We start from the raw sequence: 56723 nt of genomic DNA, 5'->3' as shown, positions 1-56723 counted from the left end.
CTGTCGCCGCTTCCCTGATCGCAATCGCGGGGGCCCTCCTGGGCGTGTCGACCTTTGACAAGGCGCTCACTCCAGGCGACCTGCCGCTTCTAGCGATGATAATCGCGCTCGGCATCTTCGGTGTATTGTTCTCCGGGAAGCAGTACGAGCGGGCATCGATGCACATGCAGCGTGCGCGCGCGTTTAGGAACGCGATCGATGCGGAACTTCCCGGGTCACCATTGAAACGGATCGCGGACGAGGCGGACGTCCTTCACACGAGCGAGTTTCGGGTGCTGGCTCGGTTGCGTATTCACAAGTTCTGGATGGCGCTTCATATCTTCGTAGCCCTCGTAGGCCTGTCGCTTGCTGTACTCGCTGTCGTCTCACCCATGCGGGAGGCTGCGTCGACCCGTGCGGGTGCGGATCAGTTGCCCACCACAGGCCACGATGACGGCGCTAACAGGCGATCAGGTTCTTTAGCCGCCCGCGGCGTATGAAGAGCGGTATCCACGGTTTGCCCTCGTGCATGCCGGGCTGCCAGAGAGCCGTGACGGTGGACGCAGGCACGTTGTGGTTCGTCACGGTGATCCCCCCGTGGTTCCCGTAGCCAAAACGTCTATGGTCGCATGCCGATTGCGACTCAGCCGTATTCAGCTCGCTGCGGACGCAGTCGAACTTGCTTTGGGCCACGAGGTCGGCTCCGACTGTTTCGAGGAACACCCTCAGGTCGTTTGGCCAGGTCAATCTGGCACCGAGGATCTCGCCGCAGAAGAAGCCTTGGTAACCCGACGCACCCAGCTCGTCGGCTGCGGCCTTCAGACGCTTCGATGCCGCATCGGCGCCAACCGCGACCGCTATGCCGAAGCTGCGCGTCCTGAGTTCTTCCCATTCTTCGGGCGTCAGGCCGGGGAACAAGGTGTCCTCGCCCTGGAGGTCCACTGGCCATGTCGAAAGCTCGGCACCGGAAAATTTGTGGAGCTGCGCCGCCGACTGCGTACCCGAGACAGCGTTGTCGTCGATCAGGAGTATAGGTCTGTCCGGAAACGCGAGTGAATCTTTGATGGTCGTCGCGACGTTTAGGCCCGTCGGCAATTCGGCCGTCAGCATCGCGACCACGGGTCCACCGCTGCTGGACGAGAGTGGGACCAAGACCGCCTGTGCGAAGCCCTCGCCTACGGCAGCGGCGATCGCGATCTTCAGAAGCCTTACGCTCTCCACCTGATCGAGCACCGTGCCCTGCAGGAGCACATCGAACAGCCCGTCCCGAAGACCGGGCGGAAACTGGTCTGCAAACGCCGCCACCGTGCTAGGCCGGATTCGCCAACCGCCCTGACCGTCAAAGGATCTGTAGAGGTCCGCGACTCGCCGAACCTCCGAACGCTCGATGGACTCCCTGGGGGCCAGCATCGGTAGGCTGTCGTAATATCCGCCCGCCGATGCGGCGGAAGCCAGTTTCCGTGCGTCCTCTATAGAGAGGTTTGACCGCATGGCCGATCCTTTGAAATCGAGCAGGACCTGAGTACGGAACTGTATGTTCGTCCCCTCGTCGGCCGATTTGCCAAAGGGCAGGGTCTGGGCTCTGGAGAGCGACTCCCGGTATATCACGGTTCTCGCCGCTTGAAACACGATCTGGCGCCAAGCTGGATCGCACAGAACGTAGCCCACCGCCGTAAAAACGTCGTAGGCGTCCTGCTCCTCCGTGGCCGGAGCTGCCGAACGACGCACTATCTCGCCGTTCTGAAGGATCAGAGCGTCCGGCCGGGTGCTGTCCGCCGCTGCGATCCCCGTCACGACGATCCGTCCGAGGGGCTCGCTTGGCACGTGTTCCGAGGCATTAGTGCCGAGGGCTTTAACAAGTAGCTCCGCCTCGTCCCGGATGGCTTCCTCAAGGTAGGTCGTTCTGAGTTCCTCAATGCGTTCCCGCGTGAGCCTTTCTATAAACGGATCGCCGACCTCTTTCCTCAACGCGTTCTGGCGCTCGTGCGTCTCCAACTTGAACTGCTGCTGGAAAGGCATTCCCAGCGATGTCAGCGATCCCGAGAACGCGCATGCCTTCTTCGGCATTCGCCTGAGCTTCAGATCCTTGCCGACGTCAGCGACGGCGGGATCGTCGTGGCGGGAGAGCCGGGTGAGAAGCTCGGCATCATCCATCCCCCAGATGCCCAGCGCGTCGACGAGAGCGGAATCGCGGTGTTGTGTGCTCTTAGCGTTGAGCACAAGGGCCTTCGCCAGCATCGCTTCCGCGGCTCGCGTCAGGGGATGGAGGTAGACGCGCTGGTAGAGGGCGCTGCGTGCTTGGGCGATTTCTCCGAGGGTATCGGCCCCCGAGGCATTGACGACGTAGAGCGAGGCCATTTCGCCGCCATCGTAAGTGTTGTCGTACGACGACCGCTTCGCACTGACGAGACCGCCACCGAGGAAGATGCGGCTGAGGTCGACTCCAACCGAGACGCCACATGCGGCGGCGTCGCGGTTGATGTAGTCGATCTTGTTCGCATCCATTGCGCCTGCCGAGATGACATCCTGAATGTTCGGAGAGGCCGCTACCGTCGGCGTTCCCGCTACAAGGCTCGCGATGCGGTTCAGTGAGTCTGCGTCCTGCGAAAGCTTAGGCTCGAGCGTACGGTAGAAATGTTCGAACCGCTGCGACAAAATTACGATGACTGATAGCCCGACGGACAGCGGTACATTTTTCTTAAGCGCCACTTCGAGCTGCGTCAGGCGGTCCTGGAGCGGCATTCCTCCGAGACTGAACAGTGCCGGCTGCGACGTCAGCGCGGCCTCCGTCGCGCGTGAGAACGGCATTTGGCCCACGCCATGCAGCAGCGAGGCGTAGAGCACCTCGCGTTTGTCGAGTGGTCGGAGCGACGAGAAAAGCGTGGCCTTGGAGGCGAATGCATCGTTGTCGTCCGTCCTGTCCCGATCGATGCCGGCGAGGAGGTTGGCCACGACGTGGGCCATGCCCAGGCTATGGGAGAACCGGGTATGCTCGGCTGACGGGTAGATGAGATAGGAGAAGCCGAGCTGCCTGATGCCGCGGAGCCTCTGCACGATCGGTGAGTCGACCAGACGCATCTCGTGCGAGCTGAGGTCGAGCATCCCCCAGATGTTGTCCTTGATCGCCTTGCGCTTGCCTGAGCCCGAGCGGAACGCGATGTCGTCCTCGGTGAATCCTATGGCGTCGAATGCTTCATTGAGCGCTGTCGACAGGCCAGCGTCCGCTTGCAGTTGCTTTCGGAGCGACGCCAGACGTGGAACGACGGTTCCGTCGCTCATTCCGCCCTGTCTGCTCTCGCGATGAATTCCGCTGCGACACTGTTCAGAAACTCACGATATGCCGGGTCCAGGTGGTCGAGTTCGCTCCGGGCCCGCTCCTCGTCGATCCCGAACGTTAGGAGCTCGCGTCCAGGGCTTCCCGTGCTGGTGGTCGCGGGCTGAGCAGCTCGAAGCGCATGCTCCCAATTCTCGACGCCGCCGGTAGAAGACAATCTGAGGCGGTTGCCGGTTTCGATCCAAGGCCGAACCGTTCCGATCGCGTTGCCCTGCTCGAGAATCCGGGACACTTCCTCGTCGAGCATTTCGACCACCCGCCTCAACCCGCGACCGACGTGAGGGTCCCTGGGAGGAAGCGATCGATAACCCTCGCTCACGAGTTTCGCGATGAAGTCCCTGACGAAGCTGCCTGAGGCTATGCCTGCGGTGCGCGTGCTGCTCGCGTCTGCCATGTGGTGCTTCTCCTCGTCCGCGTCGATGCATGTAGTAGCTTACGTGCCCGTTTGTGAATACCTCTTGGTCGGTGGTGTTCCCTTTTTGCCCCAATGGGGGCATAAGAAGAACACTCGAGATCAAGGAGCGTTGATGAACGACCTGGACACGAAGCCATCGGCCATCTCCGCCGAGATATCGGAAGAGCACGAGGCGTTCACCCGCCAGAGGATCATTCGCGAAGCCGGCCTCTTTGTCGATGATCCCGAAAGTATACCCGGGCGGCACCACCCGATACCTGCGGGCATAGAGCCCGTGCGTCTTCTCAAGGATTACGACACCTCCCGAACGACGGGTCGCAAGGTTCGATGCTCGGCATGTGCGCACCAACAGCCCCACAACCGAGGGTTCGTCGCCGAGATGCCGGACGGGCGTCCTGCGCTCATCGGAATCAACTGCGGCGAGAAGCACTTCGGCGACGGCGCATGGCAGCGCATGAACGCCGATCTGCGGCGTGAGCAGGACGACGTCTATTATGCGGCCCGCGTTCACCCCGCGCTCCAGCAGATACAGACGTCATACGAACGAGCGGTAGGTCTGAAGGGAGCGATCCGATCATTCGAGGGCCAGTGGAAGCAAATGCGGCAAAATGTGCCGGAGCTCTTCAAGAAGCTGGACGTGGCATGTCGGCGAAACGAGGGAGCCCTGGTGCGTCACGTGACGCGCATGGTTCCAAGTATTGGGCGCGACGGTAGGCTGACGCACAGGGAGCAGGTCGAGAACGTTTCCTTCGGCGCGGTCCCCGACCCCGGGGCGTTCATCGCCCGCTCGGCCTTGCACGATCTCGACGCTGCGATCGGCACCTTGCGCACGGCGAAACTGAAGCTGGAAAGCAGCGCGGACACGCGGCCGAGGCGCGACGCGTTCGCGGCGCTCGCCCGAGGGAAAAGGCTCGTCGAGGACGTCGCCGCCCAGATGCGTGGGTATGTGCTTAATTCGTCGGGCGAATGGTGGGCCTCCGCGGTCAGGTTCTGCTTGGCAGAGGGCACGATGACCCGACTGAACCTCACTCATCGCACCCTTCGAGGATCGAATGACGGCTGGACCGCCTTCGACGTCACCATCCCACGCCTGTCGCCCTCCGATCTTGCCAATGTAGACGCGCTACTCGGCGAATGGCCGGGCGGCGCATGAAGCTTCGGTGAGCGTCGCCGATCGACGATCTGCGGTGGGGCTCTCATTGAGGGTTGTCACGTCTCCAAGATGCCGCAGTCGGAACGCAAACGTCCTTGGGATCGCAGCGGTTGGCCGCCGCGATGCGATGCCGATCGAGATCAAGGACCAACGGCATCTGACAGTCCCGGACTCGCCGATCGGGCGGGACGCCGCGCGCCGCGCCCCAGAAGAGCATGCGGAGGTTCGCGGTGCACGGACGATTATGGTGTTCAGCGGCTTCGCCGGGAGGCGATAGCCGAGGCCCGTGGCGAGTACCGGCACGCCTACGGCGATAGAAGATCAAGCTGTGCGAGGCTCGCCACGGCATCGGCGAAGGTGTCGTCGGTATAGTCGATGATCGTGCGCATCGGGCGGTCTGCATGTGTGAACGCTAGCTTCGCGACGTGCCTCAGGGGGACCTTTCCCATGACCCCGATCAGTCCGGCCTCCCTCACGTCGAAACCGTCGAGCATCTGGGGCGTCATGACAAAGACCGTGCCTGCATCGGCATGCCGGAGGTTCTGGGGGCCGCGTCTGTGCCTGCTGGAGATCGGGATGGGCGTTCTGCGCCGGTCGCCCGATCCGACGAAGTGCAAGACCTCATCCAGGATATTGACCAACCTTTCCACCGCTTCGACCTCGGGGATGACAATCAGCGCCGGAACGTCGAAGGCGAAGTCATTCAACTCCTTGACGAAGTCGTAGGCGACCTCGTTCATGGCGGACGTCGTGTCGTCGACATCGCCGCGTTTCGAGGCTGCGGCGTTGTTCAGAACGCCGCGCTTTGCCGTGACCTTCGCTGGCTGCAGCACGCCGCTGCGCATGGCGTCCTCGAATGAACACGTCACTGCCGGAGTGGAGAAGATGTCGCGCATCTTCTCGTCGGTGAGACGGCCGTCGGCATCGACTTTGTCGTAGAAGGGCCTTGTGAAGGCCAGCATTGATGGTGCTTCGTCTTGGTAGGCAAGGGCGGCGATGTCGGACCTGCGTCGTTGCGGAACGGATGTGAGTACGACATGACTGAACCCGAGATTCAGCACATGTGGATCGGAACGCTTGGCCATGTCCTGCAGATGCCGATGGAGGTTGCCGAACGTCTCGACCCTGAATTCGCCGTTCCTCGGGGGTGAGCCACTGTCGAATGCTCTCTCGCCCGATCTGACTTGAAAGCCCGCATCCTGCAGTCGATCGGCGAGCTGTTCGCGCTCGGCGATCGCCTCGGTCAGTATCAGGGCACTTCCTAGGTCCGACGTCTCCCATAGGTTGCGCAGCACCGCGGCCAATATGGCGGTCCGACCGACTCCGTCCGGCAACATGGCCAGTGCACGACCTGGATCGGAGAGGTGGAGGCTGTGCGTAAGTCTGGCGACGATTTCCGTCTGGAGTTTGGAAAGGACCGTTTTCGCGGTCCCTAGTTCGTGCGTGCTCGGTGTATAGCCTTCGGGCCATGCGACGTCGTTGATCCTCGCCCTCCAGAATCGTGTCCCGTCGATCAGGGCGCCGACGAAGGAGGCGCCGGAAAGGTCGGCGGCCGAGAAGTCGAAGCCTGTGAGATCGGATCCTGCGAAGTCGACACCGCTCATGTCCGAGCGTCTGAAGTCGACCGCAGGCTTCAAACCCGCGATCGCGGCGAGTTCGGAGAACGGCGCTCCGTCCGCGTTCAGAAGCTGGTGAAGCGTTTCAGTGATCTTGGACTCGGACATGACGCCGGTATCGGTCTGTCGCTTCACGGGCTCGTTATCTCCACGATCGAGAGCAACAAGTGGTCGGAGACCTCTTGGAACGACGCCTTTTCGAGGAAGCGAGCCATGACCTTTTGAGTCGCATGATTGGCGACCTTGGGGGGCGAGAAGCTGCAATCGATGTCGCTGCGGGCCGCGGTCAGTTCGATTTTCGCGTGCGCCGGAAGGCCCGGACGCGTCTTAATCTTGCAGAGGGCCGCCTGACCCAAGGCGTAGCCCTTCAGCAATCCGCCCGGGGGACCGACGAACTCCCACACGTCCCCGGCGTTGTAGGTAGGATCGGATGGCCTCGTTCCAACGTTGCCAAAAATCTCTGCTTGGACCTCGCCGTGATCGGACGTGACATGGCAGAGTGCGCGCTTCAGTCCCACGACGACGTTGAGGCCGTTCACGTCGTATTCCATGGTGCCGAAGTGAAGGGATGGGATGACGTCGAAGTGCTCGACGACGCTACCTTGCGGCAGCAATTCGTCCGCCCGCATATCAGCGCAGCGTCGCCGATGGTTGACCACCTTCACCGGGAGCCGGAGACGCTCCGAACTCGCGCTGCTTCCGACCGGATGGAGCACCCCCGCGCTTGCCGCGTCTGGCGGCTGGGAGCTCTCCGCCCACAGCGCGAATGATCGCGGCATGAAGCGTTTGGCCACGTCCCGACCTGCAGGATCGGAAAGCAGTTCTCGCTCGATCCGTTCATGATCGTACTGCACGTATTGGAATGGATCATCGAGCGCCTGGAGTGTCCTGCTCAAACCGCTGGTTGGAACATGGGAGTAGAAGGCGAGGAAGCCCTTACACCTGTGCGTCTCAAGCCGATCCCTGATGTTGGCTTCGTCCTTCGGGCTAACTGCACGGCCGGAATGGATGGTGTGCTTGCAGCTGACGAGCCACCTTACCGTGGTGGACCCAAACCCACCCTTGCGGTCTTCGAGAACGATGAGGTCCCGCCCGCCGTCTGCGCCGCGATCGGGTTGCTCCGCGATCTTGAACCCCTTCGCCTCGAGCAGCTCACGCGCGAACAACTCGAAGGTGTCGCGTCTGGAGCCCATGTCGGCACGAGGTATTTCAGTAAAGTCTAGGCATCCCATGAAGGCTTTCTTGCACGTCGGGATTGTGCCGTCACGTGATCCGCGAACTTCAGGCGATCTCAACGAAAATATCCACCCTCGGATCGCGCCGCTTGGCTGCATTCGTGAAGGGGGATCCCGCCGATATTAGGTCGCGGTGGCGAGCCGTCACGGAATGCCCGTCCAGGCATTTTCGACCTTTATCCTCAGCCTCAGCCAACCACGAACGGTTATCGCGCCTAGGCTGACGGGGGCGTACGCAGCGCTGCGGGTCGGCGCGCCGAGGGCTACGTAGATGGTTTGAGTTGCAGAACTGGGGTGCGGCGCGGCGGCGAATCCGGACGCGGCCCGCGGAAGGGTGGCAAGGACGTTCGTCGGCCTGAACGGCGGAATTTCAGTGGGCTGCGACCGCGCCGGCCCGGAAGCTCTCCGGGATGTCCGTAGAGGACTGCTCGCTCGCTTTGGTTCCGACATGCGCCATGCTGCAGCTCCGGACGGCACTGGCTCAAACCTCGTGATACCGTAAGAGCATTTGTGCAGCCCCAACTTTTTCAACGTCTCCCTGCATCATGCCTCTCAGCAGATCGAGCAGTTCTCGCGGCTCCAGCAGCGCGGATGCGTTCCCGCACTCCTTCTCGACCGCCTCTCGAATGGCGCGGACGAGCTTGGACTGGCTGCGGCCCTTGACTTCGTCTAGCGCCAGCTGCTGCGCGAGGCTGTGCACAAACGACCGCCAGCCGGCCACGTCGTTCCGGAACCGCGGCACCTCGACCAGTTCGAAACCGGTCACGTATCGCCGCCGGAACTCGGAGTCGGCGGCAAGATCGAGATCACGCGCGATCTTTCTGTCGAACGTGTCGCGGTAGTGCGCTCGATCTAGCTCGTCCGAGCCGCGGAGATGGTCGGGCGCCTGATCACCCAGGAGTTTCCAAAGCTCCGCGACCTTGTTGACGAACGTGCGACGCGCTGCCTTCCGAAGTTTCTTCGATGCCAGTTCCTGCAAGTGCTGGAGAGCCTCGGTGCGACGCTCGTGTCCCTTTCGAAGAAACTCGCTTCGGCGGGCCTGGTAGCATTCGCGCGAGCACCACTCCCCAAGCTGCGTCGGGGTGAACAGCTTCCGGCGCCAGTTTCCCTGCTCCGTTCCCGCGGCGTGATCGCGATGTTCCGCGGAGCCGTCGTCTATGTAGCGATGGCGGATGCTGCGCGTGGGCCTAACATCGAAGCCTACGCTGGAGGCCGCCCGTGACTGCTCGCCGGCCGGCAGGGGCTTCACCAAGGGGATCGGAACGAAGAGGAAGGAGGGATCGGCCTTGTATTCGGAGAGAAGGTGGCCCCGCTGAATCCAGAGGTCGAAGTCGCTGACCTGCGACACGGTGCGTCCGACAGTGATGGCAGGCAGTCGCAGCGTCATTCCCTTGGCGATGACGCCATGGCGCTCGCCAGGTACGTCGACCGGTACCTTCGCTTTGGTAGCATCGATCACGCTCTCGCACCATTGGATCGTGGCTGCGTGGGCGGATGCCGTCAGGTCGCAAACCGCAAGCAGTTCCGCGTTAACGTTGCCGTCGAAGCCCTGCCGCGTCGCGTTTGCGGACCCGAAGACCAGCGAGGCAGCCTTGCGTCCACCGTCAGTGCGCCAGCGGATGTAGAACAGCTTCAGATGTACCAGTCCCCTTGCCGACCCAAGCCGTACCAGAGGCGGGCGCTTGTGGCCCCCCTCCTGCAACGCCGAGGTGACAGTCTCGAGGTCCTCCCGTCTGCAGCCATCGTCGATGACGACGTGTATGGATTTAGGACGCAGTTGTCGGGCAACGTGCCGGAAGAAGGACGCTTCGACGTAAGGCGAGATGATCAGCACGGCCTCCGCGACCCGGCCCGTTCTTGCACTCAGAAGGTCGAAGCTGTCCGAAGTGTTCAATTCGCTTCTCTCACAAGTGCGCCTGCATGCCGCCGCCTCGTTGCAGCAGCTTATTCCGGGTGGACGGCAGGTCAATCGCGCCTTTGTTCGAACGGGCGTCCATCATGGACGCCTCCTTGACGCACAGCCGGGAATACGACCGCTCCCGCAAGGAGCCGTAGACAAGCAAGATGCGCGGGGCCGGATCTCCCACACCCAACCCGACGTCTGAACGGTCCAGTGCGAAACGTTGAGCAAGGGCGGGCAGGTGTTCGGGATCGGTGAGGGTGCGCGGGGGGCATGAGGCGGTCCTTGGTCCCAAAAGGATGATACAGGTGCGGAGAGGACAGGGGCGCGCACCTCCGACATCTCAGCGTTCAGGGCGCGCGTGCTCGATCGCCCACAGCCATGCGAGGATGCGCAGATGTAGATGCCGCCGTAGGCGGCTAGGCCTGCTTCTGGCGAACCCAGCTATCGCGTTCAGCGAAGATCGCCTGCATCTCCGCCATGTTCTCGGTCCCCCAAACGCATAAGGGCTCAAGCGCCTGTGCGAGGCTCCGGCCAAGCTGCGTCAGCGTGTAATCGACGCGTGGCGGCACCTCCTTATAGTCGTTCCTGCGCAAAACGCCGTCTGCTTCCAGCTCCTTCAGATGCTGGATCAGCACCTTGTCGCTGACGTCTCGCACGGCGCGCTTGAGCTCGCCGTAGCGCGTTGGTCCGCGCAACAGGAAATACAGAATGAGCGGCTTCCATTTGCCGGAAATGATCTTGAGGGTCGCGTCGAGGCCACAGGTGAAGGCAGGGGCAACGGGAGCAGCATCGGTAATTGGCGGTCGGGACTCATCGAACATATTTGATACTTACCAAAAGGTGCATACTTGCTGATAGGTAGGTCCGGCGCCAGCTGCATGCAACCAAAACTGGAGGCATGTATGAACCGACTAGAAGGCAAGACCGCGATCATCACCGGCGGCGGCACGGGCATCGGCCTGGCGTCGGCCAAGCGCTTCATCGAGGAAGGGGCGTTCGTCTACATCTTCGGCCGGAGACAGGAGAAACTGGACGCGGCATTGGCCACCCTCGGCGCGAATGCGAGGGCGGTGGCAGGATCGGTCACCGATGCCGACGATCTCGACCGGCTGTTCGATACGGTGAAGCATGAGCGCGGCACGCTCGATATCCTGTTTGCCAACGCCGGGACCGGCGCCCTCGTGCCGCTCACCGAGATCACGTCCGATCATTACGACGAGACCTTCGACATCAATGTGAAGGGCACGATCTTCACGGTGCAGAAGGGCTTGAAGCTGATGGGCCAGGGCGGTTCGATCATCCTCACCGGCTCGACCACCGGCGTGATGGGAACGCCGGCGTTCAGCATCTACAGCGCTTCGAAGGCTGCTGTGCGTAACTTCGCGCGCAGCTGGGCACAGGATCTGCGTGGTACCGGTATTCGCGTCAATGTCTTGTCACCTGGACCGACGCTCACGGAACTGGCAGCGGAGGTCGTCGGTCGGGATGCGATGATCGAGATGGGCTCGACCACGCCGATCGGACATGTCGGCGACCCATCCGAAGTCGCGGCAGCAGCGGCGTTTCTCGCATCGTCGGACAGCAGCTTCATGACGGGCAGCGAGCTGTTCACCGATGGAGGCTTGGCTCAAATTTGAGGCACGAAGCCAGCGGACGAAGAGTCCGCTGGCTTCGAACACGGGATTGTCGAATTCACGCGGTTGGACCCGAGATGTACTCTCCGCCGTCAAACCTGCCAGAACCCGGGCGTGCGATGTTCGCCCCGGTTCGGACTAGCGGGTCTCCGAATTTACGCTGGCTGACCGTTCCCGCCGGTGGAACCGAAGATTTGACCCGTCGAGTAGCTGAGGGCCGGATCGGCCGCGGCAACGTAGAGCGCCGCGATCTCGGCAGGTTGGCCGGCTCGCGCCATCGGCGAGTCGCCGCCGAAGCTGCGTAGCTTTTCGGGCGTCGCTCCGCCGCTGACCTGCAGCGGAGTCCAGAACGGGCCAGGCGCAACAGCGTTGACGCGTATACCGCGGCTGGCGAGTTGCTTGGCCATGCTCTTGGTGAAGTTCAGCACCGCGGCACGGGTCAGCGCATAGTCGACGATGTCGGGCGATGGATTGCCTGCCTGTTCGGAGGACGTGTTTACGATCACCGCGCCCGCACTCATCCTTTCGAGTGCCGCCTTCGTCAGCCAGAACGGCGCGTAGACGTTGGTCTTCATCGTATCGTCGAAGTCCTGGTTCGAGATATCGGCGATACCGGGACGCGTCTGCTGACGGGCCGCATTGTTGATCAGGATATCGAGCCCGCCGAGCTGTTCGCTGGCTTGCTGCACCAGTCGGCGGCAAAAGCGCTCGTCGCGCAGATCCCCTGGAATTGCGACCGCCTTGCGTCCCTCGGCCCGGATCAACGCAACGACTTCGCGGGCGTCGGGTTCTTCGGCCGGCAAATAGTTGATCGCGACGTCCGCTCCCTCGCGCGCATACGCAATCGCCGCAGCGCGACCGATGCCGCTGTCTCCACCGGTTATCAGCGCCTTCTTGCCCGCCAGCTTGCCTGAGCCCTTGTAGCTCTTCTCGCCGTGATCCGGGCGCGGTGTCATCTTCGACGCAAGACCGGGCCAAGGTTGGCGCTGCACAGGGTAGGGGGGCTTGGGATACGCTGCAGCTGCCGGTGTCGTCGCGGCGTTACTGCCACCGCTTTGCGTTGCGGCGTTTGCAGCTGTCGCGGCGATAGCACCAGCGGTAATGGCCGCCCCCGTCACGAAGGTGCGTCGTGTTGTATCGGTCATCGTCATGGCTCCCGGAATGATCACAGCCCCAAGCGCTAAGCAGTTGCTTCTGTTCCAAATTCGCTGGTGATGCTGCCCTGTTACTTCCAAGGCGCCTGCGTTTGCAAAGGGGGCTTCGTTTCAAGCCGGATCGGCGTCCGCGAGCGAAATCGTCTCTTCAGAGACGCGCTTGCAACGCCGAACGGGTGGTATGGACTAGTGCCTGGCATCGGATGCGTAGAAGGTCGCGTGACTGTCCGACCCGTCCCTGCTTCCATTTCATCGTGGCATCATCATCGTACGACCAGGGGTAGCAACCGTGGCCTCTTCTGATCGTTACCTTCGCTGAAGGAGATTAGTCATGGCGGCCCCACAGGACGAAGAACCGGGTTTTGAAACCGACGTTAACGAACTGCCGGAAAGCGACAACGGTCCGGAAGATAGCCTTGAGGATAAGCTGTCGCCCGACGCACAGAAGTCGGACGATCTCGAGGATGCGCAGAAGGAAGGCGCTGAGGAGAGGGAAGAAGGCGGCCTATATTGAATCGGGGACGGGGACAGTTGACGTGGTTTTCCGATCAACACGTATGTCGAAGGTCCCCCCCTCCATTCTTCCGGCGTTGCCCGCCGGGCGATCGTTTCACATCACCGACGTATTTCACCCGTGACGGCTTCATCGACGGGACTAATGTGTCTGCGTTATCGGGTGTCGGTGGCTAGCTCATCTTCTCGCTGACGATCGGTTATAGGGCCGCGGTGTCGGCTAGGATTCTGCTTTCCTACGAAGTGCTGTTGTGCGGAAGAAGGGTGTCGAACGACCTGATCCTCAGCCAGCTGCCTCCTTCTTGAGCATGGCGTCCTTGAGCGTGTTGCCCGCGATACCCCCGGCAGCGACTGCGACAACGACATTGCCGACGAAAAACTCGACGATGCCGACTACGCTGCCGAACGCGATCAACGCCGACGTGGTGACCGGCAGTGCGGCCGTTGCCTTACCGATCGCTACCTTTGCCTCTTGGCGGACAAGCCGAAGCCGCTCGAAGATTGGCTCGAGCGAGCGACTCTGATCGATTGCCGCGATCAGATCGCCTAGAGCATGATGCAGCGCCTTCAGCTGCTGCAACGCCACGGCACGATCGGCGTCTACGGGGCCACCATTGTCACGCGCGAGCTCTTCTTCGTCGATCAGCCTTTGCACAGCTTCCAAGGCGACAGGCGCTAGAGCGTGAATGACAGCGGCCTGCTCGCGCAGGGAAGGGCGCCCCGTCCACGTCGCCGAACTGACAGAATCCGGTCCTCGAACCTCGTCCCAAAGCGCCTTGAACTGCTCACGGACCATCTCACGGCGCAGGTTGCGGTCTTTGGTTTCTCGCGCATGACGTACGAAAGCCTCGAGGCTGGGCTGAGCCGCTACGAAGGCGGGTGCCAAAGGCCGCAGATCGGTTCGGGCAAGCAGTGCGCGGCGCAGTGCCTTGTAGCGCGTGTCGTCCGCCAGATCCTGGATCCCATCGCAAGCGCCAAGGCACAGCGTTTGCAGACGCTGCAGCGCTTCTTCGTCGTTCAAATTTTCCGGCCAATGTATTCCTGAAAAGCCCATCGCATTCGATCCGTTTCGACTCAGCTGACTGTCGAATGCACGAGTTCACGCCTGTAGGACATAGCAAGAACACGACGTCCCAAACCTCGCTGAACATGCCGTAAGCGCTGATCTCGCTACCGATCCGCCTCGAACATGGCTTCGTGCTCGCATGCGGTCTTAGTCTAGCGCCGCAGCGCGTGCCCCAACGCACTTGGGCACGTGTCCATGGGGGACATTATCCACAGGAGTCTCGAGTCTGACGCTTGACCAAACGGTTCCGGTAACGGAACATAAGGAGAACAGGTAGAGTCTAGACATCATGATCACCGCCCCCGAGTCCCTGCCGACAACCATCGCCCACCTGCGGACAATCGCGACGCCGGTGGTGGATCACCGCATCATGCCGTTCGGTCTCCCTGCGCTCGACGATCGTCTCGCGAGCAGGGGGCTTCGCGCAGGCGCGCTGCACGAGGTCGCCGCGCAAAGCTGTTCGATGGTCGACGATGCCGCAGCAACGCTGTTCCTGGCGGGTATCGCGGCGCGAGAAGCGGCGCATACAGGCGGACCGGTGCTGTGGGTGAGCTGTCGCAACGATCTCTATGCGCCGGGCTTGGAGCAGGCGGGGCTATCATCTGCCGACTTGATCCACGCACAACCCCGTGACGATGCAGCCTTGCTGGCCGTCGTCGAAGACGCGGTGCGCGACGGAACGCCGTCGGCGGTGATCGCCGAGGTAAGCCGGATGTCGATGGTGGCGACCCGGCGCCTGCAACTGGTCGCGGCCGACGCCGATATTCCCGTCCTGATCTTGCGGCGCCGACGTAATCGCGACCAGGATCCGCTTGCCGAGCCGTCGGCGGCCTGGACGCGCTGGCGCATCGCCAGTGCGTCGTCCGAGCGCCTGGGTGTCGCCGGCGTCGGCCGATCGCGGTGGCAGGTCGAGGTCGCACGGCAGCGTGGCGGCGAAGCATTTTCGATGATTTTGGAGGGCTGCGATGAGACGGGTTGTCTCGCTGTTCCTACCGCACTTGGCCATCGAGCGGCTGAGACGGCTGGACCGGCACGCTACGCGGCCGCCTGAGCGGCCAGCCCTTCAGCTTCCCGTCGACGACGATCCCGGTGCGTGTTCCGTGCCGCGGGGCGGCGGGTGGCGACCGGGTGCGCGCTGGGCCCGCGCCGACCTGCCTACCAGGCAAGACGTGGAAGGTCAGATCGCAGCACTGCCCGCGCATGCGAAACCACCCATGCGTGAACTTGGCCGACGATCGGAGGCGGCGAACCATCCGTTTCACGGACCAGCGCAAGCCGACAGTCACGACAGGGTCGCGGCGACCGTTGCCGCGTTTCACAGGGCGCCGCTCGCGCTGGTGGGCAAGGTCGGCCGGCGCGAAGAGGTGGTGGCCGCCTGCGATGGCGCGGCAGCATTGGGGATCACGGTCGGGATGGCCGCAACCCATGCGCGTGCGCTGGTGTCCGATCTCGACATCCGACCGTCCGAGACGGAGGCGGATGCCGCGATGCTGGATCAGCTCGCGCTACGCGCGGTGCGCCGCTGGTCGCCGATCGCAGCCGCCACACCACCCGACGGGCTGTGGCTCGACCTGACCGGCTGCGCGCATCTCCATGGCGGGGAAGAACGGTTCTGCCGGCGTCTGCGCGCGTTTTGCCAGCGTGCCGGGTTCACCGCGCGCGTGGCGGTTGCAGACACACCGGGCGCGGCACACGCTATTGCCCGGTTCGGGCCTGCCGACATCGCGATCGTGCCCACAGGGCGGACGGTCGACGCGCTCAGCGGCCTACCGGTCGCGGCCTTGCGCCTGGCAGGCACCGCGCTCGTTGCCGCCCGCAAGTTCGGCTTCGAACGCGTCGCCGATCTTCTACCGGTCGCGCGCGGGCCTTTGGCACGCCGGCTCGGGCTGGCCGCAATCACGCGGCTCGATCAGGCACTCGGCGCGGTCGCCGAACCCATCACGCCGCGCACCGACGAGGTCATGCCGATCGTCGAACGCCGGCTGCTCGAACCGATCGTCACCGCAGACGCGATTGCGCAGGTCATGGAGGATCTCCTCAGTGACATGGCCGAGCTGCTGCGCGCGAAAGGGCTCGGCGTACGATCGCTGCGGCTCGCTGGCCTACGCGTCGATGGCACCGAGCAGGTCGTGGCCGTCGGCACCTCACGCCCGACGCGCGAGGTCTCGCACCTTTTGCGGCTCATGAAGCTCAGGATCGAGCGGATCGATCCGGGCCTGGGGCTCGAGCAATTCTATCTGGCGGCACCGCACACAGAGCCGCTCGACGCGGTCGATCTTGGCGCGGTTCTCGCCGGTGAGGTACTCGTGCGTGATCCGGCCCGTCTCGTCGACGTCGTTGCCGGTCGCATCGGCGCTGACGCCGTGTTCCGGATTGCCCCTGTTGAAAGCCACGTGCCCGAGCGCGCCGTCATGCGTGCCGACCCGGTGGTGGCGCCCGCGGGCTGGCCGAAATGGCGACGACCGACGCGCCTGTTGGCCAGGCCCGAACCGCTATGGGGTGTCATAGCGCTCATGCCCGATCAGCCGCCCCGGCGGTTCGAGTGGCGCGGTCGGCCGCACAAGGTGGTTGCCGGCGACGGCCCCGAGCGGATCCACGGTGAGTGGTGGCGCCGTGACGCGGAAGTGTGGGCGGTGCGCGACTATTACCGGGTCGAGGATGACGCGGGCGGTCGCTATTGGGTCTTCCGGCGTGGCGATGGGTTCGTCGAGGACACCGGCGATCTCAGCTGGTGGATGCACGGCGTGTTCGCATGACCGACTATGTCGAACTTCAGGTCCTCACGCACTTCTCGCTGCTACGCGGCGCCTCGAGCCCCGAGGAGCTGTTCGCGGCTGCCGCGCTGCTCGGCTATCCGTCGATCGGGGTCAGCGACATCGGCACGGTCGCGGGTGTGGTGCGCGCCTGGGAAGCGCAGAAGGCGACGGGCGTACGCTCGATCGCCGGCACGCGTGTCAATCTGTCCTGCGGCCGGCAGTTGCTGCTCTACCCGACCAACCGCCCCGCCTGGTCGCGCCTGACGCGTCTGCTGACAGTGGGCAAGAAGCGGGCGGGGAAGGGCGGGTGTCTTCTCCACTGGCATGACCTCGAACCCTGGTCGGAGGGCATGATCGCCATCCTGCTGCCGCACGAGGCAGACGAGGATAATCTGGCAGCGCTCGCGGACCTGAAGACACTCTATGGCCGTCGCGGGTATATGGCATTGTTCCAGCGGCGCCGGCCGGACGATGCCGTGCGGATCGACGCGCTGGCGCGGCAGGCAGGCGGCGCTGGCGTTCGTGCGGTGGTGACGGGGGATGTCCTCTACCACGCGCCCGAAGCAAGGCTGCTACAGGACGTGGTGACGGCCGTGCGCGAGAAATGCACTGTCGACGAACTCGGCTACCGGCGTGAGGTCAATGCCGACCGTGCGCTCAAATCCCCCGACGAGATGGTCCGGCGGTTCAAGGCGTATCCCGATGCGCTGCGGGCGAGCGTCGATATCGCGCGTCTGTGCACCTTCGATCTGGGTGAACTGGCCTATCAGTATCCACATGAGCGGCTGATCGACGGGCTGACCGCGCAAGAAGCCTTGCAGAAGCTGGCGGAAGACGCCGTCGACGTGATGTTCAACGGCGCGGTGCCGGCTGCCTATACCGAGCAGATCGCCCACGAGATGCGGCTGATCGGCGAGCTCGGCTATGCGCCGTATTTCCTGACCGTCTACGCGATCGTCCGCGAGGCGCGCCGGCGCGGGATCCTCTGCCAGGGCCGCGGTTCGGCTGCCAATTCCTGCGTCTGCTTCGTGCTAGGCGTCACCTCGATCGACCCGATCAAGCACGAGTTGCTGTTCGAGCGGTTCGTCAGTGGTGAGCGCCGCGAGCCGCCCGATATCGACGTCGATTTCGAGCATGAACGCCGCGAAGAGATCATCCAGTGGATCTACGAAACCTATGGCCGCAACCACTCGGCGTTGACCGCGGTCGTCACACGCTACCGGGCGCGCGGCGCGGTGCGCGACGTCGGCAAGGCGCTCGGCTTGCCCGAGGATCTGACCTCGTCATTGGCAGGGCAAGTGTGGGGCTGGTCGGCCGAAGGCGTTGGCGAAAAGCAGGTCAATGAGCTGAACCTCGACATCGGCGATCGTCGCCTGCGCCTGTCGCTCGAGCTCGCCCGCAAGCTGATCGGCGTACCGCGCCATATGTCGCAGCACCCGGGCGGCTTCGTGCTCACCCATGACCGTCTCGACGATCTGGTCCCGATCGAACCCGCCGCGATGGAAGACCGGCAGATCATCGAATGGGACAAAGACGACATCGATGCGCTGAAGTTCATGAAGGTCGACGTTCTGGGTCTCGGCATGCTCGGATGCATGAACCGCGCCTTCAATATGCTCGAGGCGGACAAGGGGCTGCGCGTTGGCCTCGCCGATCTGCAGGACGACGATCCCGACGTCTATGCGATGATCTCAAAGGCAGACACGCTCGGCACCTTCCAGATCGAAAGCCGCGCGCAGATGTCGATGCTGCCGCGCATGAAGCCGCGGCGCTTCTACGACCTCGTCATCCAGGTCGCGATCGTACGGCCGGGACCGATCCAGGGCGACATGGTCCATCCGTATCTACGCCGGCGTGAAGGGCTGGAGAAACCGGAATACCCGCGGCCAGAGCTACGCGCGGTGCTGGAAAAGACGCTCGGCGTGCCGCTGTTTCAGGAACAGGCCATGAAGGTCGCGATCGTCGGGGCCGGCTTTACGCCGGCCGAAGCCGATCAGCTACGCCGCGCCATGGCGACGTTCAAGTTCACAGGGGGCGTGTCGCACTTCAGCGAAAAGCTCATCGGGGGCATGGTCGAGCGCGGCTACCCGCGTGAGTTCGCCGAACGCACCTTCCGTCAGCTCGAGGGCTTCGGGTCTTACGGCTTTCCCGAGAGCCACGCGGCCTCATTCGCCAAGATTTCCTACGCATCGTCGTGGATGAAGCATCATCACCCGGACGTGTTCTGCGCGAGCCTGATGAACGCGCAGCCAATGGGCTTCTACGCACCCGCCCAGATCGTCCGCGACGCGCGCGAGCATGGCGTCGTGGTTCGCCCCCCTTGCGTCAACGCAAGCCGTTGGGACTGCACGCTGGAGCCGTATGGCGGGCGGTACCTCGCCGTACGGCTGGGACTCCGGCAGATCCGCGGTCTGTCCAATGCGGACGGCGCCAAGATCGTCGGTGCGCGCGAGCTGACCGCGTTCGAAAGCGTGGAAGATGTATGGCGACGATCGGGCGTCCAGCGCGCGGCGATCGAGAAGCTCGCCGACGGCGACGCCTTTCATAGCTTCGGTGCCAATCGTCGGCAGGGCCTGTGGAAGGTGAGGGGGCTCGGCGAAGCGCCGCTGCCGCTGTTTGCCGCGGCCGACCGCGCGGACCAGGCCGTCAGCGCGGAAGGGATCGAGCCCGACGTCGAACTGCGCCCACTGACCGATGGTCGTGAGGTTATCGAGGACTACCGGGCGCTGCAGCTCTCGCTGCGCGCACATCCGCTGACTTTCGTGCGCGACGAGCTGGCGCGCCGTGGGGTGACCAAGTGTGCGGACCTGGCGACCATTCGCGACGGACGCCATGTCGAGGTCGCCGGCATCATCCTTGTTCGCCAGAAGCCCGGGTCTGCCAAGGGCGTCCTATTCATCACGATCGAAGACGAGACCGGGATCGCCAACGGCATTCTGTGGCCCGATCGGTTCGAGCGGCAGCGCCGCACTGTGATGTCCGCGTCGATGATCGGCATGAAGGGCAGGGTGCAGAAGGAGGGCGAGGTCATCCACGTCATCTGCGATCGGATTATCGACCACGGCGATCTGATGCACCGGGTCGGCGAGATGTCGTTCCCGCACCGGACCGGCCGCGGTGACGGTGCGAAGCATGCCGGTTCCCCCGACCGCGGTGACAAGGGTTGGAGCCCGAACCCTCGCAATTCCTACTGGCCGCCCCATGCGGACGGCATGGATCCGGAAGCTGTCGTGAAGTTCAAATCTCACGACTTCCATTGATGGCCAAGCTTGTCCGTCATCAACGCGTTGTCATCGCGCTATCGGTGCATATCTTGCGGGGCGGGGTGGCGCGCTGCTCGGACGCTCGCGTCGATGTCGTCGAGATCCGGTTGGCGCTGCGCTGCCTGCTGCCGCACTGCCCGGAACGCTGGCCGCTCGCACTCTACTGGGACGCCGCAGCCCAAGAGAACGAGATCGGCAGGGCACAGGGTGTGACAGCGGCGTTCAACGGGATCGTCCGCCAGCTGCGTCGCGCCGGCTGTTATGAAGAGGTGTCCGAACCGTGAGCATGAGATTACCGCGAGCAGCCATTGCTCGCGTTCCCGACGGCACGCGGATCGTCAGCGTCGAGCGGATGTCGCGGGCGTTCACAAAATATCATCTGGATGACGGACGCGCGCTGCACCGGTTCAAGATGGAAGAGCCGCATGCGACGCCGCATGATCACCCCTGGAGCTTCGACACCGAGATCCTTGATGGCGGCTATGTCGAAGAGGTGTTCCACTTGGATCCGAGCAGCGGTTGGCACAGCGAACTGGTTCACCGGCTCCCTGGCGAAACCTACCATGTCGACGCTGCGCACATTCACCGCATCGTGGAACTGCCGACGGGTGAATGCTGGACGCTCGTTCGTGCAGGTCCCCACACACGCGAGACCCGGTTCTGGCGTTTCGGAGACGCGGTTCAGTCCCGGGCCTGGCATGAACGCCGATGGACGCGCTTAGCATAAGGCATCACGGCAAGGGTCGATCGACCGCAATAGTCATGACGGCGTTGGCCGGGGAAGGGCATCGAGCGCTGCCGATACCTGCAGGCGCAGATCGTCATCCCGGGTGATTTCCAGCATCGCGCTCAGGCTGCTGCGGGCGCCGGCTACATCACCTGCGACCAGTTGAAGTCTGGCGCGCTCCCACCAACCATGGGCATGCGTAGGCGCCACGATCGTCATGCGGTCGTACAGGACCAAAGCACGCACGGGATCCCCGGCCTGTTCGGCTCGGGTTGCCTGATTGAGCAGCAGTCGGACGAGCGCCGATCGGTTCGACAGGGGAAGCATGCCCTCGGAAAACCGTGCCTGGCCAGTCATCTGCTCCAGCAAGGCTTGCACCTGTTCAGGGGCAACGATGCGACCATCGTTGAAGGGATCGATGATCAGCGGTTCCGGTGCGTCGCCAAGACGGACCAGGACGTGGCCGGGGGTATTGAGCGGGATCGCCGACCATCCAAGACGTCGTGCCATCGCCACATAGATAATCGAGAGACTGATCGGCAGGCCAAGCCGACGATCGACAACCGCGATCAGGTCCGCATTCTGCGGATCGTCATAGTGTACGCGGTCGCCGGAGAACCCAAACTCTTCGACCATCACGCTGCTCAAGGCCTGGGCCTGAGCAACACTGCTTACTGCATCGCCGTCAGCGGCGCGCAGGGCTATTTCGATGTCGGTGAGCTCGTCGATGTATTCATCGAGGTCGACGCCGGGATGATCGAGCGCTGCAAGTTCGAGGGCGGCCAGATCAAGCTCGATTTCGCCGTCTTCCATCAGCCCGAGATGAAGAATGGTATTTGCCATGAGGGACTAGATGGGGACTCTTCCGATCGTTCCTATGACATCGCAAAGCAGGGGGGGGGCTCGGCGAACATCCTGTCATTCATCCGCCTTGGCCAAAGGCGGCGATCCGTTCGGCGTCATATCCGCAAGCCACGCACAGCCAACCTAGCCCCGAAGGCCTCCAGCCAAGTCTTGCTGACACGCCGCGTCGCCGAACTATGCGACCCATGTCATTGCCGAGTGATCCATGCTCGGGCATCGCGCGTTATGCGACCGTGACAGGGAGCCAAAACGATGACGCAGGATGACGAACGCTGGATGCGCGAAGCCATTGCGATCGCACGATCGAAGGGTTCCGATCCTTCGACCTCGCCGCTGGGGTGCGTGATCGTACTCGATGGCAAGATTATCGCAGGCGAGCGCAACCAGACGAAGGAATTGCCGGACGCGACCGCGCATGCCGAGATGATGGCGATCCGGCGGGCGTGTGAAAACACCGGGGAATTGGAACTGCGCGGTGCGACGCTCTACTCTACGCTGCAGCCCTGCGGCATGTGCACGATGGCATCGATCTGGTCGAAGGTCGGCCGCGTCGTTTACGGGGCGGGCCGCGACGATGTCCACGAAATGTATTTCGAAGCGCAGCACGTCGACACGCTGACGTTCATCGGCGACGCCTACCGCGATGACATCGTCATCGAGGGAGGGTGCCTTCGCGACGACTGCGCCAAGCTCTATTATGGTCCGGACGCAGAGCTGCCGGTCGACAAGCAGGCAAATCTATAGCGCGCTGCGGCTGCGCTAAACCGAACGAAACTTACCCCGGAGTCGGCGCGTTGCGGCGGTGCCGAAGCAGTTTGCTTCGCGGTTATCCGCTCAGCGAGGACACTATCATGGGCCTGTTTTCCAAAGACATCGTGACGTTCGACGACCTGTTCCTGCATCAGCTGCAGGACGTTTATTACGCGGAAAACCAGATCACCAAGGCCTTGCCGAAGATGGCCGACAAGGCAACCGCGCCAGCGCTGAAGCAGGGTTTCGAAACCCATCTGCGTGAGACGGAAGGGCAGATCACGCGCCTCGAGAGCATCTTCGACCTGCTCGGCGAGAAGGCAAAGGCAGTGACCTGCCCGGCGATCGACGGCATCATCAAGGAAGCCAACGAAGTCGCTGGCGAGATCGAGGACAAGGCGGTGCTCGACGCCGCGCTGATCGCGTCGGCACAGGCGGTCGAGCATTACGAGATCACGCGGTACGGTACGCTGATCGCATGGGCGAACCAGCTCGGCCGCGCCGATATCGCAGCGATCCTGAAAGAGACGCTCGACGAGGAATATGCGACCGATGACAAGCTGACGGCGATGGCAACGTCGAGCGTGAACGCCAAGGCGGAAGCAGTAACCGCATAAGCGTTTCGATGTCGGGGGGCCTTTGCCCCCCGACCATTACCAGCTTCCACGAAAGGCACGTTCGATGGCCGATGATATCGCATTCACGCTTCCCGAAGCCTTGCGTGCACAAAAGCACATGCGCGATTCGCTGGGTCTAGGCGAGGAACGGTTTCCAGTGCCCGCCTTCATCAACATGGTAAGCGACGAGATCGAGCAGCTGCGCGACGCCGGCAGGACCGATGGCGAAATCGCGGCGCTCGTGGAAGAATCGAGCGGTCATGCGATCACCGAAGCGGATATCGCGCGCTACTATACGCCGGCTGAAGACCGGCACTCGAACGAGCACTGAAATCGCCCTACGAAGTCAGCGACAGCGCCCCTAGTCAGGGGCAGGGGGTACGGGTTTGCTGTCCTGAGCGCGACCATCGACACCCGCATCGAGCGTCCCATCGGTTCAGATACTAACCGCGATATGCTGCCGCGCGCCCCCTTGTGCGGTTACGCTGCGCCCAGTGTCTCCCGGGCTCCGTGCTACTGCGAGTATTGACCTACGCGGTGCTTCGTCATCGTTGAATGGGACTGGCTAAGGATCTCCGTCGTAGTCGCAAGCGGCGACATATCGGGGTCAATATGTTTGTATAAATACAGCGAACTAAAACCTGACCGCAATCAGTTCGTTTTCTGGCGATGGTGCCGTTCTATCATCTCACGGATCGGTGCGAGGCGCGCTTGATGCTCAGGCCGATTTGCCCACCCCGCGTCGTACTTTGCGCGGCTGCCGTCCACACGATTAATTAGAACCGGAAGTTGTTCGCCAATGCGATATGGTCGAGAGATGGGCTGGGGAAGTAAGTCGACAGTCGCCTGTTTGATGGTATGACCATCTGTGTAATCAATCAGTGCGTTGGTTATGTCGCCGTACTTGTTAACCGCGGTTGGATCGAAGGATTTCAGCGTTGCGAACATAGGACGGCCGACAAGGCCATCGATAGCACCTTTGCCGATCACGTAACTGTACAGGCCCACGACGCCAAGCAGCTCAGGTGCAGCAGCGCCAATTGCTGCAGCGATCACCGCTAGGGCGATCAGCAATCCTACACAGCCAAGGCCTCTGCCCATTCCACCCACTCCCCGGAGGGAAATCGTAGCCGGAGGGCGATAAGGAACCGTGAACGTCGAAGCGGAGGCGCAGCGAGAGTTTGTTCCCATTCCTTGAACGGCAATTGAGAGGGCCAGCGCTTTCCAAATAGAATGCCGTTTTTGGAAACAGCAAGCTACCGGCCGTGTTCACCTGCGGTGATGGAGTCCGCCGGGTGTGATCGCGAGAAGGGTTAAGTGCAGGGAAAGTCGGCCGAGGCGCGGCGGAGCACACCCGGCCGTGGTTCCCTCCCGAGGGGCAGGCCCCCTCTAGTCCGCCGGGTGTGATCGCGAGAAGGGTTAAGTGCAGGGAAAGTCGGCCGAGGCGCGGCGGAGCACACCCGGCCGTGGTTCCCTCCCGAGGGGCAGGCCCCCTCTAGGGAGCTTCTTGCCGCGGAAGGTTGTTCGGCGTTTGGGCGAAGATGACCCGCCAAATGGAGCGCTTTGCGCGAAAGGTCGTGCGGCTATCGGGTTCTCGCGCAAGCTGAACGGTAACCCGCGTCACCCCCCAGTTTGTCCGCCAACACCTCGTGCCAGCTTGTCGGATCGTCGGAGTCATCGTGCTACTGCTTAGCTAACGTGGCGATGGCATCTACCGCGGCTGCGACCCGGCGCCAGTCGTGCGGATTGGCGGTGTCGCAGAGAATGCCGAAGAGCCTTTCCGCGAATTGTTCTGCACCGTCTTCTCCGAAGTCCGCCACGATGGCAGTCGCCTTTTCCCAAACCTCCCGATCCGACATGGCGGACTGCTCAGGCAAGGTGAGCGCTTTCGCGGGTTGGGAAGACCGGGCCACGCACAGTCATCAGATCTGCCGGATACGGCCTCTGCAACGCCAACACGTCGTCATAGCTGCCAGTGAGCCAACGCTCGTGATCGTCCGGCCTGAGGATCGTGATCATCGCCTTGGGATGTATCGGCGCCACCAGTTCGTTTGCATCGCAGGTGACCATCGCGAAGAAGCGTCGATCCCCGACCTGTCGCCAAAAACCGGAGATCGCGAACACTGGCTGTTCGGGAACCGCGAACCACATCTCCCCCTTTATCGGCTTCTTGCCGTCGCCAAGGTCGGTCGGCTCGCGCGACCACTCGCAGAATTCCGTCAAGGGAATCAGGCAGCGGTTAGCCGGATCGCCGACTAGCGACCGCCATTGCGGGAGGTGGAGGGTGCGGACGTTGGTCTGCGCGACCTTGCGGCCGGCTTGTTTCGCCTGCCCGGCCAGAACGTCCCACTCCATCACGTCGAGCCAACGACGGTCGCTTTCGGTCCGTACGACATAGGCCCGACCGAACGGGCGCAGTTCCTTGGGATTGAAACGGTTGTCCATCGGCTTCTCGGCGAGCCATTCGGCGCCAAACCGTTCGGTGATGGTTTCAGGCTCACCGTCGAACCGAGCTCGATTACACATCTATCAGCTCCCGAGACCGCGGCGCTTGATCTCGCCGAGCAGCGTTTCGGCCACCGGATGCCCGATCTCGCCACCAGACTGCTCGTAGGCATTCGTCAGATCCGCGTCAGACGCGTTATTCAACAGACTGCGGACTTCCGTGCTGAGGCCGTCCACCTCCACGGCCGCTGCGTCCGCGGCGTCGTCGCTGGTGATTGTGGGCTCTTCACCGGGAGCGGGCGCGTGGGCCATGACGGCATCCTGCTTGAACAAGTCGAAGGCGTCGGCAGCTTCGTTGCGTTCCTCCAACGCGATCTCGAGGAGGGTGAAGAGGTCGAGCGGCGATGCGGTGCTTTCCATCCCCCGAGCCTAATCCCGGTTTGTCGTTTCACGCAACAAGGCGCAAACCTGCGTCGAAGACTTACAGATCGTCCCGCCCGACAACGTCACCGATTTCGATCACGGAAACGAGGATCGTCCATCCCTCCCAGGTTCGCGGTGTCCAGCCGACGCGTATGGCTTTTGGTAGAAATCATCATCGCGTATGATTCATGATGGCTCCTGTAATAGCGGCGTCGATCAGACTGGGCTTCCGCTTCGAACTCTCGAGCAATACATGCGGGGATCGGAGGAAGCCCGCGTGCCCGCAAACATCATGAATGTCGACGACCAGGCGAAGATCGACCTGTTCCAGGAAATCATGCCCATCGTCATGCAATACCTTGCGGCGAACTCGCCCGACGAGGCGCTCGTAGCGGACGACATCATCGACTTCTTCGCGCTTTCGATCGCGTCCGTAATCCAGAACGATGCAAACCTGACGACCCCGCAGTTGCAGCGCAAAGGCGTCGAGGCGGCGGGAAAGCACATCGCTCACTGGGTCCGGCTGCTCAAGCTCGATCACGAACAGCGAGGTGCTTCGTTGCTTGCCATGACCATGGGGATGGTGGCGTCCGGTGCGACCCGGCAATAGGTTCGGCATTCGCAAGAAAGCAGCCGATCAAGTTTGCCGCAGGTTAGGACGAATTAAAACCATTTCGCCCACGTTTCGATTAGGCATGAGCTTGATCGGGAATTCGGTGTTTGGAGAGCGACATGCCGCTGTGGAACGAGAACGCGGTTGCCGTCGAACGCAGGCTGGGCGAGACCGTCATTCTCGGCGAGGGCACGCTGGCGGCGTTGGTCGCCGGTTTGCGGACGCTTCGCGTCAGCGCATTGAATGGGGTTAGGGTCTCGATGCCGGATCGACGGGTTCCTCCCTTTATCTTCGAAGGGCAGGGGCTGATCGAACTTCTCAAGGATCCGCGCAGGCCGGATGTGCAACCGGCAAGGCTTCTAGCCCCGGTCGTCGAATAAACTGGTGGCTATGCAACGGTCGCGTCCCGACCTTGTCGAGTGAAGCGAGATCGAGCCGTATAAGGCTGATCTCGTCGCGTTGCGCACAGAGCGTGGCATAATCCTCGGCTCCCTCGTTCTCGACCGTGATGGCGAGCAGCCCCGTTGGAAATCACCGCACGTCTGGGCGGGTACAGATCCGAGTTTCTACGCGCAGCAACGCCCTTCTTCGCCACAGTTGTCCTCGCAAGAAGCGCGCTAGCCTACTCAATGGGTAGTTCGCGCAAACGCCTGAGAGGCGGGACATCGGCAATGTGTTCCATCCGTTGAAACATGCCCCTCGAACGTCTCAGACATGTGAGTTGTGGGCAGTTCGATCCACCCCGCTCGTTCTCAGTCCAGTTCGAAACGGATACGGCAAGTGCGGCACGTTACGCACCCGCGCCTGCACGGCGCGCTCGTGCCATTCCGATCAGTTAGATTATATTTACGTCAGCGTCGCATCCGAAGAACGTTAACCCTCTTTTGATCTTGTATAGAGAACAATATATGGGTAATGTTCTTCCTATGAGAACGCCCCCCCCCTTTGAAGCCACCCCAGCCACCGGTCTTCGCGCGAGCCCGTGCACCACCATGGCTAGGGGAAACAGGATGAAAGACGAAATCGATCACACCTCCTGCGTAGCGCCGGCGGGTGGTAGAACTCCGGTCGGAGAAGGTCTTGATCCGGCACGACCCGGACGGACTGCCAAGGACCAGAATCGTCTTGATGAACGCGCGGACGAGCACATGCCTTTGGTAGGGCGGGCTCTTCAGAATCCGGCGTTTGCACACGACGAATTTTTTGATCAGGCTCTCGCCACGCTGGACGAACTGCGTCGCGCCGTGGCGAACGATGGGGTCCCGTTGTCCGAAGTCTACGTCGAAGGAGCGATGGGTTCCCTGAAACATGCGCGCGAGACCCTGGTTCATGCCAAGAGCGGGCATTGCGGATCAATTAGCATCGACGTGCCGAACGCCGTCGCGCCCCTTCGCGCGGACGGTCTGCTGTGGCGCGCACAACTGCCTGAGGGATGGTCTGACGAGCTGCTGCCGGAGCGTCCCGACCTGGGAGCCGATCTCATGGCGACCGAGGGCCTTCGCGAGATGTCGCGAGGCCGCTACCTCGGCAGCGTGCTCGCAACCGCGTTGGCGTACCATTCGTGGCTGCATCTGGGGACGGGGACGGTCTGGTCGACGGACCGCGGAGGCGCTTTGGCCCTCATCGGGGCACTCTCCGGTGGCCGATCCATCTCTCTGATGAGCTATGCGGAAAGCCGCGGCGCTTTGGAGGAGCGGGTTGTGCGGGCGATCGCGTCGATAGGCTGGCGACGTTACCGCTCTCCACGCTATGAAGGACCCGTTCCGGGTTCACACGCTCCGCGAGCGTCTTGGGAGGTCTGAAAACGAGAACCGCCATCGACCGGTGCCATCGCAGCGGGAAACGATGGTCTCAAGCGGTCCTGCCTCGACCGGCTAGCTGACGCCTCAGACGTTCGACCTGAGCTTTCTCCTGGCGCACCGCCGCCTCGGCGCGATCGGTCTTCAGGATCGCCTCCGCCATCTTCGACCGAATTACCCTGATGATTCCGCGCGCCTCGTCGAGTTCCTGCTGCAGCTTGTCCATTTTGGCTGTGGTGCTGGGCAGAACTGCGTGAGTTGATTTGACCCCCTTGATGCGCGCAGCGAGTTCCTTGAACGGTGAGTCGTCTCCGGTGAGCAGCTTCCTGCTGAGGCCGGCCTCCTGGGCGACGGTGATCTGTGTGACGGGAACACGGAGGTTCTCTTCCAGCATTTCCCGAAGTTCGTCGTCCTGGAGCATGTTGTCCGCCGGAGACTGCGACAGCAGCCGCTGGAAGGCCGCCTCCAGCAAACGCCCCTCCTGCTCCCTCTTCTGTTTGCGTGTCGGCTTTGCGGATACCGGCATATTTTTATCCTTCCGTTGTGACGTTGTTCTGGGGGGCGGGGGGGCCTAGTGCCCTGTTCCCTTGCGGACGCGTCTGTCGCTGGGCGCTTCGACTAGGATTACGGGCAACGGCACGTGAAGCGCGCGAAGAATTGCGGCAGCCTGCTGCGCACGCTTCTGCATGACCCGGAACTGAGGGCTCCTGTCGGAAGCCAACCATGACCCCTGATAAGAGATGTAGCGTTTACGCCAATAGCCGGCATGTTCGGGCGATACGGAGTAGTTGGTGCAGCCCGTGCATTGTCCAGGCGTGCGCTGGGCGTAGTTCGGGCGCGCATTGCGCCAGCTGCTCGTTCCCGCAGCCTCGTGACAACGCGCTTGATCAGGATTGGCGCCGATTACGCATCTTCCGTGGTCGGCGTGGAAGATGCGAATGTCCTTGTCGATGAGGAAGCGGGTGATTTGCGGAAGCCCGCTCTCGAAGGAGAGGTCGGGCACGAGCTTCTCCCATTCCTCGCGGTGCTCCTTCATGATCTCGTCCAAGCGGCCGAACGTGCCGCCCGCACCGTGGCGTTGCTCATAGATCCAGCGTGCCGCCTCCTGTGCGTGAACGCTGTCCTGCGCTGCCAGCATCGTCGGGTCGTTGGGCATGTAGCTGTTTTCGGTCACAGCGATCGACATGTGCTTGAAATGGTGCGCGAGCGCCGGCACCATCCGGTCGTCGATCTTCATCATGTATAGCGCGAACGTCTTGCGCCACTGGTGCGGGCGGATGCACTTACCGTTCCCCTCGACATACGGCCGTATCCGGCGGTCCCGATCGATGAGCGGTTCCAGATCGGCGAGCTCGCAATTCGTTTGAATGAATTCCGAGAGGGAAGTGCGAAGATGGGACGACTGGATCGGAGCGACGCCGGCTGACGAACGAGGAAGTCCACTACCTAGAAGGCTGAGGATGAGATGCGATCTCGTCCGCTCGCTCTTAGCTAGCGTTCGCCAAGGAGCGTAGAGCGCCTCCAGGACCCTGAGTGCGCGCAGCACGGGCGGCTCGATGTCGGTGCCGAGTGGTCTCGATCCGATGAGCCATGTCTCCTCCCGCGGTGACCGTTCATTCTTGAACAGCCGACTGGTGACGAAGAGGTGTTCGTTCATGCGGGTCTTGGACGGCTTCAAGGTCACGCAATGCGGGATTTTGGATGAGCCCAAATCGTCGTGAAACAACGGCAGCTCTTGGCCTTTTTGCGTCGGGTCCGCTACGATGGAGCAGAGTTCGCCGATGCGTACGCCCGTTCCACAGAAGATTATGAGAATCGCGGCGTTTCTGATGAGTGTGATGAGCTCCTTCATCTCGACGCCGCCGCCCGGTCTCTCGGGGGGCAGTACGATCGCCTCATGCCAGGGTTTGCCGTTGACGTCGGCGAACTTGAAGTTCTCGATCTCGGCTCGCAGCAGCCGACGCTCCGACGTGGTAGGATCCCGATCGAGGCGTGCCAGATTGCGGACGTAGCGTCGTTGCAACTCGATGACGTCGTCCGCAGGTTTCTCCAGCAGAGCTTGAGCAACCTTCATTATGCGCAGTGAAACGGCGTCGGGGAGAGGCGGAATGAGGCTCGAGGTCAGGGAGGAGGCTTTCTCCGTCCGCTCCTTGAGAGTGTGGATGGCGAAGGGATCGTAGGACAGGGTGCGACAACCCGCCGCGTGCATGTCTTCGGCAGCGTCGAACAGATGCCGCCAGCATCTCAGACGATAGTGGGCGGCGGCCCGCGTGAAGGCGTCCGAATCGTTGGCATGCTGTTCGATGGAACTTGCCGTCGAAGCAGCGTCGTCGTCGTCTTCCACGGTTTCGGATGCGTCCTGAAAGTCCTCTTCGCTGAACTCATATGGATCGGCGGATCCGGCATCCCCGGTGTCGCCGTCGCCGAACTCCTCCTCGAACCATTCCGGGTCGGAGAGTTTCACGGCGAGATTGTCCTCGAACAGCTTGAATGCGTCTTCGTCGAGCTGGTCGAACGAAAAGTAGGAGAACGTGGTCATGAACCGCAGCAGGTGGCGGATGCCGGTGCTGAACGTGGACGCGGTGGTGTGCTTCAGCTTGTACTCCCCATCACGCTTCAGAAAATGGAGTGCTGCGAGCATTTTCGCTTCGTCAATAAGCCGCGGTGACGCCTTCACCTTCCAGCTGATCGCGAAGGAGGACGAAGTTTGTCCGCCGCTCTCACCGTCCAGACGCCATATGTTATCGTTCCACAGCGACACTGAAGAAACTGCGGGGTTGGATGACAGGATGCGGGCAAGCGTCGGCTTGTCGTCCATGTCGATCATGGGCGCTTCGGGATGGGACATGGTTAACTCCTGACCGAACCGAAGTCCGGTATCCGGTGTCTATGGGGCGTCGGTGTCTTGCGGTTGCGGGTCAGTCGACCTCGGGCAGCGGCGGTATGGAGACGTTTCCGGCGGCGAGGATCGTTTCCCTGGGGAATGCCGCAAGGCAACGGGTGAGCAGCTTTGCCTTCACGGGGCTCCAGCGTGGAATCCAAGGAGGACCAAGCGTGGCCTGCGCCTCGTCGATCCGGCGCAGAAGTTCGCGCTGGTAGGCGTAGGCATGGGGGGATGCGAGGTCGATCATCGCGTGCTCGCACATGGGGCAATGACCATAGGCGCCACACAGCACGCCCTTTTTCTCCGTGCCCATCGGACTGTCGTATGGATCGGCACAGGCGAAGCCCGGCGTGGCCGCGCCTAGATCGACATTGAGACGATCACGTTCAGTGGGATCCACCTTTCCTTGGGTGGACACGAAGCGCCATAATTGATTGATCCCGCTGCCAAGCATTTCCTCGTCGCGTCGTTGCATTGCAGTGGAGGTATAGAATTCCTTCGTGGTATCGATCGACGCATGTCCGGCTACTTGCTGGGTCGACATCAGATTTCCACCAGTGATCTCGTGCACGAGATCCAAGGTCGTCGGTCGGATCTGCTGCAACGTGAAGACGTCGAGGCCATGGCGTTCGCAGAAGCGAGCAAGGGCTTCGCGCCAAGCCTTATCCGAAACCTCGAGAGGCACGCCGGTGCGGTGTGCGCTGTAGCGGATGAAGACCCGGTCCGAATAGATTGGAAGGCGTAGCAGTTTTCGCACGCGCTCCGTGCGCTTCTCCAGAAATGACAAAATTTTGGCCGGGTTGTCGTAGTCGTCGGTTTTGAGCACGGAGTTGCGATGGTTGCCGTGCTTGCGGGGTTTGTACGGGAAGAGGCGGATGCGTGGGCGTCCCGCGAACGTGTCGTCATCGTAGTCACTGTGCGTCATATTGAGAATGACGCCCGGGTTGAAGGCGAACAGCGTGGCGAGAAGCAGCACGAATGGAAGCAGTTCGTCGAGAGAAGGGTACAACACCTCGGTTGCCGAGCGGTAAAGCGCTTCGTCCATTGAACGAGCCAGTGCGACGGTTCTCGTGATGTCGTACCAGGAGGGTGGCTTTCCCTCGAAACGGTGTAGCAGGAACGCGGCACATCTCAGCGGATCGCCTGCGATGCTCTTCGCGTCCGAAGCGCCCTCGCTCTTCAAGACCATGTCGAAAGCCTCGTCGCGCGCTTCGACGAGCCGCATCGTCGCCTCGCAGTCTGCCGCGGCGGATATGAACAGCATTTCCACCATGGTGTCATCCAGGATCTCGGTATGCTCGATGTCCCGATTGCTACCTGAATAGAGATTATCAAGAAGCTTCAGTTCGGGAGACAACCTGGCTGACCATCTTTTGTCAGCCATTAGCTGCTTCAGTACGAGTTGAAGATCCTGAATCTTGATCTTGCGGGTCAGCTTAGACCCACAATAGCCGTTGGAGGTTTCGTCATCGAGCCACTTCTTGAAGTCACGGAGCGTCTTCGTGGTGATGTCTCCGATATCTAGGCCGACAATCATCTGGTCGTCGAGGAAAGAGAGGAAACCCGATTTGATATTCTGAGCGACGTAATACCGCCGATCAGCGCTCGGTACTCCGAGACTATGCATGACATAGCCGAATGCCAGAGCGTCGCTCAAGCCCGGGTGCTTGTCGAATTGCGTGAGGTCGACGGGTCCTTTGGAAACCAGTCCGAAATGGTTCGGGAAGGTAGCCAGACGTCGTCCGCCGGAATAGCTGAGGAAACGCGATGCGATGTCGTCCTTGGTCTCCTTGACACGTTCGGCGGCGAGCGCTGCGCGACGCTCCGCTTCCGAAACCTTCTTCATACGGTTTCTCCTTTGAGGTTTGCGACCTCACGCGCGACCGCTCCTCGCCAATCGTTGCGGATGGCGTGGAAGGTCTCCGCAAGGCGTTCGAGCGCTTCGGCTCCCAGATGGTCTACGACGGAGAGATAGATGCTCGTCGTGGTGGAGATCTGAGCATGTCCAAGGGCCTTCTGAACACGGAGCCAGGGACGAACGCGACCTCGCGACTCGAGAGCGTGAAAAAGCATGACTGCAAAGCTGTGACGGGTGTCATGGAAGGTGTGTCTGGGGACCATCACGACCTGAACCTTGGCCGAGCCCTTGCCGAGGATCTTTCGGCGCGTGATGTTCAGCGTTCGGCATGAGGCCGCGAACTCATCCTGCAACGTTGCCGCCTGCGTGGGCTTTCCAACGTGCTGCGGCGAACCGGCGTGATTGAGGAAGAGCTGCCATGGCTCGGGTGTCGACCCCTTGAGCCAGATCGTTCTCGCTCTCGTAAGCGCGGTATGACGTTCGCCGGCGACGTAAAGGTTGAGCTCGTTCATCAGCCACGCCGGGATGTTTATCTCCCTTGGCACCAGACCCTTGGTCTTCGTAATCTCGATCGAGGTCATGACGAAGGGTTGCGTTTTGTCGAAGTCGAAGTCGGCGAACAAGGCGTGATGAAGGTTAAGGATCTCGTCGATCCTCATGCCGGTTTCGAAGCCGAGCTCGAACGCCAGTCGCGTACGATTCACGCCGCGCGTCTTCATGGTAGGAAGTGGCCCGAGATGGTCGGCGATCATAGCTGCATGCTTGGGTGAAATCGGATGTGGTTCGCGATCGTACTTGCCCCGTCCGACGTTGCCGCGCGCATGCGCTGGTCCCTTCGGGTCGAGCATCAAGGCGTTGGCTAGACGCTTGGCGGCGTCCGGCTCGGGTATGTGCTCGACCAGCTTGCGTCCGTGTGCCCAGCGGTAGAACTCCGCGACGCTGGATGCACGACGCTTGACGGTGCTGTCGCTCAGGAAGTCGAACGTTTTGCCGCTGATGATCGTACGCATGTCGATCAGCCAGTCGGCAACCAGATGATCATCTGCGCAGTCCCAGGGCACCCCGCTAATCCGCGCCTTCTCCCACCAGTCCTTTAGGTCAGCCGCTGCGGCATTGGCCGAGTTCAGCTTGGTCCATGAGCCTTCCTTGAATGCCGCCGGACCGGAGTATTTCGCCGCGAGGAACAGAAGGACAGGTTCCACAACCTCGTGCGCCACTTCGTCGACGATGAAGGGGAACCCGGTTGGCAAGACGGCACGTACGGCGGGCACTGGGCGAGGAACATTGGGAATGACCGGGGTTTCATCGAGATCGAATCTCGCGATCGTCAAAGGCATTTTTTCCGCTCCTTCACTGGTATCATCCCCCCTTCCGGACCACTCCGGGGGTCGGCAGACGGCCTTTTCCAAACCGGGACAAATGCGTGACCGGACATAATCGCCGTTATATCCGGTAGAGAGATTGTCCCGTCCCGGATCACGCCATGGGAAGGCGTGAGCACTTCCCGTGGCGTGATCCGCAGGCTCACCGATCCCGTGGCGGGAAAGGGACAATGGCAGCTGACGACGACGACACTGGCGACGTCGAGGCGCCCTCTTGGAGATCCGGTTTCCACTTGCGGCCCGTGACCGAGCAGAACAGCCAGACCGGCACGTCTAGCCTGACGGAGACGAAAGGCAGGCCATCGTCGTAATGCGACGTCGCCGCTGTGACGATCATGTCGTCGGTGAGAAACGCGTGGTTTACGAGCTCCGTGACCGGCTTCCCCACCGCTTCCTTCAGCCGGGCTGCGGGCACGTAGAGCGAGAAGATGGTGAAGCGATCCTCGGAGAATTCGACGAGTTGGTTGGTCGGACTGCTAGCGGCCCGCACCTCCCCGTAGCGCATGAGAATGTGGGTTTCGTCGGGGAGGCGGAACCCATCCTCCGTTGCGAAGCGCCGCAACGCAGATGCCTCGTCGGTGCAATAGGCCATCGCGTTCAGCGCTAGTTGATTCACTGTGCCGCTGGCGCCGAGCAACATCAAATCTGCTCTGCTGCGTTGCAGTCGCTCCAGATCACGACGGTAGTGCGATAGGCGTTCTTCGAGCACTTCGATCGTCTCGATAGGTATCTCTTCGATCGTCCGTCGAAGGGTTCCCGTGTCGATGCTTTCAATCAGCACCACGATGGCCGGTTCGGCATCACCGCGCCAATGATCGTAGGTCGCCAGTCGAACATCCACGAAATCCCCGTGCAGCCCCGACGTCATCCAGCTGCTGACGCATTTGCGGGCGCGAAGACGGGCAGTATGAAGCATGTTCGCCAGACGTTCGAGCTGCGGTACGCATTCATCCAAAGCGGATTCGACCTCGTCGATCACGCCTTGGGCTTCGTCGCGTTGCCAATCCTCTCCCAGGCAATCGGCCATGCCGTATTCCACGGGCAGAACGACGCCTGGGGCGAGCTCCAGTATGACTCGGAAAACGCTCGGATCGTCATCTTCGCAATCATCGACATATTTGCCGATCTTGATCAGGCATTGCTTCGAATCCGTTTCCAGATTCTCAGTCAATCGTAGAATGTTTGCGTGTACGCGAATTACGTCGTACGGAACGTCGACGTTTGCCGCTAGATCGTTCACGGTCCAATACTTCAACTTTTTTCTCCTGTCTTGATCGTCACCGATCAAGCCCATCAAAAATCTTTGCCCGTTGTAATCGGACGTGGACCGGTCTTAACGGCCATCTCATGCCACGATCGTTTGCTGTCGATATTGGAATCGGCGTTGCTGCCGCCGTTTGGTTAGTCTTCGAAAGGGCCGTACGACCTCAGACCTCTGATCTGCATCATGTCAGGTCGGCCCGCGTCACGGTACGCGTCCCATCGCCACTTGGGTGCGAGGCGATCCTTGCGATCGTCGCCGCCTTGCTGAAGCTCCTCGGGCAGCTGTTCCAACGAGCCGATGGTTATGGTCTCGGGGTTGCCCAACTGAACGTACCGTATCATGTCTGACAGTGGGACCACGCGTCGCACGATTGCTCGGAAGTCGGTTGGTTCCAGCACGCCCGCTTCGGCGAGGCGTTTCTCCATATGGTCTAACGCGGCGGAACCCGACTCTCTCGCAAGAGGTGTCGCGGTGCCTAGGATCTCCAAGCAGCGCTGGTTGTCGATCAGACCCGCATGTTCGATGTGCATCATGACTTCAAAGAAGAATTGACTGCGAAGCAGCCCGCCGATGAATTCACTCCAACGGGGGACGTGGTTCATGGTCTGGGCGGCGATCGGGAGATAAAGATCGATCGTGCGGATTAGGCGCGAGACGAGCAATCCGGCGTGTAGGAAGTGAACGGGCAGCGAGGTGCCCAGGACCGTGCGCGCTCCTAATTCAAGCATGGCCTTCGCGACCGTATCGGTCGATCGCGCTGCAGCCTGCGTGTCGCAGGCGCTAAGCACGACGATCGGTGGCATTCGGATTCTTGCGGCGAGGGATGCGATGGTCACTTGATCATGACCGACCACGAGATGAGCCTTGCCGCCTACTGGGTGACTGCCATGGCAGTCGAAGATCAGTAACGGACCGTCGTAGCCGTTGATTGCAGCAATGAGTTCGTCTTCGCTTTGTACCCTTTCCACGCGGACCTGCGTCCATGACGATGATGGGTGGTCCTTGAGCATTTCCACGATGCGATCATCTCGAGCACCTTCGGCGAAGGCGCTCACCAGCAATATCTCCGAGAAGTCGGCAACGGACAGCCGCAGTTGCTCGTGATGCTCCAGTTGTAGGAGGAGCGCATCTGCCGGCGTGGCCGTGGTCCTTGATACGTCGCATTCGAGGCAGAGTGGCAGATCACCGATGGGCAGCCATTCCACAGGTGCGTCGCTGATGACCTTTACGCCCCATCCGGTATTGAGAATTTCTTCGACCGCTCGTGGATCGACGGCCGCGCATAAGGCCGTCTGCATATCCGCAAACAGCTTCGCCACCTTTGCCGGGGCGGGATCATCTGTGCTTCGAAGGTTTTCCGAGAACTGCCTGACCCGACCGATCACCCGATTGATCGATGGCCGCAGCCTCCAGGATCCGGCCATCGTGCCGGCCGTCGCCCACCCGATCGCTTCGGAGAAAAGCAGCAATTCCCGGTGCCAGTCAGAACGCAGGGCTTGAGCGATTTTGGAGTTCGTGATGCGCTCGAAACGATCGGCGCCGATCAACGTCGAGAATTCACGCTGGTTCTCGATTAGGCTGGCAAGATCGGAGATCGCCGACTTGTCTTCCTTGGTTTGGGCCTTCTCGAGAAGCCGGGTGCGAAGGTTCGGAAGCCAGGAAGGTGCGATGAGCCAAATCACCGGACGGGGCGGTGCCAAGGCGATGCCCGAAGGAATATCGGAACTGGTACGGGCGTCCAAAACGGCGGCGAACCCCTCGTGCACAACGTCTTCGTATGCCTCCTCGGATTCTCCACTCCAGTGAGGAATGCATTCCGGCGAGCGTCTTCCGTTCGCCGACAGCGACAATTGGTTGGAAGAAGCTATAAAGTGCCCACGGAACGGAAAGGCTACCGGCTCCGGCTCCTTGATCTTCCAATGATCGAAAAGCGGGCGAAGGTGACCGAGCTCCTCCTCATGCTCCGCGACGACACGAAGGCAGTGGCTCCTTATCACATCCGCCGTCAGCTCTTCCGGGCGGATCGCGCCGTCGACTTCGACCAGCGATGCGTGAATCGGCCTGTAACGCTGATGCGACTGCCATTTCGATACGAATGCGGCGGCGTCGGGCGAGGCGGTGAAGACTATCCAGAATGGCGCCCTTCCACCTGGAGCGGCCTTTAGGAGACCCTTCGGGTACAGAAAGGAATAGCGCCATCCCGTCTGGCCGCATGCGCGATGTCCACGAATGGCTTCGAACGACATGGCGGGATCGACCAACGTCGCTGGTAGTCGGGCCATGACGCGATAGACCCAATATAGCTCTAGGCGTTCGCGCGAGTAACCTTGGATCAAGGATGCCTGCCCTGACGGCGGCGGCGCCACCGCGGCGTAAAATAGGCGCGGATCAATGCTACCGAGTATTGGATTGATGCTCATATGTCCGTTTTGGACTGAAAACGTTAATACGCAATGAGTGGGGCTTGTTTTGCGCCTGCCGCGGGATTTCGGCTCGGTTTTCTTTTTTTGACTCGCGTAATCAAGCCGGCGTCGGTCACGCGTCCTAAGGCGGTAATTTTTAATGATAATGAAAACGGGAGGAAGTCGGGCAGGGGCCGAGTTTCGCTCTCGGACCTTGGCCGATGAGCGACAACCCTTTCGCGCCTCGCTATGGCGTTCGTCTGATTGCACGGGCTGCAACGGCGCTACAAATCTTTGCAATCGCCGTGTCGTCATCGGCGCGGCAAGTAGGACATGCCTTTCAGGCATCCTCTCCCAAACTACCAGGGTCGCTTTGGCGACCCTTTTTTTTGCGCGACAGGCGTTATCGCGGCCTGTCGTTTCCGGTCAACCTGACGAATTTCATCGATTGCGGGTTCCGCACCGCACCGCACCGCACCGCACCGCACCGCACCGCAACGTAACCAGTAGTGCCGTGAAATTCGAAAACTTCGTTCAGATAGCCTTGGTTTTCGAACGCGCAGGGTGGGGCCGCTTGGGCGGTCCGACGCCTACCGTTCGCTACTGTCGATATGCATGGCGACTGGCAAGCCACTGTTTTGGTGAACGACGCGTCGCGGGCGGCGCAGCATCGTGGGGGAGGATCGACTTCCGAGAAAGCTGGCTCGCCTTATGGGCCGAGCAAGGCGGATTACTCTATAGCCAGCCCCGCCTTCAAAGCCGCTACCATCGAGTCGTGAAAGCGTTCCGTGGCTACGGTGTTAGGCTTTAGGATATCAAAGCCGTGATATCCGCCCTCCGTTATATGCGTGGTGCAACTTACGCCAGCCTGTCGAAGCCTTTCACCATAGGCTGCGTCCTCGTCGTGGAAGAGGTCAAGCGTTCCGACGCCGATCCACGCTGGTGGCAGCGCACACAGGTCGATGCGGCTGGCAGGTACCGAGTAGACGGCATGATCCTTAGTGGTGGGATCGCCGCCCAGATAGCTCGTCCAGCCGAAGTAATTGCTTTCCGGCGTCCAGCCGAACAGGCCGGTGTCCCCATGATCAGCAACCGCCGTCGTCGCATTGTCCAGCATAGGATACACTAACAACTGAAACACTGGCGAGACGGGGCCAGCGTCAACCGCACGTTGGACCAGCGCAGCGGCCAGACCTCCGCCCGCACTCTGTCCGCCAACTGCTACCCGGGCCGTATCGATCGCCAGTTCGGAAGCATGCTCGGTGAGCCATTCCAATGCCGTATGGCAATCATCCAGCGGTGCCGGGAATGGATGCTCGGGGGCGAGGCGATAATCGACGCTGACGATCACGATATCGAGTCGGGCGAGAAGCTTCGTCAGCAGCGCGATGTCTTGCTCTGGAGTGCCGATTACATAGCCGCCGCCGTGCATCCACAGCATGACGGGCCGGTTCACCGACCGGGCTGCTCGCTCAAGGACAACGATCCGTACCGGAGGCCGGTCTTGGTCGCCTGTGCTCCAATGCTCGGTCATTCGCATCCCCGCTGGCATCTTTGACGCCGGGGCAACTGCCGTCACCCGCCGCAGGATGGCAACCAACGAGGGCGAAAAGGTCAGCGGCACCATTAGTAGGGCACTACGCAACTCGCGCGGCACGATCCTCATTAGTCGAGCGCGTCGCACGGCGGTTGCTGCGAGCAGGCCGACACCGGCGACCGATGCCCATTTCAGGATCTGTTTATTGCTCAATACAACCTCCGCTTATTCGCGCCCTATCGTACGGCCGGCACCATGGTGGAGCGTACTCGATTTCTAATTCGAATATTACGATCTTCAGGCTCCGTGCGGATTCGCCCTTAGCTGGCCAAAGATTCCAAGGATCTCAACATGGTAGCGCGGTGTTCACGCCGAATTCCTTATACGCGTTTGCGCAACGGTGCCCGCGTCCGAGAAGCGGATAGGGATTCCTGTTGGGTTGGGCTAGTGACCCCAGTCAACAGGAGCTAACCCTATGCGTTACGTAATCCGTAAAGACGGCGAGATGTCCACGCTGGGTGTTCACCGAAATAGTTTCGACGAAGCGCTTGCTACCGCCGCTGAAATGATCGCGATGCGCGATGACGAAAAGTCGATCGCGGTGGAGGACACGTGGGAAAATCGGACGATCGACGAGGCTGAGATTGCGTCGTTGATCTCCGCCAGATCGCCAGACACCGCCGGCAACGTGTGAGGCAACGTATTTAGGTAGGGCCCACGGGGGATACGCACCTCAAATTAGCTTCGAGCATCGCGAAATCGTCTAGCGTCTGACGTCCCCCCGGTTTTTTAGTCCATTTTGAGCGAGAGTTTTCCGGCCTTGAGAAGCCTCCGGGCAAGGAGCTGGAAATGAAGAAATCTAGGTACACAGACGAGCAGATTGCCTTCGCGCTGAAGCAGGCGGAAACCGGCACACCGGCGGCCGAAGTCATCCGGCGGATGGGGATTTCGGAGCAGACGTTCTACCGTGGGAACAAGGTGTACGGCGGTCTCGGGGTTGGCGAGCTGAGGCGCTTGAAGCAGCTCGAGGATGAGAACCGGCAGTTAAAACAGCTGGTTGCCGAACTGAGTCTGGGACGCAATCCGGTGTGTTGGCGGCATGTCCGCTACTCGTAACCTAAAACCATCACAATCGGGTGTATGTTAACTGAGTTTCGACCTTTTTGTCGTCTGGCTGGAGACGAGCAATGGGTCGCATTCTCCGCGAGGAATTCAAGCTGTCCTACGCTCAGGGCGCTTCGGTCATTGTCTTCATCCTTGCCCAATGCGAACGATCACAATCCAGCGCGAGACAACCGATCAAATATGGTCGGTGACGAATATGGTCTATTAGTGGCCCGGACCGAGCTCCCTCATTTATCTGGCGGCATGTTTCTCTCAAACCAACGGATGGTCCTGGAGAATATGTCTCGGACATTGGCCGGCGATTGGGCAAGGCTGTGAGACTCCCCACCATAACGTACGAGTTCGGCTGTCCTGCCGCGGTTGTAGAGAGCATAGAAGAACTGTTCGGACTGCGTAACCGAGTCGCGCATGTCGAGGTCTCCATGAATCATGAGGAGAGGCGTTCTGACGTGTTCGGCATAATACAGCGGGGATATCTTGGCATACGTATCTAGATCCTGCCCGGGAAGCTTCGAAATTCCGAATTGGTCGATCTGAGACCAATTGCTGCTCTTTTCGTGTTCGATGCCAGGATAGCCGCGCGCCATGGGATCGAACTCTCCAGCCCAGCTCGAGAAATCGCTTATGCCAGCCATCGCAACACCTGCTTTGAAGCGGTCGGTCTGACCCAGCAGCGTCAGAACGGTGTATCCGCCCCGGCTCTGTCCGAAGACCGCAAGGCGGTCCGGGTCGGCGATGCCGAGCGCCACGAGCTTGTCGGCGGCAGGGATTACATTGGCGGCCACCTGCAGGAACGCCGAATAGCGCTTCTCCCCCTGCGGCAGAGGGATCGAGGGGATCATCACGACGTAGCCCTTCGCGGCGTAGGCGTACATGTTGTAGATCCCCGGCATCATAGGGTCGAGAAAGTAGTCGGTCTCGAGCGATCTCGATTGATAGCCTTGATATACCCAGAGTAGCGTCGGGTATCGGCGCCCGGGTTGATAGCCGGGTGGCAGGATCACTGCGGCCTTCAGCTGTTTCCCGTCCGCGCCGACGTAGTCGACCAGGCGCTTCTCCCCCCAGTCGATCTGCGCCATCACCGCGTTGAGTTCCATCAGGGGCTGCTGGCCCTCGCGATCAAGTCGTATCGCGAAGACCTTAGTGCCCTTCGAATCCGATCGGCTCAGCAGCACCACGCCACGGGGCAGGTTGGAGTCGATGGGGGTCCCTCCAGCCGAGTCGGTCTCCGGACCAGATACGCCATCCACCGAAAGATAACGGAGGCGGGCAGACGCTCCGTCGATGCGCGACAGAAGGAAGCGTTCTACCGGGCGCCCACGGTCGGATGGGGTTATCAGATCGGTATCGGCATCCCACCTGGCCACCAGCGTCATGACATGCCGACGGTCGTCGAAACGGTAGAGCGTTCGCCCGCTGATCGCCACCAGACCTCCGCGGGCCGTGCGATAGAAGGTGCCTGGTTCGTCCATCTTCAAAGTCAGGTTCGTGCGCTTGCCATCCAGCCCGAGTAGCCACCAGTCGCTGCGGCCCCCGGCCTTTGTGTCTGGAAGTCGAGCGATCAACCGCTTCGATCCGACCCAGAACACAGGTCGCGACAGAAGATTGTCGGCTCCCCACGTGTGCTTCTCGATCATCGGCTGCGTCACCTGCGTCGGTCGGCCGCCGTCCACCGGAACGGCGAAGAGCGAAGTCTGCTCCACGAAGTCGTCGGCTCGACCGCGAACGGCGACCCAGCGACTGTCCGTCGACCATTCGTGCAGCGACAGGGGGCGGGCGGCTGCCGGGGGCAGGCTGGCCCATCGCACGTGAGCTCCCGGCACGATCTCGACGAATCCCAAGCGACGCTCGACCGTCCACATGTCGTCGAACGAGTTCGGCAGTGTGCGGCCATCCATCGGCTGGATCGCGCCCATCGATACGAGAAGCGCAAGCCGCCTTCCGTCAGGAGACACGGACACGGTCAAGGCGCCGCGAAACGGATATGTCGGAACCGCCCCTATGGAAGCCACCGAGCCGTCCAAGACGTCGAACGTCTTCAGTATCGCTTGGTCGGCGGTCTGGTCGTGCGGCAGTCGCGCCGCGCCGCTTCCGACAGCCCTGCCGGTCGGCTCCGTCCCGGCACGGAGTGCTGCGGCGTCGGCAGCGACGCTGCGGAAAGGACGCGTGTACCGATCGAGAAGCGCGGACGTCTGGCCCCTTGGGAGGGTGGCCGCAAGTAGCCGATGCGCATCGAGCCAGAGATATGGGGCCTTTTCATAATCCTCGCTGCAACCGTGCGCAGTCGTACCATGATCGGCGCCACCGCGAAGATCGAGCCGTTCGAAGGGGCCGCCGTAGCGCATCTGGGTGGGCAGCCCATCGTTCGACTGGCGGGAGAGCCGACCGGTATCCCTTTCCCAGACATACAACCGGACGTTGTCCCCCCCGCGGGGTTCGGAACCCTCTGGCTGGGTCGAAAGCATCGCAAGCCGCCTTCCATCCGGAGACCACGTCGCACACCAGAAACCGGCAGCTCGAGAGGCTCCGTTCGTTACCTCGCGCCGTTCGCCGGTCACCGTCGATATCAGCACCACGTCGGATCGCGACGGATCGATCTCGTAGGCGTTCCTCCCGAAGACCTCGCCGGGCAGGGCTGGACGCTGTACCACGAAAGCCGCCCATTGACCGTCCGGAGAGATCGCCGCCTGGTCCAATCTCTGAAAGGAAAGCACATCGTCTATCGTCAGCGGGCGCCCCCCGGAGGGGCGTTCAGATGGCGATGCTTCCGCCAAGCCGATGACCGGAATCATGATTGAACACGCGATGACGACAATCGTCCGTGCAAGCGCGCAAACCGTTTGTCGGAACACATCGATCGAACCGGGTCGATTGCGAAAAATGATCAAGCCCATTCCCATCCTCAACTCGAAGATCGTCGAACGTAGGTCGGTCAGTGCGGCAACAGGTTCGAATCCAGCGCACGCCGGACTCTGCACAGCGCCGAGTCGTCCGCCGTCGTACGGATCGCCGCCAACGGGTCTTTCTCTCGGGCCAGTTCTGGTGCCTCGACCCGGACGTGTTCGACGCCGGCATGCCATTGATGCTGCCACCACGCGGTAGCCGACCTCGCTCTTATCTTCGGAAGCAGCTGCGAGGCATCGCGCAGGAGTTCATCCGGTGGAATGAGATCTTGCCCGGCCGCTACAGCATGGGACAGGTCCTTGGCCAATTCTACGTTCGGTACGTTCGCCATTTCGTGGGACTTCTGTTTGAGATCCCGAATCAGGTTCTGCTTGGCCGTGTTCCATTCAGGATCGGTGAACCCGTCGGTGACGAGATCGCACATGGTCCTTCGCAGGTTCGTCAGTGCAGGTCGCCATTGACCAACTGCGAAGTTGTCCCAGACCATCAACAAGCGATGCCCCTGCTCGCCGTTCTCGATAAACATCCCGACTTTGCCTGGAGGGCTGTCGGGCTGAGAACGGGCCAGGCGGTCGTTGACAGCCTGCTTCACCAGCATGTCCATGATCATCGCAGTGGACTGCCCGCGGCGGGACGTCGCGGGCGCGACGGCAGGAGCGACGACGGTCATCAACGCGATCCTGCGCCCCTGTTCGAGCATCGCGAAACTGACGGGCCTGATGCGTTCCGCTTCGAACGAGGCAACCGGGGCGGTCGAGGCCCCCGGGTCTGAGCGCTTCCAATTCCCGAAGTGCCTTTCGACCATCGCCTTGGTAACCGAGACATCCACGTTCCCGACCACTACCACCATGGTGTTCCGGGGCCTGTAGAGGCGATTGTACAACCCGCGTATCCTTTCGACGGTCGCGGTGGCAACGTCGTCCGAGTTCTGAGCGTCGATGACGTCGTTGGGCGAACCCGGCGCAACGGAGGCTATGTAGCTCGCGTAGATGTCGTTCCCCAGCTTCCGCCCGGCCATCTCCTGTTCGACCTGAACGCGCGCTTCGTTCACAGCGTCGGATCGCATCGTCAGGTCGCTGGCGACCTCGCGGAAGAGTCCAAGCAGGGTATTAAGATCGGCAGCGTTATTCGTCTTCGTCGACAGGAAATAGTTCGTCTCGCGCCAGCTGGTGGTCCCAGCGGAGGGCGCCGAGAAGGTCAGCGGCAAACCTACATGTAGAAGATGATGCAGATCGTCCGGGGCGCCGATCGTCGGGCTCAGAAAGGCGATGTGTTCGATGAGGTGCGCCAAGCCACGCTCGCCAGGACGCCGTTCTTCAATGAATCCTCCCTCGTTGCGCATGAGCAGCGAAACGCCCGGTTCCGTACCTACCCGCGGAAGAATAGCGTAGCGTACGCCGTTATCGAGACGTCCGGAATCTACCGGCCGCCAGTCGCTCAGCGGGCGACGCTTCTCGACCACCGGCCGGGTGGCAGCGTCTCCGTCTCGGACCTTCTCGCCGGCCGAGACGATCGATGGCAGGGCTGCCGCAACGAGGAGGGCCAGGTGCGGCTGAGTCCGGCAAAATTTTCGCAATTCCAAAGCCCTTCCACCATGCACCGCGTATTGGCCCGATGCCGTTCGATCTCATCCTGGTTTTCCGATGTCTCGACGGCCCTGCGACCGGATGGTCGTGGGCAATATTTCGCTTCTCGACACCAGATAGTCTTGGCGGAAATGCGTATGCTGCAGCGTGGCCGATACGGATACGTCAAATGGAATGAGATCCGACCTAACTGGGTCGTGTGGAAATCGACTCAAACCCGTAATGACAGCGCATTCACCGCGCTGAGGGGCCTCCAAGCCCCCCCGTTCACCCGCGTCAATTGAAGGCACTCATCTCCCATACGGCCGACGAGCAGTAGGAAACCTTCTCATCGACGCGCATGTACGGTGCAAGGAGTGGTCGAGCCGACGACCGGGCGCGGCGCGGACTTCCCCCTGCCATCGCAGTCTTTGCCGATCCACCGACTGCGGACGGGCCGTCTTCGGCTGATCTAGCGGGCTTCCGAGCAGGCTGCGGTCGCAACACTGATTCCAGTGATCGCGACTCTGCCCCGGCCCTCAGATTCCACTACCGAAGACTTGGGGATCGAGTGTCTGAAGATGTGTCGTCTTCATCGGCACCGATCAGTAGATCGTCCGCCTGCGCTCTCCCCATCGCGACAAGCAGGGCGAAGGCAGCCACGTAGGCGTCGCGCCGAGCGGTCAGCGATTGGACCTGACTGTTCAATAGTTCCTGCTCGGCATTCAGCAGGTCGAGGATAGTGCGGTTCCCAACCTGATTCTCCGCACGAACGCCTTCGAGACTGAGCTCGTTGGCCTTAACGGCGGTGTCCGTCGACCTGATGGATTCCGCCGTCGTCCGCCAAGCAGCGTAGGCAGACCTCACCTGGGCGATCGTATCACGCTCGACTGAGATCGCGTCCTCGATAGCCCGTTGCCGAAATGCGGTCGTCTGGCGGACGAGCGCGGCGGGGCGTCCCCCCTGATAGACAGGCTGATCTGCGACGAGGGACGCCGATGAATTTGGACCTTCCTGCGCTTGGCGTGCAGCGCCGCCGCTCGACGATTTCGGATAGGAGCCTAGGGCGTCGTACAGGCTGCCTCCGACCTGTGCAGTGATCCTGGGAAGACGAGTGGCTCGAGCGGCACCCACATCGTAGCCGGCAGCTGCGGCTTCGCGCTGGGCGGCCGAGATAGAGGGATTGCGGGCCAAAGCCACTCTTACGGCGTCGTCCGGATCCGCGGGTAGGTTGGGGAGCGGTCCGGGCTGGCGAAGATCAACCGGTTGATCCCCGACGAGCCTGGCATAGTTCTCCCGACTCTGGATCAGTCGGGAGGACGTCACCTGGAGTTGCGAGGCGGCCAACGCTCGCCGTGCCTCGGCCTGGGCAACGTCCGTCCGCGTCAGGTCACCGGCTTGGAAGCGGTCGCGTGTTGCCTGGAGGGTGGTCTCCAGGACACGGACGTTCCTTTGGTAGAGCGACACGGCGGCCTGATCACGGAGTACATCCATGTAGCTGCCGACGACCGCGTAGAAGACGTCGGCTTCCGTCGCTCGCGTCGTGGCATACGATGCCGTGGCACGGACCCGTGCAGCGTCGACCTGACTTCTTATTCCCCCACCGGCGTAAAGCGGCACGCTAAGCTGGACGTTATTTTGAACCTGCCGATAGGGCGTGCCTGCACCGAACGTCGCGTTCGATCCGTAAGGACGGATCAGGTTCTCTGTGAAATCGCTCGTAAGCCCCGCCGACGGCAGTCCGTTCGCCTTGGCAATCGATACGTTCTCCTCGCTCGCACGCTGTGTCGAGCGCTGCGCCGCGATCGTCGGGTTGGTTGAGTAGGCGCGTCGCAACGCCGACCGCAACGTCTCGGCGTGTCCGGCCGAAGCCGTGAACGCCGCTACCGTCAGCAGGCCTACGGACAGCCCCGATAACGCGGTGGAAATACGACCGGCCGTCATACAGCTCCGCCGGATCGGGATCCGTTCCGAACATGTGATCAATCGACCATACGTGATGGCCGAGCGGCTCGTCACGAATGGTGCAGAAATGCATGGGTGCGATACCGCTGGAGATGGTTCGGATATGCCCGATCCGCTCCAGGTCGTCGCTTCGGCGTAGATTTCCACTGCTAACTCTTCACGTTGGAATGGTTCGGCTTTCCGCACGCTTCCGCCAATCGCATCGTCGATGTCCGGACGGCATCGCCGGTAAGGACCGGTCCTCTCCCGAGTGACTAGTCGAGTGCTAGCTGATGAAATTGACGACGCGGGTCGCCGATTAAGCGAGGCTGACGGGACCGCGGCGACGAAATGGAAACCACCGCAACCGGCATGTGGACGCTCTCCGAAATTTTCTTTCTGCTTCCCGTAGGCCGTCAACCGATCCGTCCGGGAGAGCAGTTCATACCGCGGCGCCCGCGGAGTTGGTCGTGAGAAGAAACGGGAACCGATCAATCAACCGCTCAGCCGACATCGTAGGGCTTAGGACGGACAAGGCTCCGGTCGGCCCAAATGCTTGCGAGACCATCTGCCGGCGCGCCGCAGCACCATGCCGTCGACGAAGCAGCGCGGTACGGTGGGCACGGAACAGCGACATCCTGATGAGGGCGTAAATCACCAAGGCCGTGATCGCGCAAAACGAGAGGATCGCCGAGTACACGAACATGGGTACGAGAGTCAGGACAGCGAGTGCGCCGTCGACGAGCGTCGCGGAAGCGTCTTCGGCAAGCATCTTTCCTATCGGAAGAACGGACTCGAACCTGGACAGGATGTCTCCAACCTTACGTCTGCTGAACCAGTCGACCGGCAGGCGGAAGAACTCGCGCGCGACGTTCGACCACAGACCGCATCCGCCACGTCTGTCTACTTCGACGACTAAACCGAAATGGTGCTCAGGCTGGTATTGCCGGACCGTTTCCGGCAAGCCGTCCCTGTGTCTGGTGGCTCAATGGAGGACGTAATGGAAACGCAACTCCTTGATTCGCTTACTCGAAGCGAACGGAACGTACTGCGGGTCCTGTTGCGCGAACGCGACCAGAAGACGATCGCACGGCAGCTCAACCTCAGCCCGGAGACCGTCAAGACCCACCTTCGCAACGCGCGGGAGAAGACGGGGGTGCGGCAGAGCTTCGCCTTGGCGCGAGCCCTCGCCGAGCACGAAGCGCATACCCCCGAATGGGGTATCACCCTCCCTGGGGGAGGGTCTTCATCGCCGGAGCCGATCACGAACGGGGCATCGAAACGACCCGAGGAGCAGGGGCCGGACGATGACGCGTTTCACGAGACGCGTGCGGTCTTCGACTATGACCGTTCATCGTCGGGTTTTCCTGTTCTTCGGGAGGAGAAGCAAAGGAACTCTCTTTCCGCGACGACGCGGATGCTGATCACGACCGGGCTGGGGATCCTGCTGGTCGCGCTCATCATTCTCGCGTTTCCGCTGTCGGAATCGTTCCAGCGCCTCGCCAATGTTCTCGATCCACCGAAACACTGAAGCCGGAGGGCGCGTCCCGACGGCCGGGAGCAGATCGAATGCCTAAAACCCGTCTGGAAGTAGCACGCGGAGTCCACGCAGCATTCCGTGAGGCCGAAAACGCCGCCGAACACAGCTCCGCGACGATCGGGCGCTGCGCCGCAACCCTCGTGGAGGCGCGTGGCAAGGCTCACCTTCCTCCCGCGGTGGGATCCGGGATCTTCTCTCTGATGGCCCGCTCCTCAAGCAGCGCCTTCGACGCTCGCCATGCCATCGTCGCGGCGCATCCGCTCCTGGACGACCTCGCCCGAAACCTCGGACTGGTCGGCGTCGGTCCCGACAAGGAGCTCGTTCCGAACAGCCCGTTCGTCGGTGCGAGATCCCCCATGCGGGTTGTCTCCGAAGCAGCGTGATGCAAACAGCGCGGACGTCCAAACGGGGTCCGCGCTTCCGATGTCGATCTATTTCATCCTCTTCTGGTCCTCCTTGTCAATCGTGTCCTTCGCCTGCTTCAAGTGGGGCGAAGAACCGGAAAAGGCGGTGGCCGCGATGTTCCTGGCGGCTGCCGTCGCAACGCCGGTCGTTCGCTCCGCCATCGCGCTGAGGTACAAGGACGTCGAGATCGGGGTGTTTCTTATCGATGCCTGTCTTCTGGCGGGACTGGTGTGGATCACCGTCCGCGCGGACCGTTGGTGGCCTTTATGCGTGACAGCCCTGCAACTACTCACGTTCCTCTCGCACGTGGGCAAAGCCGTCAATCCGTCCCTTTGGCGGTACGGCTACCAACTGATGGCGACCTGGGCGGGCTGGCCGATGGTGAGCATTCTCGCCGTGGGCGTCCTGCGATGCCGTCTTCGGAGAGGGAGGCGCGACGGCATCTCGCTTGGATAGTCGCTGCAGGCGGAGAGGGTGACCCGTTCGGACGGGCGGACCAACTGCTCGCGGAGTTCGGATCCCTCGGTGCCGTGCTTGCGGCTTCGCCGGGCAGCATCAGACGCGTCGTCCGGGGACGAGGGGCGACGGCGCGGGGCATCTCCAGCTTCAATGCCGCGGCCATGCATGTTCTTCGGTCGCGGATCGCTGATCGACCCCTTCTTTCCTGCCTGCCGCAGGTAGCGGACTATCTGCGCTTCAACCTCAGCTTCGCCGTCACGGAGCGCATCAGGATTCTACATCTCGACGCGGCTAATCGGCTGATACGCGACGAGCAGATCGGGGAAGGCACCGGAACCCGAGTTGCCATGGCTGTTGGTCCGATGATTGATCGAGCGTCGGAACTCGGCTCCGCGTCGTTGATACTCGTCCACAACCATCCCAGTGGCGACCCGACGCCGAGTCGGCAGGACATCGAGCTCACGCTGAAGATCTCCGCGGAAGCGGGGCGGCATGACATAGTCGTCATCGACCATCTCATAGTGGGCGCCGAGAAGATATACAGCTTTCACCGGGCGGGGCTTCTCGCATGACCGGAACCAACGTCGAGCAGTCCAGTCCCGTTTCCGCCCGGAAGCAGAAAGGGGCTACGTCCAGAAGATCGAAGAAGGGACGGGAGACCTACCGTGTCGCCTCGCATTCCATCAGTCCCAACCTCATCGAGCGGGCTGAAGGTCTCTACAAGGAGCGAAGACGACGCGACGCCAGGATGGCAGGAACGAGCGCACTGTTCGGCGAACCGTCGTGGGACATCCTGCTGGATCTATTCATAGCGCAGGGCAGGGCCAAACCGGTTAGTGTGAGCAGCGCGTGCATCGCATCGTCGACGCCCCAGTCGACGGCGCTTCGCTACGTCGGCCTGTTGGAGAAGGTCGGCCTGATCAGACGAACCAAGGATCCGCGGGACGGAAGGCGTCACTATCTCGAGCTCACGGAGGCGGGACTGTCGAACATGCAGGCATATCTGTCGGAGGGGATCTGAGGTAATTCGTTCCGTGAATGCGGAAGCGCAACATTAGATTGAAAACGATGCGTTTCCGAAGGCCCGGCACGGGACTGACGCGATCGTGGCGCCGTGCGTGCAGTGCAACCGCCTACCTCACTGACGATCGGCAGTACTATTCCGTCAATCGGCGCACATAGAATGTCGTCGACGTCTTCTTCCGCAGGGTCCTCGCCGTCCCACGAATCGTTCTTCCGTCGGGCATCATCTGCATGGACAGCACGGCTACGCGCTCGCCCTGAGCCGTCAGATCTGTCTCTACGATCGTATCGGGTCGAGGCCGCGTGATCAATGCGCGGGCGCCGGAATTATCCCCGTCGATCCTGACCGATTTTTCACCGATTACGGCGTCGTAGCCGGTTCCGACCTCCGTTCGCCAGCTGAACCGGTTGCCGTCCAATTTGAGTATCCAGTCGTTCTTGGAATCCGCCGTCACGCTGACGCGTTCCCATCGCCCGGTAAGTAGATGAGCACCCTTCGTCGCGGGGCCGATCCGGCGCTGAACCGTCTCGCTCGTGACGGCCTTGCCGCTGGGACTCGTGTAGCTGGCCACATGCCACGTCAGAGTCTTTCCGTCGGGTGAGATCACATACTCCACGGTGTACGCCAACTTGCCGCGCACCCTGTCGACCTCCGTGACGACGTGGCCGCTTTTGATGGATATCGACTGCTCGTCGACGTATTCGCTTCCGGACACGTGATGAAACTGACCATCCGCCTTCACGATCTCATTATCGTCTCGCTTGAACCCCCCATCGATCAACTGAAACGTCGTCGGTTTGATGTTGCCCTTGAGCGACGTCGTATCCATCCTCCATCGCCCATCGAACGGGTACTCCGGGGTGGCAGCCGGCGCGGCGGCACAGACGAACAAAGCCGCGAATGACCCTCGGAAAAAATTTCGCGAAGACGTTGGCTTCGACGTGAACAAAATACCCTCCTGACAGGTCGGCTTAACCCAACCACTATCGGTTCGAAGACGTTCTCGGCATCATTCAACCGCGATCGCATCAGGTCCGAGGCAATGAAGAACCGCTTCCTCAGATTAGCAATTCGAGGTCGATCCCAACTGCGTCAAAATCCGATCTAGATGCTAAATCCTACGCCGCAACGTTCAAAAACACCCAATCCCGTCCTAAAAAACCAGTCGGGTGGTATTGTGACATTTGGCTGTTTCGTCGGGCGTTCCTGTTGTTAGATGGCTAGCCTTGCTATCCACTTGGTGGGAGCGGATCGGTCTTCGCCGTGGGCGCAATCCTGCTGTTCGGCTCAACGGAAGCCCGATTATTCCATTTCGGCTCGCTCCCGACTCGGCGGATTATTCACGCCCTATGTCGACGGCGTAGCTCGAATGCGCGTGCTGTTCGGAAGGCGTTTGTCACCGAGTGGAGCCTGGTATCCCGCGCGGTTCGCCGCGATCGGCAGGTCGAGGACATGGCCGACGGCCATGGCGCGCGCGGCAGTGATCGGTCGGGGCGTCGTCGTGACGAACGCGAAGCGGGTGCTTGAGCAACCCCCGAGGGCGCCGAAACCTGCGCGCGAGATGAACGAGTACGCCTTCTTGCGAATCTCCCAACTCACCCGGCACTGGAGCCGAAGGTCACCTAGCGGCCGGTCGAACTCGGTGGAACCAGGAGAAAGCACGAGGGGGCGAACAGACACCGCCCGCTTGCCGAGGTTGTGCACCAGCTCCCAACGATCGGAAATCTGGTCTGGCAACGCGAAGCGGCCGTCCTCGTCGATGTCGACCGTCACCGAACGATCGTCGTCGGTGCGCAGTGCAAGCTTCATCCCCTTCACCGGATAGCCGGATTCCGGACGAAGTTGGAATTTGAGAACGCCCTCGGGTGCGAACGTGGCGCGATCCGCCTTGAAGGCGGACACGGCATTCAGCAGTCTCTTGAGATCGAGGGTTCCCTCACGTGAACCCGTAACAACGATCTCGTCCGCAGCGGGGACCGGCGTGGCGTCCTGGGACAGAGCCGGCGTCTGCACCAGCAGCATGGTGGCGGCAGCCAGTAGCAGTCTCGTGAGTTTGTCCGGGCGGAAGTGGTGCATCATCGTACCTTTATCGTGAGCCTTGGAACTTGGCGGTGCGGTCTGTCAGCAAGCGATGGACGCGTGCGACGATCTCGAATGACGAGGCTCGTATCCGGCCAAGTCCGTCGGCGCAGGAGATTCCACGGAAGTGACCCGGCCATCTCCGCCAAAGCCATCATCGTCCGGCGTTCCGTCAGCGTCCCGGTCCGTACGACGATGGGAGCATCACGAAGACAATCGGCAGATACGCTGCCCATGCGTGGGTACGCCTCACATGCCGATCCTTGGCTCACGAGCTGCAACACGTGCACCTCATGTTGCGGAGCCTAGGCAGCTTGACCGTGGATACGAACGTCTCGCATTCTCTGGCAAATAGATCATCCGCTCAAAAGTCTAATCGAATTTCCCGATGTAAGGAAAAATTTGGGAAAGCACGGCGGCAAACATTTCTAGCTAACGATTCGAATCATTATATCCATTGTGTTCTGATGATATGTTTTATTTTCAGCTGTGGCGATTGCAGATAGAACGGAAATGGCGGTATCGTGACATGAATGTTCATTGAGATAGGAAATTTGACAGGGAGGTTGCTTTAGGCTTCTACATGTATCCTATTGCGTTGGGAGATTGATTTGACCTTTTCGTCCTCACCGGTCGCGGCAGTCTTTCGGTGAAGCGCGCGGCTCAAAAATCGCAGAAACCGACGATCTGCGTCGGATCGCTGATCGCATCTCTCGTGGCGTTTGCCGCCCCGGCAGCCGCGCAAGCGAGCAATGACCCCATGACGAAGTATCGGAGCATGACCGGCGTAACTGCGTCGGCATTGTGTTCGAGTAAGGGCGCGCCGGATGATCTGGTCGTTTGTGGAAGACGGGACGACGGCAGATATCGTCTGGGCGCCATCGATGGAGATGACGTCGGTCCGCATGATGTTGTCCGCGACACGCGGGCGGACATACTCAGGGAAGGGAGCAACTGTTCGGGATCCGGCGTCGGTGCAAACGGAAACGCGGGATGCGGCGGTGGTTTGAACGTCCTTGCCATCGGCGCCGCGGCAGTGAAAGCCGTCAAGGCGATCATCGATTGATAGTCGGACGCCCTTAAACTTGTTTGCGATAGCCACGACCGGCAAATCATGTTCAGCGCACTTAGCGTGCCAATCGCCTGACTGGAAGGTGGTACTTCGACGACCCCCCGGATATCGGATAGGTGGAACCGTGCGGCCCTACCGCGCGCAGTTTGCGGTCCACCAGATTGGGAGGGGGCCTTGCTGCCAGTCGTAAGGTGGAGAGGTTTGGTGCGAGAGCAATCGGACGGCTGCCTGTGAAACTCGCCGAACATCGTGATGCGGCGTCGAATACGGATACTTGGGCCTGTTGCAGAAACGTCCTGATCAAGCCTCAAAGGGCGGAGGGGCCGCGCGTGCGGGACAAGAGTACTGGTTTGCGCCGCGGCGAGAGGCGAGCAATGTCGCTACCTTTTTGTTAGACCTTCCGCTCCGGTGTCGAATAGTTGTGCAGAGTTAATATTATATGCCTAAGCCTCGCAAAAGATAAATCATATCGCCGTAACTATAGGAAATGAACTGGCAAAATTTAGTGGGTTCGCGTAGGACAATTTTATGCTGGCAACGACGTTTAGCCTCGTTCTCTATTTCGCCTTTACCGTTCCTCTCTTCGGCTGGGCGGTAGGAGGGCATCGCTTCTTCCGTGGCGGCCTTTTACTAGCTACTATATCTTCTCTCGTCGCCGCCTTAGCCACTCAGGTCATCGGAGCCTCATCCGTGCTCGTCGGCGTCATCTTAGGGTTGACGCTATTCGCGGCTGCAACGTTAACTCTAGTAGGCCTAATCACGGCATTATTAAGGTTGCTGGCGCCTTGAATTAAGCTTCTATGCGGCATCGTCGAAATCCGTGTCGACGGGGTGTCCATAGAATCCGTATCGGGCACCGTCTTTCTGGTGATGCCAGAGGCTTCAATTGCCTCTCGAGCTAGGCCGAGAACAGGATGGCAGCGCTCAACTCTGCCGAATATCAGACGCACTAACGTGATCCAACTGGGGAGGGTCCGCAAGTGGGCGTTCTGGTTCGATCGGCATTCCCGCGAAGGATGCTGTTTTGAGAAGGCCTTGCCCTAACTCTGGCGCTCCGTTCGGAATACAGGAGGCGTGTAACTTGCCGGTGATGCGAGCCGATACTACCGATCAAACCCTGTCGTGGGGCCGATATGATTGACGTTTATCGAAAAACGATACATATCGCTTTTCGATAAACGGAGGCCTTTGTGCAGGATCGAATTCTCGTCGTCGCAAACGGATTGGTACGGTTCGCGCACTGGTTGAACTGGGCGGTAGCAATCGGTTTCATAATCGCGATCGTCCTTTCCTTCGTTTTAGGCGACGCGCTTTCCGCGCAGATTTCCACAAAATATCACGGCAACCATGTCGCGGAGACGATCACTTTGCTTCGTGCCACAGGCTTACTCAGCATTGTCGTCTGCGTCGCAGTCTATCAGCTCTTCAGCCGCCTGTTGGCGATCATGGAAACGGTACGCGCGGGCGATCCGTTCATCGTTGCCAATGCGGATCGGCTTCAGCGGATTGGCTGGGCCTTATTCGCCATTCAGGTGCTTGATCTAGCGTTCGGTGCCATCGTGTTCGCGCTTGATCGTCTTGGTATCGATCACGCGACTTGGGTTCCCGGCTTTACCGGCTGGATCGGCGTGGTGATGCTCTTCGTGCTTGCCCGCGTGTTCCGCGTCGGTGCGGCGATGCGTGACGATCTGGCGATGACCGTCTGATGCCCGTCGTCGTCACACTCGACGACATGCTTGCGGCTCGGCGGATGACGTTGACCGAGTTATCGCAAGCGGTCGATATCACAATGGCGAACCTATCGATCCTGAAGACTGGCAAAGCGAAGGCGATCCGCTTCTCGACCCTGGAGGCGATTTGCGAGGTGCTCGACTGTCAGCCGGGTGACATCCTTAGTTTCACGCAAATGGGGGAAACGGATTGATCGACCTTGCGGAGAAAGCCGGTACGCGAAGGGGGATGGAGAGCGCGCTACGTGGCGTAGGGCGCGCCGTACTCGAAACCTATCAGCATGGCGGGCGGACGGTGGTGACCGCGCCGCTGATCCTCGGCATCGCCGTGCTGCCGGAATTCATGCAGCATGTCGCGGAGATCCATCTGGGTATGTTCGACTCCGCAGGGCGTTTCCGTGCGCTTGCTAACGATCCTCTTCGTTGGGGTTTCGGTTACGTGAAGCTGGTAGGGTTCATGATCGCCATGCTCGCTGTCGCGCGGTTCTGGTCGGTGAGGTCGATCCCCCGAACACTACTGGTCCCGCCAGCAACTCTGCTGCGCGTCGCAGCGGGGTTGATCATAGGGTTCGCGGTTGCGTGGCCGTTCGCGTGGCTGGGAAAGCAAGGCTTGTCACCCGTGATCAACATACCTCTTCAGATCGTTTCTGCCGTAATTCAGGGGGGGGGCCTGATCTACGTCATTGGCGCGTTGGTAGAGGACGTGTTCGTGACGCCGAAGCGCGCCATGACGTCGCTGCTGCCCGCCGCGATCATGCTCAGCGTGCTGATCGCCGTGGCATTCGCGCCATCGCAGGCGCTCCACATGGCAAACCACAAGCTGGCTTTGGGACGGGCACTGCCGATCGTGTGGATGCTCATGCTTTTCGATGCACTGTGGGTCGGACTATTTGCAGCGCTGGTCGGCTCTGCAATGTTCGTCGGAGTGAGGACCGGGCTGACCTGGCGGGGCTGGACCGTGCATCCTAGCGATCTGAACCCGTCGAATGTTCATACCCCTGAAGGCGCATAGCGGAGTGCGGTTATATGACGCCGATAGTTCTGTTCTTGATGTGCTGGGCAGCTTTGACCGTGGCCAAGGACACGCAGATCGGGCGGTCGCTGCACAGTGTGATGGTGCAACAACCTGCTGTTGCGGCAAACCGGCTTACACGAGGCAACGTCGCGATTGCGATCGCCGTTCTGTTGTTGATCGGTATGCATTCGGTGAGCGCCCTCTAGTTTGGCGCGACTGATGCTACGCGGCTTGCGCGATGGCTTCGGGGCGCTGTTGTCGAGCTTTCCATTCCC

Annotated in this window: 54 protein-coding genes and 2 pseudogenes (1 of these 56 running past the window's edge); 29 read left to right on the top strand and 27 right to left on the bottom strand. The window is 61.3% G+C overall.

Annotated features, from left to right (window positions below; translation table 11 throughout):
- On the top strand, nt 1-479 hold the 3' portion of the coding sequence (locus C8J46_RS18215; RefSeq protein ID WP_132742111.1) for a hypothetical protein. The gene continues 91 nt to the left of window position 1, outside the view; only the last 479 of its 570 coding nucleotides appear in the window; its start codon lies off the left edge, out of view; its stop codon occupies nt 477-479.
- Here the strand turns inward: C8J46_RS18215 and C8J46_RS18210 are convergent.
- The gene (locus tag C8J46_RS18210) at nt 439-3258 is read right to left on the bottom strand and encodes a hypothetical protein (RefSeq protein WP_132742109.1); all 2820 of its coding nucleotides are present in this window, start codon (nt 3256-3258) and stop codon (nt 439-441) included. The two genes, C8J46_RS18215 and C8J46_RS18210, sit on opposite strands and share 41 nt — an antisense overlap.
- Nucleotides 3255-3707 carry a hypothetical protein gene (locus tag C8J46_RS18205; RefSeq protein WP_132742107.1) on the bottom strand — a complete coding sequence of 151 codons (453 nt, stop codon included), beginning with the start codon at nt 3705-3707 and terminating at the stop codon, nt 3255-3257. Before C8J46_RS18205 ends, C8J46_RS18210 begins: the two co-directional genes overlap by 4 nt.
- A gap of 133 nt (nt 3708-3840) precedes the next feature.
- Between C8J46_RS18205 and C8J46_RS18200 the strand changes: the two genes are divergently transcribed.
- Entirely contained in the window at nt 3841-4881 is a 1041-nt protein-coding gene (locus tag C8J46_RS18200; protein WP_132742105.1) for a hypothetical protein, read from the top strand.
- A gap of 305 nt (nt 4882-5186) precedes the next feature.
- On the opposite strand, the gene C8J46_RS18195 is transcribed toward C8J46_RS18200, so the two are convergent.
- The 5 genes and pseudogenes from C8J46_RS18195 to C8J46_RS18175 form a co-directional block, all read right to left on the bottom strand.
- Nucleotides 5187-6632: a pentapeptide repeat-containing protein gene (locus C8J46_RS18195; protein WP_132742104.1), complete on the bottom strand. Its 1446-nt coding sequence runs from the start codon at nt 6630-6632 to the stop codon at nt 5187-5189.
- Entirely contained in the window at nt 6629-7690 is a 1062-nt protein-coding gene (locus C8J46_RS18190; protein ID WP_165886638.1) for a restriction endonuclease, read from the bottom strand. The genes C8J46_RS18195 and C8J46_RS18190 overlap by 4 nt, the downstream gene beginning before the upstream one ends.
- Before the next feature lie 523 nt (nt 7691-8213).
- A complete protein-coding gene (locus C8J46_RS18185) occupies nt 8214-9626 on the bottom strand; it encodes a hypothetical protein (RefSeq protein ID WP_132742100.1) in 1413 nt (470 codons plus the stop codon).
- A 106-nt stretch (nt 9627-9732) separates the two neighbouring features.
- A pseudogene (locus C8J46_RS21315) lies at nt 9733-9927 on the bottom strand (hypothetical protein); the annotation flags it as partial.
- 124 nt (nt 9928-10051) lie between these two features.
- Complete coding sequence (locus tag C8J46_RS18175; RefSeq protein ID WP_132742098.1) at nt 10052-10456, bottom strand: helix-turn-helix domain-containing protein; 405 nt, start codon at nt 10454-10456, stop codon at nt 10052-10054.
- An 81-nt stretch (nt 10457-10537) separates the two neighbouring features.
- Here C8J46_RS18175 and C8J46_RS18170 point away from each other — a divergent pair, with 81 nt between their 5' ends.
- Nucleotides 10538-11272 (top strand): SDR family oxidoreductase, encoded by a 735-nt coding sequence (locus tag C8J46_RS18170; RefSeq protein ID WP_132742096.1) that lies wholly within the window; start codon nt 10538-10540, stop codon nt 11270-11272.
- 152 nt (nt 11273-11424) lie between these two features.
- Here the strand turns inward: C8J46_RS18170 and C8J46_RS18165 are convergent, their stop codons facing one another.
- On the bottom strand, nt 11425-12414 hold the full coding sequence (locus C8J46_RS18165; RefSeq protein ID WP_207894224.1) for an SDR family oxidoreductase: 990 nt from the start codon (nt 12412-12414) through the stop codon (nt 11425-11427).
- Between the two features lie 340 nt (nt 12415-12754).
- On the opposite strand from C8J46_RS18165, the gene C8J46_RS18160 reads away from it, so the two are divergent.
- Complete coding sequence (locus C8J46_RS18160) at nt 12755-12937, top strand: hypothetical protein (RefSeq protein WP_132742094.1); 183 nt, start codon at nt 12755-12757, stop codon at nt 12935-12937.
- Between the two features lie 282 nt (nt 12938-13219).
- On the opposite strand, the gene C8J46_RS18155 is transcribed toward C8J46_RS18160, so the two are convergent.
- Nucleotides 13220-13957, bottom strand: a complete 738-nt coding sequence (locus C8J46_RS18155) for a hypothetical protein (RefSeq protein ID WP_132742092.1) — start codon at nt 13955-13957, stop codon at nt 13220-13222.
- Between the two features lie 334 nt (nt 13958-14291).
- Between C8J46_RS18155 and C8J46_RS18150 the strand changes: the two genes are divergently transcribed.
- The 5 genes from C8J46_RS18150 to C8J46_RS18130 all read left to right on the top strand — a co-directional run bounded on the left by C8J46_RS18150 (nt 14292) and on the right by C8J46_RS18130 (nt 20748).
- Nucleotides 14292-15053, top strand: a complete 762-nt coding sequence (locus C8J46_RS18150) for a protein ImuA (protein ID WP_243643499.1) — start codon at nt 14292-14294, stop codon at nt 15051-15053.
- 163 nt (nt 15054-15216) lie between these two features.
- A complete protein-coding gene (locus C8J46_RS18145; RefSeq protein WP_132742090.1) occupies nt 15217-16758 on the top strand; it encodes a DNA polymerase Y family protein in 1542 nt (513 codons plus the stop codon).
- Nucleotides 16755-20018: an error-prone DNA polymerase gene (locus C8J46_RS18140; protein ID WP_132742088.1), complete on the top strand. Its 3264-nt coding sequence runs from the start codon at nt 16755-16757 to the stop codon at nt 20016-20018. Before C8J46_RS18145 ends, C8J46_RS18140 begins: the two co-directional genes overlap by 4 nt.
- A gap of 44 nt (nt 20019-20062) precedes the next feature.
- The gene (locus tag C8J46_RS18135; RefSeq protein ID WP_243643498.1) at nt 20063-20305 is read left to right on the top strand and encodes a hypothetical protein; all 243 of its coding nucleotides are present in this window, start codon (nt 20063-20065) and stop codon (nt 20303-20305) included.
- 2 nt (nt 20306-20307) lie between these two features.
- Complete coding sequence (locus tag C8J46_RS18130) at nt 20308-20748, top strand: hypothetical protein (RefSeq protein ID WP_132742084.1); 441 nt, start codon at nt 20308-20310, stop codon at nt 20746-20748.
- A 33-nt stretch (nt 20749-20781) separates the two neighbouring features.
- Here the strand turns inward: C8J46_RS18130 and C8J46_RS18125 are convergent, their stop codons facing one another.
- Nucleotides 20782-21591 carry a transglutaminase-like domain-containing protein gene (locus C8J46_RS18125; RefSeq protein ID WP_132742082.1) on the bottom strand — a complete coding sequence of 270 codons (810 nt, stop codon included), beginning with the start codon at nt 21589-21591 and terminating at the stop codon, nt 20782-20784.
- A 273-nt stretch (nt 21592-21864) separates the two neighbouring features.
- Here C8J46_RS18125 and C8J46_RS18120 point away from each other — a divergent pair, with 273 nt between their 5' ends.
- From C8J46_RS18120 to C8J46_RS18110, 3 genes are all read left to right on the top strand, one after another.
- Nucleotides 21865-22356 (top strand): nucleoside deaminase, encoded by a 492-nt coding sequence (locus C8J46_RS18120; protein ID WP_132742080.1) that lies wholly within the window; start codon nt 21865-21867, stop codon nt 22354-22356.
- Nucleotides 22357-22463: 107 nt separating this feature from the next.
- On the top strand, nt 22464-22979 hold the full coding sequence (locus C8J46_RS18115) for a ferritin-like domain-containing protein (protein WP_132742078.1): 516 nt from the start codon (nt 22464-22466) through the stop codon (nt 22977-22979).
- 64 nt (nt 22980-23043) lie between these two features.
- The gene (locus C8J46_RS18110; RefSeq protein WP_132742076.1) at nt 23044-23310 is read left to right on the top strand and encodes a hypothetical protein; all 267 of its coding nucleotides are present in this window, start codon (nt 23044-23046) and stop codon (nt 23308-23310) included.
- Between the two features lie 320 nt (nt 23311-23630).
- Here C8J46_RS18110 and C8J46_RS18105 read toward each other — a convergent pair whose 3' ends face one another.
- The 4 genes from C8J46_RS18105 to C8J46_RS18095 form a co-directional block, all read right to left on the bottom strand.
- A complete protein-coding gene (locus C8J46_RS18105; protein ID WP_165886637.1) occupies nt 23631-24035 on the bottom strand; it encodes a hypothetical protein in 405 nt (134 codons plus the stop codon).
- A 626-nt stretch (nt 24036-24661) separates the two neighbouring features.
- Complete coding sequence (locus tag C8J46_RS20985) at nt 24662-24856, bottom strand: hypothetical protein (RefSeq protein WP_165886636.1); 195 nt, start codon at nt 24854-24856, stop codon at nt 24662-24664.
- On the bottom strand, nt 24849-25505 hold the full coding sequence (locus tag C8J46_RS18100) for an SOS response-associated peptidase family protein (RefSeq protein ID WP_132742072.1): 657 nt from the start codon (nt 25503-25505) through the stop codon (nt 24849-24851). Before C8J46_RS18100 ends, C8J46_RS20985 begins: the two co-directional genes overlap by 8 nt.
- Nucleotides 25506-25508: 3 nt before the next feature.
- Complete coding sequence (locus C8J46_RS18095) at nt 25509-25844, bottom strand: hypothetical protein (RefSeq protein ID WP_132742070.1); 336 nt, start codon at nt 25842-25844, stop codon at nt 25509-25511.
- 280 nt (nt 25845-26124) lie between these two features.
- On the opposite strand from C8J46_RS18095, the gene C8J46_RS18090 reads away from it, so the two are divergent.
- The 3 genes from C8J46_RS18090 (at nt 26125) to C8J46_RS18080 (ending at nt 28262) form a co-directional block, all read left to right on the top strand.
- On the top strand, nt 26125-26457 hold the full coding sequence (locus C8J46_RS18090; RefSeq protein ID WP_132742068.1) for a hypothetical protein: 333 nt from the start codon (nt 26125-26127) through the stop codon (nt 26455-26457).
- A 122-nt stretch (nt 26458-26579) separates the two neighbouring features.
- Nucleotides 26580-26840 (top strand): hypothetical protein, encoded by a 261-nt coding sequence (locus C8J46_RS18085; protein ID WP_132742066.1) that lies wholly within the window; start codon nt 26580-26582, stop codon nt 26838-26840.
- 630 nt (nt 26841-27470) lie between these two features.
- On the top strand, nt 27471-28262 hold the full coding sequence (locus C8J46_RS18080) for a hypothetical protein (RefSeq protein WP_132742064.1): 792 nt from the start codon (nt 27471-27473) through the stop codon (nt 28260-28262).
- Nucleotides 28263-28311: 49 nt separating this feature from the next.
- Here the strand turns inward: C8J46_RS18080 and C8J46_RS18075 are convergent, their stop codons facing one another.
- The 6 genes from C8J46_RS18075 to C8J46_RS18050 form a co-directional block, all read right to left on the bottom strand.
- Nucleotides 28312-28785: a hypothetical protein gene (locus C8J46_RS18075; RefSeq protein WP_132742062.1), complete on the bottom strand. Its 474-nt coding sequence runs from the start codon at nt 28783-28785 to the stop codon at nt 28312-28314.
- Nucleotides 28786-28830: 45 nt separating this feature from the next.
- Nucleotides 28831-31107: a hypothetical protein gene (locus C8J46_RS18070; RefSeq protein WP_132742060.1), complete on the bottom strand. Its 2277-nt coding sequence runs from the start codon at nt 31105-31107 to the stop codon at nt 28831-28833.
- 70 nt (nt 31108-31177) lie between these two features.
- Nucleotides 31178-32989 (bottom strand): hypothetical protein, encoded by a 1812-nt coding sequence (locus C8J46_RS18065; protein WP_132742058.1) that lies wholly within the window; start codon nt 32987-32989, stop codon nt 31178-31180.
- Nucleotides 32986-34338: a site-specific integrase gene (locus tag C8J46_RS18060; RefSeq protein ID WP_132742056.1), complete on the bottom strand. Its 1353-nt coding sequence runs from the start codon at nt 34336-34338 to the stop codon at nt 32986-32988. The genes C8J46_RS18065 and C8J46_RS18060 overlap by 4 nt, the downstream gene beginning before the upstream one ends.
- A gap of 187 nt (nt 34339-34525) precedes the next feature.
- Entirely contained in the window at nt 34526-35677 is a 1152-nt protein-coding gene (locus tag C8J46_RS18055) for a hypothetical protein (RefSeq protein ID WP_165886635.1), read from the bottom strand.
- A 107-nt stretch (nt 35678-35784) separates the two neighbouring features.
- Complete coding sequence (locus C8J46_RS18050) at nt 35785-38067, bottom strand: CHAT domain-containing protein (protein WP_132742052.1); 2283 nt, start codon at nt 38065-38067, stop codon at nt 35785-35787.
- A gap of 203 nt (nt 38068-38270) precedes the next feature.
- Here C8J46_RS18050 and C8J46_RS18045 point away from each other — a divergent pair, with 203 nt between their 5' ends.
- On the top strand, nt 38271-38552 hold the full coding sequence (locus tag C8J46_RS18045) for a hypothetical protein (protein ID WP_132742050.1): 282 nt from the start codon (nt 38271-38273) through the stop codon (nt 38550-38552).
- Nucleotides 38553-38779: 227 nt separating this feature from the next.
- On the opposite strand, the gene C8J46_RS18040 is transcribed toward C8J46_RS18045, so the two are convergent.
- The gene (locus C8J46_RS18040; RefSeq protein WP_132742048.1) at nt 38780-39799 is read right to left on the bottom strand and encodes an alpha/beta hydrolase; all 1020 of its coding nucleotides are present in this window, start codon (nt 39797-39799) and stop codon (nt 38780-38782) included.
- A 262-nt stretch (nt 39800-40061) separates the two neighbouring features.
- On the opposite strand from C8J46_RS18040, the gene C8J46_RS18035 reads away from it, so the two are divergent.
- Nucleotides 40062-40280 carry a hypothetical protein gene (locus C8J46_RS18035; RefSeq protein WP_132742046.1) on the top strand — a complete coding sequence of 73 codons (219 nt, stop codon included), beginning with the start codon at nt 40062-40064 and terminating at the stop codon, nt 40278-40280.
- A 155-nt stretch (nt 40281-40435) separates the two neighbouring features.
- Nucleotides 40436-40666: pseudogene (locus C8J46_RS18030) on the top strand (transposase); the annotation flags it as partial.
- Between the two features lie 272 nt (nt 40667-40938).
- Here C8J46_RS18030 and C8J46_RS18025 read toward each other — a convergent pair.
- From C8J46_RS18025 to C8J46_RS18010, 4 genes are all read right to left on the bottom strand, one after another.
- The gene (locus tag C8J46_RS18025; protein WP_165886634.1) at nt 40939-43605 is read right to left on the bottom strand and encodes a prolyl oligopeptidase family serine peptidase; all 2667 of its coding nucleotides are present in this window, start codon (nt 43603-43605) and stop codon (nt 40939-40941) included.
- A gap of 38 nt (nt 43606-43643) precedes the next feature.
- Complete coding sequence (locus tag C8J46_RS18020; protein WP_132742042.1) at nt 43644-45197, bottom strand: insulinase family protein; 1554 nt, start codon at nt 45195-45197, stop codon at nt 43644-43646.
- A 532-nt stretch (nt 45198-45729) separates the two neighbouring features.
- Nucleotides 45730-47124: a TolC family outer membrane protein gene (locus C8J46_RS18015; protein WP_132742040.1), complete on the bottom strand. Its 1395-nt coding sequence runs from the start codon at nt 47122-47124 to the stop codon at nt 45730-45732.
- Nucleotides 47125-47566: 442 nt separating this feature from the next.
- Nucleotides 47567-48088 (bottom strand): ABC transporter transmembrane domain-containing protein, encoded by a 522-nt coding sequence (locus C8J46_RS18010; protein ID WP_132742038.1) that lies wholly within the window; start codon nt 48086-48088, stop codon nt 47567-47569.
- Between C8J46_RS18010 and C8J46_RS18005 the strand changes: the two genes are divergently transcribed.
- From C8J46_RS18005 to C8J46_RS17990, 5 genes are all read left to right on the top strand, one after another.
- Nucleotides 48068-48655: a helix-turn-helix transcriptional regulator gene (locus tag C8J46_RS18005; RefSeq protein ID WP_165886633.1), complete on the top strand. Its 588-nt coding sequence runs from the start codon at nt 48068-48070 to the stop codon at nt 48653-48655. The two genes, C8J46_RS18010 and C8J46_RS18005, sit on opposite strands and share 21 nt — an antisense overlap.
- Nucleotides 48656-48693: 38 nt before the next feature.
- Nucleotides 48694-49047, top strand: a complete 354-nt coding sequence (locus C8J46_RS18000) for a hypothetical protein (protein ID WP_132742034.1) — start codon at nt 48694-48696, stop codon at nt 49045-49047.
- Between the two features lie 40 nt (nt 49048-49087).
- Nucleotides 49088-49525, top strand: coding sequence for a hypothetical protein (locus C8J46_RS20980; RefSeq protein ID WP_165886632.1), 438 nt, complete (start codon nt 49088-49090; stop codon nt 49523-49525).
- 164 nt (nt 49526-49689) lie between these two features.
- A complete protein-coding gene (locus C8J46_RS20975; protein WP_165886631.1) occupies nt 49690-50100 on the top strand; it encodes a JAB domain-containing protein in 411 nt (136 codons plus the stop codon).
- Nucleotides 50097-50549 (top strand): winged helix DNA-binding protein, encoded by a 453-nt coding sequence (locus C8J46_RS17990; protein ID WP_132742030.1) that lies wholly within the window; start codon nt 50097-50099, stop codon nt 50547-50549. Before C8J46_RS20975 ends, C8J46_RS17990 begins: the two co-directional genes overlap by 4 nt.
- A 136-nt stretch (nt 50550-50685) precedes the next feature.
- On the opposite strand, the gene C8J46_RS17985 is transcribed toward C8J46_RS17990, so the two are convergent.
- Together C8J46_RS17985 and C8J46_RS17980 are read right to left on the bottom strand one after the other, a co-directional pair.
- Nucleotides 50686-51381 (bottom strand): hypothetical protein, encoded by a 696-nt coding sequence (locus C8J46_RS17985; RefSeq protein WP_132742028.1) that lies wholly within the window; start codon nt 51379-51381, stop codon nt 50686-50688.
- A gap of 518 nt (nt 51382-51899) precedes the next feature.
- A complete protein-coding gene (locus C8J46_RS17980) occupies nt 51900-52628 on the bottom strand; it encodes a hypothetical protein (RefSeq protein WP_165886630.1) in 729 nt (242 codons plus the stop codon).
- 652 nt (nt 52629-53280) lie between these two features.
- Between C8J46_RS17980 and C8J46_RS17975 the strand changes: the two genes are divergently transcribed.
- From C8J46_RS17975 to C8J46_RS17950, 6 genes are all read left to right on the top strand, one after another.
- The gene (locus C8J46_RS17975) at nt 53281-53697 is read left to right on the top strand and encodes a hypothetical protein (protein WP_132742024.1); all 417 of its coding nucleotides are present in this window, start codon (nt 53281-53283) and stop codon (nt 53695-53697) included.
- A 534-nt stretch (nt 53698-54231) separates the two neighbouring features.
- The gene (locus tag C8J46_RS17970; protein ID WP_132742022.1) at nt 54232-54492 is read left to right on the top strand and encodes a hypothetical protein; all 261 of its coding nucleotides are present in this window, start codon (nt 54232-54234) and stop codon (nt 54490-54492) included.
- Nucleotides 54493-54893: 401 nt separating this feature from the next.
- Nucleotides 54894-55409, top strand: a complete 516-nt coding sequence (locus C8J46_RS17965) for a DUF2975 domain-containing protein (protein WP_132742020.1) — start codon at nt 54894-54896, stop codon at nt 55407-55409.
- A complete protein-coding gene (locus tag C8J46_RS17960; protein WP_056064619.1) occupies nt 55409-55627 on the top strand; it encodes a helix-turn-helix transcriptional regulator in 219 nt (72 codons plus the stop codon). Before C8J46_RS17965 ends, C8J46_RS17960 begins: the two co-directional genes overlap by 1 nt.
- Nucleotides 55628-55731: 104 nt before the next feature.
- Nucleotides 55732-56445 carry a hypothetical protein gene (locus C8J46_RS17955; RefSeq protein ID WP_132742018.1) on the top strand — a complete coding sequence of 238 codons (714 nt, stop codon included), beginning with the start codon at nt 55732-55734 and terminating at the stop codon, nt 56443-56445.
- Nucleotides 56446-56459: 14 nt separating this feature from the next.
- Entirely contained in the window at nt 56460-56654 is a 195-nt protein-coding gene (locus C8J46_RS17950; protein WP_132742016.1) for a hypothetical protein, read from the top strand.
- Nucleotides 56655-56723 lie beyond the last annotated feature (69 nt).

The sequence above is a fragment of the Sphingomonas sp. PP-F2F-A104-K0414 genome, from assembly GCF_004340945.1.
GTDB lineage: Bacteria > Pseudomonadota > Alphaproteobacteria > Sphingomonadales > Sphingomonadaceae > Sphingomonas.
This window is presented reverse-complemented; position numbering and strand designations above follow the sequence as displayed.

What these genes read in the sequence shown, in the direction of transcription:
- C8J46_RS18140 (WP_132742088.1), top strand. Translation starts at nt 16,755, where the DNA reads ATGACCGACTATGTCGAACTTCAGGTCCTCACGCACTTCTCGCTGCTA.
- C8J46_RS17960 (WP_056064619.1), top strand. Translation starts at nt 55,409, where the DNA reads ATGCCCGTCGTCGTCACACTCGACGACATGCTTGCGGCTCGGCGGATG.
- C8J46_RS18150 (WP_243643499.1), top strand. Translation starts at nt 14,292, where the DNA reads ATGATCACCGCCCCCGAGTCCCTGCCGACAACCATCGCCCACCTGCGG.
- C8J46_RS18000 (WP_132742034.1), top strand. Translation starts at nt 48,694, where the DNA reads ATGCCTAAAACCCGTCTGGAAGTAGCACGCGGAGTCCACGCAGCATTC.
- C8J46_RS17990 (WP_132742030.1), top strand. Translation starts at nt 50,097, where the DNA reads ATGACCGGAACCAACGTCGAGCAGTCCAGTCCCGTTTCCGCCCGGAAG.
- C8J46_RS20980 (WP_165886632.1), top strand. Translation starts at nt 49,088, where the DNA reads ATGTCGATCTATTTCATCCTCTTCTGGTCCTCCTTGTCAATCGTGTCC.
- C8J46_RS17970 (WP_132742022.1), top strand. Translation starts at nt 54,232, where the DNA reads ATGCTGGCAACGACGTTTAGCCTCGTTCTCTATTTCGCCTTTACCGTT.
- C8J46_RS18200 (WP_132742105.1), top strand. Translation starts at nt 3,841, where the DNA reads ATGAACGACCTGGACACGAAGCCATCGGCCATCTCCGCCGAGATATCG.
- C8J46_RS18170 (WP_132742096.1), top strand. Translation starts at nt 10,538, where the DNA reads ATGAACCGACTAGAAGGCAAGACCGCGATCATCACCGGCGGCGGCACG.
- C8J46_RS18065 (WP_132742058.1), bottom strand. Translation starts at nt 32,989, where the DNA reads ATGAAGAAGGTTTCGGAAGCGGAGCGTCGCGCAGCGCTCGCCGCCGAA.
- C8J46_RS17985 (WP_132742028.1), bottom strand. Translation starts at nt 51,381, where the DNA reads ATGGATACGACGTCGCTCAAGGGCAACATCAAACCGACGACGTTTCAG.
- C8J46_RS18130 (WP_132742084.1), top strand. Translation starts at nt 20,308, where the DNA reads ATGAGATTACCGCGAGCAGCCATTGCTCGCGTTCCCGACGGCACGCGG.
- C8J46_RS18055 (WP_165886635.1), bottom strand. Translation starts at nt 35,677, where the DNA reads ATGGGCTTGATCGGTGACGATCAAGACAGGAGAAAAAAGTTGAAGTAT.
- C8J46_RS17950 (WP_132742016.1), top strand. Translation starts at nt 56,460, where the DNA reads ATGACGCCGATAGTTCTGTTCTTGATGTGCTGGGCAGCTTTGACCGTG.
- C8J46_RS18075 (WP_132742062.1), bottom strand. Translation starts at nt 28,785, where the DNA reads ATGCCGGTATCCGCAAAGCCGACACGCAAACAGAAGAGGGAGCAGGAG.
- C8J46_RS18125 (WP_132742082.1), bottom strand. Translation starts at nt 21,591, where the DNA reads ATGGCAAATACCATTCTTCATCTCGGGCTGATGGAAGACGGCGAAATC.
- C8J46_RS18045 (WP_132742050.1), top strand. Translation starts at nt 38,271, where the DNA reads ATGAGCGACAACCCTTTCGCGCCTCGCTATGGCGTTCGTCTGATTGCA.
- C8J46_RS17980 (WP_165886630.1), bottom strand. Translation starts at nt 52,628, where the DNA reads ATGCACCACTTCCGCCCGGACAAACTCACGAGACTGCTACTGGCTGCC.
- C8J46_RS18100 (WP_132742072.1), bottom strand. Translation starts at nt 25,505, where the DNA reads ATGTGTAATCGAGCTCGGTTCGACGGTGAGCCTGAAACCATCACCGAA.
- C8J46_RS18085 (WP_132742066.1), top strand. Translation starts at nt 26,580, where the DNA reads ATGCCGCTGTGGAACGAGAACGCGGTTGCCGTCGAACGCAGGCTGGGC.
- C8J46_RS18015 (WP_132742040.1), bottom strand. Translation starts at nt 47,124, where the DNA reads ATGACGGCCGGTCGTATTTCCACCGCGTTATCGGGGCTGTCCGTAGGC.
- C8J46_RS18145 (WP_132742090.1), top strand. Translation starts at nt 15,217, where the DNA reads ATGCGTGAACTTGGCCGACGATCGGAGGCGGCGAACCATCCGTTTCAC.
- C8J46_RS20975 (WP_165886631.1), top strand. Translation starts at nt 49,690, where the DNA reads ATGCATGTTCTTCGGTCGCGGATCGCTGATCGACCCCTTCTTTCCTGC.
- C8J46_RS18080 (WP_132742064.1), top strand. Translation starts at nt 27,471, where the DNA reads ATGAAAGACGAAATCGATCACACCTCCTGCGTAGCGCCGGCGGGTGGT.
- C8J46_RS18165 (WP_207894224.1), bottom strand. Translation starts at nt 12,414, where the DNA reads ATGACCGATACAACACGACGCACCTTCGTGACGGGGGCGGCCATTACC.
- C8J46_RS18060 (WP_132742056.1), bottom strand. Translation starts at nt 34,338, where the DNA reads ATGCCTTTGACGATCGCGAGATTCGATCTCGATGAAACCCCGGTCATT.
- C8J46_RS18175 (WP_132742098.1), bottom strand. Translation starts at nt 10,456, where the DNA reads ATGTTCGATGAGTCCCGACCGCCAATTACCGATGCTGCTCCCGTTGCC.
- C8J46_RS18070 (WP_132742060.1), bottom strand. Translation starts at nt 31,107, where the DNA reads ATGTCCCATCCCGAAGCGCCCATGATCGACATGGACGACAAGCCGACG.
- C8J46_RS18160 (WP_132742094.1), top strand. Translation starts at nt 12,755, where the DNA reads ATGGCGGCCCCACAGGACGAAGAACCGGGTTTTGAAACCGACGTTAAC.
- C8J46_RS18035 (WP_132742046.1), top strand. Translation starts at nt 40,062, where the DNA reads ATGCGTTACGTAATCCGTAAAGACGGCGAGATGTCCACGCTGGGTGTT.
- C8J46_RS18210 (WP_132742109.1), bottom strand. Translation starts at nt 3,258, where the DNA reads ATGAGCGACGGAACCGTCGTTCCACGTCTGGCGTCGCTCCGAAAGCAA.
- C8J46_RS18025 (WP_165886634.1), bottom strand. Translation starts at nt 43,605, where the DNA reads ATGGGCTTGATCATTTTTCGCAATCGACCCGGTTCGATCGATGTGTTC.
- C8J46_RS18050 (WP_132742052.1), bottom strand. Translation starts at nt 38,067, where the DNA reads ATGAGCATCAATCCAATACTCGGTAGCATTGATCCGCGCCTATTTTAC.
- C8J46_RS18190 (WP_165886638.1), bottom strand. Translation starts at nt 7,690, where the DNA reads ATGGGCTCCAGACGCGACACCTTCGAGTTGTTCGCGCGTGAGCTGCTC.
- C8J46_RS18115 (WP_132742078.1), top strand. Translation starts at nt 22,464, where the DNA reads ATGGGCCTGTTTTCCAAAGACATCGTGACGTTCGACGACCTGTTCCTG.
- C8J46_RS18120 (WP_132742080.1), top strand. Translation starts at nt 21,865, where the DNA reads ATGACGCAGGATGACGAACGCTGGATGCGCGAAGCCATTGCGATCGCA.
- C8J46_RS18110 (WP_132742076.1), top strand. Translation starts at nt 23,044, where the DNA reads ATGGCCGATGATATCGCATTCACGCTTCCCGAAGCCTTGCGTGCACAA.
- C8J46_RS18205 (WP_132742107.1), bottom strand. Translation starts at nt 3,707, where the DNA reads ATGGCAGACGCGAGCAGCACGCGCACCGCAGGCATAGCCTCAGGCAGC.
- C8J46_RS18095 (WP_132742070.1), bottom strand. Translation starts at nt 25,844, where the DNA reads ATGGAAAGCACCGCATCGCCGCTCGACCTCTTCACCCTCCTCGAGATC.